The organism is Paraburkholderia franconis, assembly GCF_009362735.1.
Taxonomy (GTDB): Bacteria; Pseudomonadota; Gammaproteobacteria; order Burkholderiales; family Burkholderiaceae; genus Paraburkholderia; species Paraburkholderia franconis.
Genome location: NZ_WHNP01000007.1, coordinates 229,384 through 276,318, shown reverse-complemented (window position 1 = coordinate 276,318; position 46,935 = coordinate 229,384). Strand labels below are relative to the sequence as shown.

33 protein-coding genes, 1 tRNA gene and 1 pseudogene (1 of these 35 only partly in view) are annotated in these 46,935 nt (G+C 63.9%); 20 read left to right on the top strand and 15 right to left on the bottom strand.

The window, feature by feature from the left end:
- From GCT13_RS10805 to argA, 3 genes are all read right to left on the bottom strand, one after another.
- A partial coding sequence (locus tag GCT13_RS10805; protein WP_152757695.1) for an MFS transporter occupies positions 1-353 on the bottom strand: 353 nt, incomplete at its 3' end.
- A 704-nt stretch (positions 354-1,057) separates the two neighbouring features.
- Positions 1,058-1,333 carry an oxidative damage protection protein gene (locus tag GCT13_RS10800; RefSeq protein WP_012400884.1) on the bottom strand — a complete coding sequence of 92 codons (276 nt, stop codon included), beginning with the start codon at positions 1,331-1,333 and terminating at the stop codon, positions 1,058-1,060.
- A gap of 63 nt (positions 1,334-1,396) precedes the next feature.
- Positions 1,397-2,776, bottom strand: coding sequence for an amino-acid N-acetyltransferase (gene argA, locus GCT13_RS10795; protein WP_152757693.1), 1,380 nt, complete (start codon positions 2,774-2,776; stop codon positions 1,397-1,399).
- 23 nt (positions 2,777-2,799) lie between these two features.
- Here argA and hrpA point away from each other — a divergent pair, with 23 nt between their 5' ends.
- The gene (gene hrpA / locus GCT13_RS10790) at positions 2,800-7,149 is read left to right on the top strand and encodes an ATP-dependent RNA helicase HrpA (protein ID WP_152757691.1); all 4,350 of its coding nucleotides are present in this window, start codon (positions 2,800-2,802) and stop codon (positions 7,147-7,149) included.
- Between the two features lie 158 nt (positions 7,150-7,307).
- Here the strand turns inward: hrpA and GCT13_RS10785 are convergent, their stop codons facing one another.
- On the bottom strand, positions 7,308-8,648 hold the full coding sequence (locus tag GCT13_RS10785) for a YadA family autotransporter adhesin (RefSeq protein ID WP_321574280.1): 1,341 nt from the start codon (positions 8,646-8,648) through the stop codon (positions 7,308-7,310).
- Between the two features lie 60 nt (positions 8,649-8,708).
- Here GCT13_RS10785 and GCT13_RS48280 point away from each other — a divergent pair, with 60 nt between their 5' ends.
- The 5 genes from GCT13_RS48280 (at position 8,709) to GCT13_RS10765 (ending at position 13,322) form a co-directional block, all read left to right on the top strand.
- Entirely contained in the window at positions 8,709-8,966 is a 258-nt protein-coding gene (locus GCT13_RS48280; protein ID WP_193727630.1) for a hypothetical protein, read from the top strand.
- A 313-nt stretch (positions 8,967-9,279) separates the two neighbouring features.
- Entirely contained in the window at positions 9,280-10,293 is a 1,014-nt protein-coding gene (locus GCT13_RS10780; protein WP_152757687.1) for a YVTN family beta-propeller repeat protein, read from the top strand.
- Between the two features lie 104 nt (positions 10,294-10,397).
- The gene (locus tag GCT13_RS10775; RefSeq protein ID WP_152757685.1) at positions 10,398-11,381 is read left to right on the top strand and encodes a sterol desaturase family protein; all 984 of its coding nucleotides are present in this window, start codon (positions 10,398-10,400) and stop codon (positions 11,379-11,381) included.
- A 206-nt stretch (positions 11,382-11,587) separates the two neighbouring features.
- Positions 11,588-12,466 carry an EI24 domain-containing protein gene (locus GCT13_RS10770; protein ID WP_152757683.1) on the top strand — a complete coding sequence of 293 codons (879 nt, stop codon included), beginning with the start codon at positions 11,588-11,590 and terminating at the stop codon, positions 12,464-12,466.
- A 19-nt stretch (positions 12,467-12,485) separates the two neighbouring features.
- On the top strand, positions 12,486-13,322 hold the full coding sequence (locus tag GCT13_RS10765; protein ID WP_152757681.1) for a competence/damage-inducible protein A: 837 nt from the start codon (positions 12,486-12,488) through the stop codon (positions 13,320-13,322).
- 193 nt (positions 13,323-13,515) lie between these two features.
- Here the strand turns inward: GCT13_RS10765 and GCT13_RS10760 are convergent, their stop codons facing one another.
- Complete coding sequence (locus GCT13_RS10760) at positions 13,516-13,980, bottom strand: rhodanese-like domain-containing protein (RefSeq protein WP_152757679.1); 465 nt, start codon at positions 13,978-13,980, stop codon at positions 13,516-13,518.
- Positions 13,981-14,427: 447 nt separating this feature from the next.
- Here GCT13_RS10760 and glnA point away from each other — a divergent pair, with 447 nt between their 5' ends.
- From glnA to ntrC, 3 genes are all read left to right on the top strand, one after another.
- Positions 14,428-15,843 (top strand): type I glutamate--ammonia ligase, encoded by a 1,416-nt coding sequence (gene glnA, locus GCT13_RS10755; protein ID WP_152757677.1) that lies wholly within the window; start codon positions 14,428-14,430, stop codon positions 15,841-15,843.
- 242 nt (positions 15,844-16,085) lie between these two features.
- Complete coding sequence (glnL, locus tag GCT13_RS10750; RefSeq protein WP_152757731.1) at positions 16,086-17,228, top strand: nitrogen regulation protein NR(II); 1,143 nt, start codon at positions 16,086-16,088, stop codon at positions 17,226-17,228.
- A gap of 35 nt (positions 17,229-17,263) precedes the next feature.
- Complete coding sequence (gene ntrC, locus GCT13_RS10745) at positions 17,264-18,775, top strand: nitrogen regulation protein NR(I) (RefSeq protein ID WP_152757675.1); 1,512 nt, start codon at positions 17,264-17,266, stop codon at positions 18,773-18,775.
- Positions 18,776-18,853: 78 nt separating this feature from the next.
- Here the strand turns inward: ntrC and GCT13_RS10740 are convergent, their stop codons facing one another.
- Positions 18,854-20,143, bottom strand: a complete 1,290-nt coding sequence (locus tag GCT13_RS10740) for an amidohydrolase family protein (RefSeq protein ID WP_152757673.1) — start codon at positions 20,141-20,143, stop codon at positions 18,854-18,856.
- Between the two features lie 195 nt (positions 20,144-20,338).
- Between GCT13_RS10740 and GCT13_RS10735 the strand changes: the two genes are divergently transcribed.
- The 3 genes from GCT13_RS10735 (at position 20,339) to xth (ending at position 22,196) form a co-directional block, all read left to right on the top strand.
- Positions 20,339-21,043 (top strand): aspartate/glutamate racemase family protein, encoded by a 705-nt coding sequence (locus tag GCT13_RS10735; RefSeq protein WP_152757671.1) that lies wholly within the window; start codon positions 20,339-20,341, stop codon positions 21,041-21,043.
- Positions 21,044-21,186: 143 nt separating this feature from the next.
- A tRNA-Met gene (locus tag GCT13_RS10730) sits at positions 21,187-21,263 on the top strand.
- A gap of 156 nt (positions 21,264-21,419) precedes the next feature.
- Positions 21,420-22,196: an exodeoxyribonuclease III gene (gene xth / locus GCT13_RS10725; protein ID WP_152757669.1), complete on the top strand. Its 777-nt coding sequence runs from the start codon at positions 21,420-21,422 to the stop codon at positions 22,194-22,196.
- 131 nt (positions 22,197-22,327) lie between these two features.
- On the opposite strand, the gene GCT13_RS10720 is transcribed toward xth, so the two are convergent.
- A complete protein-coding gene (locus tag GCT13_RS10720) occupies positions 22,328-24,442 on the bottom strand; it encodes a M3 family metallopeptidase (RefSeq protein WP_152757668.1) in 2,115 nt (704 codons plus the stop codon).
- 424 nt (positions 24,443-24,866) lie between these two features.
- On the opposite strand from GCT13_RS10720, the gene GCT13_RS10715 reads away from it, so the two are divergent.
- Positions 24,867-26,027 carry an acyltransferase family protein gene (locus GCT13_RS10715; protein ID WP_152757666.1) on the top strand — a complete coding sequence of 387 codons (1,161 nt, stop codon included), beginning with the start codon at positions 24,867-24,869 and terminating at the stop codon, positions 26,025-26,027.
- A gap of 90 nt (positions 26,028-26,117) precedes the next feature.
- Here the strand turns inward: GCT13_RS10715 and folD are convergent, their stop codons facing one another.
- The 5 genes from folD to fixL all read right to left on the bottom strand — a co-directional run bounded on the left by folD (position 26,118) and on the right by fixL (position 33,430).
- Entirely contained in the window at positions 26,118-26,975 is an 858-nt protein-coding gene (gene folD / locus GCT13_RS10710) for a bifunctional methylenetetrahydrofolate dehydrogenase/methenyltetrahydrofolate cyclohydrolase FolD (protein ID WP_152757664.1), read from the bottom strand.
- 346 nt (positions 26,976-27,321) lie between these two features.
- On the bottom strand, positions 27,322-28,320 hold the full coding sequence (locus GCT13_RS10705) for a DUF2950 domain-containing protein (RefSeq protein ID WP_152757662.1): 999 nt from the start codon (positions 28,318-28,320) through the stop codon (positions 27,322-27,324).
- A gap of 74 nt (positions 28,321-28,394) precedes the next feature.
- Positions 28,395-29,726, bottom strand: a complete 1,332-nt coding sequence (locus GCT13_RS10700; RefSeq protein ID WP_407670767.1) for a DUF3300 domain-containing protein — start codon at positions 29,724-29,726, stop codon at positions 28,395-28,397.
- A 546-nt stretch (positions 29,727-30,272) separates the two neighbouring features.
- The gene (gene fixJ, locus GCT13_RS10695) at positions 30,273-30,917 is read right to left on the bottom strand and encodes an oxygen response regulator transcription factor FixJ (protein ID WP_152757660.1); all 645 of its coding nucleotides are present in this window, start codon (positions 30,915-30,917) and stop codon (positions 30,273-30,275) included.
- Positions 30,914-33,430, bottom strand: coding sequence for an oxygen sensor histidine kinase FixL (gene fixL / locus GCT13_RS10690; RefSeq protein ID WP_152757658.1), 2,517 nt, complete (start codon positions 33,428-33,430; stop codon positions 30,914-30,916). The genes fixJ and fixL overlap by 4 nt, the downstream gene beginning before the upstream one ends.
- Positions 33,431-33,705: 275 nt before the next feature.
- Between fixL and aceE the strand changes: the two genes are divergently transcribed.
- From aceE to lpdA, 4 genes and pseudogenes are all read left to right on the top strand, one after another.
- Positions 33,706-36,405: a pyruvate dehydrogenase (acetyl-transferring), homodimeric type gene (gene aceE, locus GCT13_RS10685; RefSeq protein WP_152757656.1), complete on the top strand. Its 2,700-nt coding sequence runs from the start codon at positions 33,706-33,708 to the stop codon at positions 36,403-36,405.
- A gap of 84 nt (positions 36,406-36,489) precedes the next feature.
- Positions 36,490-38,157, top strand: coding sequence for a dihydrolipoyllysine-residue acetyltransferase (gene aceF / locus GCT13_RS10680; protein WP_152757654.1), 1,668 nt, complete (start codon positions 36,490-36,492; stop codon positions 38,155-38,157).
- A gap of 180 nt (positions 38,158-38,337) precedes the next feature.
- Positions 38,338-38,647, top strand: a pseudogene (locus GCT13_RS50825) (biotin/lipoyl-containing protein); the annotation flags it as partial.
- Positions 38,648-38,652: 5 nt separating this feature from the next.
- Complete coding sequence (lpdA, locus tag GCT13_RS10675) at positions 38,653-40,389, top strand: dihydrolipoyl dehydrogenase (RefSeq protein WP_321574282.1); 1,737 nt, start codon at positions 38,653-38,655, stop codon at positions 40,387-40,389.
- A gap of 401 nt (positions 40,390-40,790) precedes the next feature.
- On the opposite strand, the gene GCT13_RS10670 is transcribed toward lpdA, so the two are convergent.
- Positions 40,791-41,375 carry a phasin family protein gene (locus GCT13_RS10670; RefSeq protein ID WP_012400861.1) on the bottom strand — a complete coding sequence of 195 codons (585 nt, stop codon included), beginning with the start codon at positions 41,373-41,375 and terminating at the stop codon, positions 40,791-40,793.
- Between the two features lie 768 nt (positions 41,376-42,143).
- Here GCT13_RS10670 and pbpG point away from each other — a divergent pair.
- Positions 42,144-43,310, top strand: coding sequence for a D-alanyl-D-alanine endopeptidase (gene pbpG, locus GCT13_RS10665; protein WP_152757650.1), 1,167 nt, complete (start codon positions 42,144-42,146; stop codon positions 43,308-43,310).
- A gap of 128 nt (positions 43,311-43,438) precedes the next feature.
- Here the strand turns inward: pbpG and GCT13_RS10660 are convergent, their stop codons facing one another.
- The gene (locus GCT13_RS10660) at positions 43,439-44,248 is read right to left on the bottom strand and encodes an IclR family transcriptional regulator (protein ID WP_152757648.1); all 810 of its coding nucleotides are present in this window, start codon (positions 44,246-44,248) and stop codon (positions 43,439-43,441) included.
- A 200-nt stretch (positions 44,249-44,448) separates the two neighbouring features.
- Here GCT13_RS10660 and GCT13_RS10655 point away from each other — a divergent pair, with 200 nt between their 5' ends.
- Complete coding sequence (locus GCT13_RS10655; RefSeq protein WP_152757645.1) at positions 44,449-45,171, top strand: (Fe-S)-binding protein; 723 nt, start codon at positions 44,449-44,451, stop codon at positions 45,169-45,171.
- 84 nt (positions 45,172-45,255) lie between these two features.
- A complete protein-coding gene (locus GCT13_RS10650; protein WP_152757643.1) occupies positions 45,256-46,668 on the top strand; it encodes a lactate utilization protein B in 1,413 nt (470 codons plus the stop codon).
- Between the two features lie 127 nt (positions 46,669-46,795).
- Here GCT13_RS10650 and GCT13_RS10645 read toward each other — a convergent pair whose 3' ends face one another.
- On the bottom strand, positions 46,796-46,935 hold the end of the coding sequence (locus GCT13_RS10645; protein WP_152757641.1) for a hypothetical protein. 355 nt of this gene lie beyond the right edge of the window; the window shows 140 of its 495 coding nt (coding positions 356-495); its start codon lies beyond the right edge, outside the window — the gene reads right to left on this strand; the stop codon is at positions 46,796-46,798.

Here is a 46,935-nt window from a genome sequence, read left to right as displayed (position 1 = left end):
GTGCCGAGCGCCATCATGATCATCGTCATCGCGAGCACGCGCTGACGGCCGATGCGGTCGCCGAGCGGGCCGAACACCATGCCGCCGATCGGGCGCACGAGGAACGCGGCGGCAAATGTGCCGAAGGTCGCGATCAGCTGCGCGGACGGGCTGCTCGACGGGAAGAACACTTTGCCCAACGTGACGGCGATATAGCTGTACACACCGAAGTCGAACCATTCCATCGCATTGCCGAGGGCCATTGCGCCGACGGCACGCCTGAGAAGGGTGTTGTCGACGACCGTGATGTCGTCGAGGGCGAGGCTGTTGTCTTTGGACTCGTGTCGCCAGAAGCCGTTGCTGGTAGCGGTCAAGGTTAAAACTCCTATGACTGCGGCCGAACGCGTAAGCGCTCCGCCACGGATTGCTGGAAGTACAGTTTCGCGAGCGGCCAAAGGCATCTTGCCTGGCGCGGACCGCGCAAGGGCGCACTGCGCAAACGTGCGGGGCACTCGCGCAGAAAAAATGACGCCCGTGCAGCGCGAAGGTCGTCGCGAAATTGCACTCGTGGGGTTGCTGCTAAACGTTGGTATCCGCGTGGCCTTGCAGGGGGGCAGATACCGGAGGACATTCACGCACGCAGTGCGCTCATGCCGCTTGAAAGGCTTGAAACGAAAAAGGCCGGCGAGGCGTCGCTCTGGATCGCGTCAGTCCAATCTGGCGCGACTTGCAACGAAACAACCGACAAGCCTTCTTGTATAAAAACAGTTCAAATCCGAACCCGGCACGCGCACGGCTGGGTTGCGAACTGAACGCGAATGAAGGGTTAATGCAGTTAGAACGACGCACATGGTAGCACGATGAGCGAGGATCGTGCAAACCGCCCGTCCGGCAAGGGACGGGAACGTGGGGCAATCCCTTGTCAGGCGGAGGATTGCGGGAATTCGGCGGCGGCTGAAGAAGTGGGATGCGACTAACGGTTTCGTTCAATTCTCGCACCAGGCGCGCGCCGGGTACGGGCGAAAAAAATCCGCGCTCAAAGCGCGGATTTTTGTACCATCGGGTTCGCAGCGACCGCTCAGCCTTGCGCCGGCGGCACGTAACCCGAAGCCTGATCGGCGCCTTCGCCGAAGAAGAACTTCTCCGTCTGCTTCATCAGATACTGACGCGCGCGCGGATCGGCCATGTTCAGCCGGTTTTCGTTGATCAGCATCGTCTGCTGCTTCAGCCACTGCTGCCACGCTTCTTTCGAAATGCTCTCGTAGATCCGCTTGCCGAGTTCGCCCGGCAGCGGCGGGAAATCGAGACCTTCGGCTTCCTTGCCGAGCTTCGTGCATTGAACCATGCGAGTCATGCTGTGCTTCTCCTGTAATCGATGTGGGACGGCGTCGCGCGATAGGGGCGTTATGTTGAGTGCTCAGAGCTGTTTCATCAGCACGAGCGACTTGCGCTGCCAGTTGTAGAGCCGGCGGCGATCTTCGGGCAGATCGTCGACGGTGACCTTCACGAAGCCCCGCTTGAGGAACCAGTGTTCGGTGCGCGTCGTCAGCACGAAGATGCGCGTGAGACCGCGCGCCCGCGCGCGCTGCTCGACGCGCTTCAGGAGCCGCTCGCCGTCGCCCGAGCCCTGCGCTTCGGGCGCGACCGTCAGGCACGCCATTTCGCCGATGCGCTCCTGCGGGTACGGATACAGCGCCGCGCAGCCGAACAGCACGCCGTCGTGCTCGATCACCGAGAAATGGTCGATGTCGCGCTCGATCTGGTGGCGTCCGCGCCGTACGAGCGTGCCATCCGTTTCGAGCGGCTCGATCAGCGTGAGAATGCCGCCGACGTCGTCGGGTGTTGCTTCGCGCAGGCTCTCGAGGTTCTCGTACGAGATCATCGTGCCGACGCCATCGTGCAAGAACAGTTCCAGCAGCAGACCGCCGTCGAGCGCGTACGGAATGATGTGCGCGCGCGCCACGCCGCCGCGGCACGCGCGGATCGAGTGCTTCAGATAGAAACCGGCGTCGCCCGTCACCGCGCCGCTTTCGTGCAGCCGGTAAGCGTCGTCCAGCGACATTTCGCGGATCAGCGAGCCTTCCTCGTCGAGCAGCCCTTCCGTTTCGGTGAGAAACACGATCTTGTCCGCGCGCAGCGCAATCGCGGCCGCCGACGCGACATCTTCCATCGCCAGATTGAACGCCTCGCCCGTCGGCGAGAAGCCGAGCGGCGACAGCAGCACGAGCTTGCGGCTCGCGAGCGAATGACGGATGGACTCGGCATCGATCTTGCGCACGACACCCGTGTGCTGGAAATCGACCCCGTCCAGAATGCCGACCGGGCGCGCCGTTACGAAGTTGCCCGACACCACGCTGATGTGCGCGTGCGCCATCGGCGTGTTCGGCAAGCCCTGGCTGATCGCGGCCTCGATGTCGAGACGCACTTCGCCCGCCGCTTCCTTCGCGGATTCGAGCGCGCGCGCATCGGTGATGCGCATGCCGTGCGAAAACTCGGATTCGACACCGTGCAGGCTCATCTGCTCTTCGACTTGCGGACGAGACCCGTGCACGAGCACGATCTGGATACCCATGGCCTGCAACAGCGCGATGTCGGAGACGAGCGCGTTGAGCAGCCCCTGATGCACGACTTCGCCGCCGAACCCGACGACGAACGTCTTGTTTCGGAACGCGTGAATATACGGCGCGACCGATCGCATCCAGTCGACGAATTGCGCGTGCTGCAACAGGATTTCCGCGTCGCTGGACGAGGCCGGCGTGCTGGCGGGCGAGGGGACGAGGTCGGTTTGGGAATTCATGCCCCGGATTATAATGCGCCCCCATGTCGAATGTACCCAAAAGCTCCGCAGGAGCTGATACGAAAAACGCGGCTGACGCTGCTGCGAAGGACGCCGCGAAGGCGACGCCGCGCGACCGTCAGGACGCATCGCGCGACGCACGCGGCGAAGCTTCGCGTCGTGACGTTTCCGTGAACGCTGCGAATGCGCCGCGTGCGAGCAATTCCGCGTCCGGTGACGCGACGAAGAAAGCGGCCGGCGCGCCTCACGATCGCCCGAAAAGCGGCGCGCACGGGCAGCAGCGCGGTCAGGGCAATAAACGCGCCGGCGGCCAGCAAAATGAACAACCGCGTGAACAGCCACGCGACAAGCCACGCACAGGCCCGCGCGAACCGCACAAGTCCACGCGCGCGATCGAACCGAATCCGGTTCCGCCCATCACGTTCCCCGAAGCGTTGCCCGTTTCCGGCAGACGCGAGGAAATCGCGCGCGCGATTGCCGGCCATCAGGTCGTGATCGTCAGCGGCGAGACGGGTTCGGGCAAGACGACGCAGCTGCCGAAAATCTGTCTCGCGCTCGGACGCGGGCTCGGCGCGGGCGGCAGCGGCCTGATCGGCCACACGCAGCCGCGCCGGATCGCGGCATCGGCGACGGGCCGGCGCATCGCCGAGGAACTCGGCACGCCGTTCGGCGAAGTGGTCGGCTACAAGGTGCGCTTCACCGACAATCTCGCACCGGGCGCTTCCGTCAAGCTGATGACGGACGGCATTCTGCTCGCGGAAACGCAGACCGATCCGCTGCTGAAGGCCTACGACACGCTGATCATCGACGAAGCGCACGAGCGCAGCCTGAACATCGATTTTCTGCTCGGCTATCTGAAGGAAATTTTGCCGAAGCGTCCCGATCTGAAGCTGATCGTGACGTCGGCGACGATCGATGCCGACCGTTTCGCGCGCCATTTCGGCAGTGAAGAAAAGCCCGCGCCCGTGATCGAAGTGAGCGGGCGGCTCTATCCCGTCGAAGTACGCTACCGGGCCGTCGCCGAAGATTCGCCGGCCGTCAAGGCAGCGGAAGGCCACGCGGGCCGCGAGCGCGGCGATCGTCCGGATCGGCCGGATCGTCCGAGAACGCAACGCGAGACCGATCGCGATCTGATGGACGCGATCGTCGAAGCCGCCGACGAGCTGTGCCGCGAAGGCCCCGGCGACGTGCTCGTGTTCCTGCCCGGCGAGCGCGAGATTCGCGACGCGGCGGAGGCGCTGCGCAAGCACCATCCACCGCACACGGAAATCCTGCCGTTGTTCGCGCGGCTTTCCGCGGCCGAACAGGAGCGTGTGTTCCGTCCGTCGAACGCGCGGCGCATCGTGCTCGCGACCAACGTCGCAGAAACGTCGCTGACGGTGCCCGGCATCCGTTACGTGATCGACACGGGCCTCGCGCGCGTGAAGCGCTACTCGTACCGCAACAAGGTCGAGCAGTTGCAGGTCGAGTCGATCTCGCAGGCAGCCGCGAACCAGCGGGCAGGGCGCTGCGGCCGCGTCGCCGACGGCATCTGCATTCGTCTCTACGAAGAAGACGACTTCGCGGCGCGGCCGCGTTTCACAGACCCCGAGATTCTGCGTTCGTCGCTGGCCGCCGTCATCTTGCGGATGAAGTCGCTGCATCTGACGGCGATCGAAACGTTCCCATTCATCGAGCCGCCGCCGGGGCGCGCAATCGCCGACGGTTATCAGCTGCTCAACGAACTCGGGGCCGTCGACGACGATAACGCGCTTACGCCGCTCGGCCGCGAGCTCGCGCGTCTGCCGCTCGATCCGCGCGTCGGCCGGATGATTCTCGCCGCGCGCGACCAGCAGTCGCTGCGCGAACTGCTGATCATCGCGAGCGCGCTGTCGGTGCAGGACCCGCGCGATCGCCCGATCGACGCGCAGGAGCAGGCGGACCAGGCGCATCGCAAGTTTGCCGACGAGCGCTCGGAGTTCCTGCAATGGCTGAAGATCTGGGCGTGGTTCGAAGAAGCCGTCGCGCACAAGAAGTCGAACAAACAGCTAACCGATGCATGCAGGCAGAACTTCCTGTCGCATCTGCGTCTGCGCGAATGGCGCGACGTGCATTCGCAACTGCTGACGGTGGTGCGCGAGCATGGCTGGCGCCTGAACGAAAGCGAGGCGACCTTCGAGCAGATCCATCTTGCGCTGCTGACGGGCCTGCTCGGCAATATCGGCCTGAAAGCCGACGACGAGCCTTACTACCTCGGCGCGCGCGGCATCAAGTTCTACCTGTGGCCGGGCTCGGCGCTCGTGAAGAAGGCGGGCAAGTGGGCGATGGCGGCGGAACTGGTCGAGACCAGCCGGCTGTACGCGCGCTGTATCGCGAAGATCGAGCCGGAATGGATCGAGCGGGTGGGCGCGCATCTGTTGAAGAAGTCGCTCTCCGAGCCGCATTGGGAAAAGCGCGCCGCGCAGGTGTCGGCGTTCGAGCGCGCGATGCTGTATGGCTTGCCCGTCTATCACCGGCGGCGCGTGAGCTTCGGCAAGCAGGACCCGGCGCGCGCGCGGGAGCTGTTCATTCGCGGCGCGCTCGTCGAAGGCGAGTTCGACACGAAGCTCGCGTTTTTCGCGCACAACCGCAAGCTGCTCGGCGAAATCGAGCAGCTCGAACACAAATCGCGCCGGCAGGACGTGCTGGTCGACGACGAACTCATCTACGCGTTCTACGATCAGGCGATTCCGAACGGCATCTATACGGGCGCGGCGTTCGAGCGCTGGTATCGCGACGAAGTGAAGAAGAGCGGGCAGCAAGAAGACAAGCTGCGTCTGCTGTATCTGTCGCGCGACGACCTGATGCGTCACGAAGCGGCCGGCGTCACAACCGATCTGTTTCCTAAGCGGATGACGATGTCGGGCGTCGAGATGGCGCTGACGTATCACTTCGAGCCGGGCTCGCCGCGCGATGGCGTGACGCTCGCCGTGCCGCTCTTCGCGCTGAACCAGGTGGATGCGCGGCGCGTCGAGTGGCTCGTGCCGGGCATGCTGAAAGAGAAGACGCAACTGCTGCTCAAGTCGTTGCCGCAGAAGCTGCGCCGCCATTGCGTGCCGCTGCCGGAGTACGCGGCGGGCTTCGTCGAGCGTCATGACGGCACGCGCTTCGGCACGGGCGGTCTGCTCGATGCGCTGATCGCCGATGTCCGCGAGCAGAAGCAGGTCGCGATGAAGCAGTCGGACTTCAAGCTCGAAACGCTCGCGCCGCATCTGTTCATGAACTTCAAGGTCATCGACGAGCACGGCCGTCAGCTCGCGATGGGCCGCAACCTCGCGCAACTGCGCGCCGAACTCGGCGGTCAGGCGCAACAGCATTTCCAGAAGATCGCGGCGAGCGCGGCAGGGGCGGCGCTGGCCAACGCGACTTCGGGTGGCGGCGCGCCTGCGCGCGGCGCGACGGCCGATGGTTCGCGTGGTACGAACGGCACTGCCGCGCGAAGCGCTCCGAGCGCGCCGCACACGCCGTCGACGGCGGAATCTCCCGCGGCATCCGCAACCGCGCTCTACGAAAACCTGACGACGTGGAATTTCGGCAAGCTGCCCGAGCTGCTCGAAATCCGCCGGGGCGGACAGACGCTGTTCGGGTATCCGGCGCTCGTCGATCGCGGCACGCATTGCGACGTGGAAGTGTTCGATTCGCCCGACGAGGCGGCGCGCATCCATCGCGCAGGGCTGCGGCGGCTCTTCGCGTTGCAGTTGCGCGAGCCGATCAAGTACCTCGAAAAGAACCTGCCGGGCTTGCGCGAAATGGCGATGCAGTTCATGCCGCGCGGCACGCAGGAAGAGCTGCGCGATCAACTGATCGATACAGCGCTCGACCGCGCGTGTCTGCAAGACCCGCTGCCCGATGACGACGCGAGCTTCCACGCGCGCAAGGATGAAGGCCGCAGCCGCTTGACGCTGCTCGCGCAAGAGATCGCACGCCTCGGCGGACTGATTCTTGGCGAGTACACGGCTGTCGTCAAAAAGCTGGCGCAGGCGAAGCCGTTCGCCGCGCCTTATGCGGACATGCAGAACCAGTTGGATGCGCTGATCGGCAAGCGCTTTGTCGTCGATACGCCGTACACGCAGCTGACTCATTTCCCGCGCTATCTGAAGGGCATCGCGCTGCGCATCGACAAGCTGAAAGCCGATCCGGCGCGCGATGCGCGTCAGTCCGCGGAATTGCAGCCGCTCGCGCAGCACTACCAGCGCGCGCTCGCGCAGCGCGGCGGCGTGCCGGATGCGCGGCTCGCCGAGTTCCGCTGGCTGCTCGAAGAGTTGCGCGTGTCGCTCTTCGCGCAGGAACTGCGCACGCCGATGCCTGTCTCCGTCAAGCGGCTCTACAAGGTCTGGGAATCGATGCAGCGGTAACGGAGTTCGGCGCCTCGCGTTCGGTTCACCCGACAGTGTGCATTGGGGCGCTCGTCGCGTGGCGCGACGTGTGTGGCGTCGCGCCACGCGGACGAAGATCACGTGGGCAAAATCACACCCTGTGATTTTGGTCGTCCGCTCCCGCGCCGGGCGGCGTCTCACCAGTGCATTCCCGCACCGACCGACGCGCCGACTTCGCCGCGCGAGCTCGCGGTGCCCTGGAGCTTGTACACCCACTTGCCCGTGTCGGACAGTTGCGACACGCCGACCGCCATCGCCGACTGTCCGCCGTACGTGCCCGCTGAGAGCGCAACCATGCCGTGACCCGGCAGCACCGCTTGCGGCAGACCCGCCATCGCGATCGCCGCGGCTGCGCCGCCGTAGCCGTCCTTGCGGACCGAGCGCACTTTATCGTCGGTGTAGCTCTTTGCCTGGCCGACTGCGCTGCTCACGCTCTGGTTCAACTGGTTGACGTTGACGGCGTCCGTGCCCTGGACGCCCGCCGCGACGTTCGTGATTTGCCGCTCCTGTCCAGCCGCGCCGACCGACACGGTATTCGCGCGATCGGCGACCGAGCCCTGGCCGAGCGCGACCGAATTGTCCGCGCTCGCGTTCGAGCCTGCGCCCAGCGCCACCGCGTTCGCGCCGCCCGCCTGCGCATTGGCGCCCGCGGCGATGGAGTGGGTGCCGCTGGCCAACGCTGGTTCAGTGGCGGGCGAGCCCTCGGAGCTGAACATCGGATTCGACGTGTTCACCGTCATGTTGCCGACTGTGCTGTCGAGCAACGCGGAAAGCTGGCCGAGATTGACGGCATCGTGGGCATCGACGGCATTCGCGACGTTGTGGATGCGGGTGCCGCCGTTCGCCGGGTCGCCTTGCAGCGTGACGCTGTCGTGGCTGATCGTCCCGTCGGGGTTGCGGTCGTACATCACCGCGCCGTCGATCCTGCTCGCCACGGCTTTCAGTTGCGCGACGTTGACGGCATCCTGGTCGACCCGGCCCGCTGCCACGCCGCTGATCGTGCGATTGCCGACGTTGACCTCGCCAGATGAAGTTTGCGACGCGTCCAGGCCGAATGCCGTGTACCCGGACTGTGCGCCAAAGAGGGTCGTCGAGCCCGCACCGAGCGCCACGCTGTTGCTGAAGGTCGCGTTCGAACCCGCGCCGAGTGCCACGCTATTGCTGAGGGTCGCCATCGAATTCGCGCCGAGCGCGAGCGACCCGACGGCAATCGCTTGCGCCGCATGGCCCACCGCTGTCGCCGACGCCGCCATCGCGCGCGAATGAGCGCCGATCGCCGTCGCGTTGTCGGTGCCCGCAGTCGAGGTATCTCCAACGGCCGTTGCATCGATGCCGCCGGAGTACGCGGAATCGCCAAGCGCGACGCCCGTCGTGTCGACACCGACCGAACCGTTGCCAATCAACGCTTGGGCATTCGCGTTTGCCACTGCGGACGTCAGCACCACGCACGCGAGCATCAGTTGCGCGCGTCGGCGCATGCGTGTCGCAGGCTGTATTCCGACTTCGTTCAAGATGGCGCGTTGATACGCGAAGTGTGCTTGCGCCATTTCAATCGTTATTCTCATGCCTCAAAACTCCGGATAAAGCAGAACAGCAATAAATCGGAAACGCCCGGCGGCTGGACAAGCATCGGTTATGGCAAGACCCGCTTTGCTGGAATGGAAAAGATGCTTGCGAAGACACGGACCTGTTCTGCCCGCGCTGGCCGGCGCGTATCCGTTTTGCTGGCAAGCGTCAAAGCGGGTATTGCGCTCACGGATTTTTGTGGCGAACGACGAGCCGTCGATATGAGGTAATTCTTAATTAATGACGATCTGAATTTTCCGTCCGCAATCGATGAAAACGGGCCGTGATTAATCAGGTTTTATTCACTGTTTAATGGCCGGATTCGCAATCGGTATTGAAGTCTTCAAAGGCAGGGACTGGATTGATTCGGCTGTGCGAATGCCGACGTTCGGGGGCCGCGCACCAACGGCAAAAATGCCCGCATCGGATCGCCCGAAACCCTTGCGGCAACACGCCGCAAGGCCCTGTTTTTCCGCGATCCGGGTCAACCGTTGGGCGGTGCAAACGTTCTACAATGGCGACTGTTCCCTGATGTGAGTTTTCATGCGCAAATTTTCCCTTCCCGGCTTGACCAGCACGTTCGCAGCCGGCGCGGCGCTCGTCGCGGCAGCAAGCTTCTTCTCCCCGGCGGTTCATGCGAACAACGTGATCGTGCTCAATTCCGGCGAAGCCACGCTGAGCCTGATCGACGAGGCCACGCATCAGGTTGTCGATACCGTGCCGACGGGCAAGGAGCCGCATCACCTGATGGCGACGCCGGATAATTCCTCGCTGATCGTCGCGAATTCGGTGTCGAACAATCTGATGTTCGTCGACCCGAAAACGGGCAAGCTGCAGCGCTGGATCGAAAACATCGAAGATCCGTATCAGATCGGTTTCTCGCCGGATCGCAAATGGCTCGTGACGACGGGCCTGCGCCTCGACCGGCTCGACATTTACCACTACGACGGCCACAACATGACGCTGGCGAGCCGTCTGCCGCTCGCCGTGATGCCGAGTCACATCGCGTTCACGAACGACAGCAAGACGGTGTTCATCACGCTGCAGGTGTCGGGCGAACTGGCGGCCGTCGATCTCGCCACGCAGACGGTCAAGTGGAAGATGAAAGTCGGCAAGGTGCCGGCCGGCCTGTGGATGACGCCCGGTGACAAGTACCTGCTCGTCGGCATGACGGGCGCGGACTATGTGGCTGTCGTCGACTGGAGGAATCAGAAGGTCGTGAAGACGATCACGACGGGCAAGGGCGCGCACAACTTCCGCTCGCTCGCCGACGGCAAGCACGTCGCGGTGTCGAACCGGGTGGCGAGCACGATCAGCATCATCGACGAGGACACGCTCACCAACGTCGGCGACATCACGGGCCTGATGCCGGGACCGGACGACATGGAACTTTCCGCGGACAAACGGTATCTGTGGGTGACGTTCCGTTTCGCGAAGCACGTCGGCGTGATCGACCTGAGCACGCGCAAGCTGATCCAGACGATCGCCGTGGGCCGCTCGCCGCACGGCATCTATTTCTTCGATCGCGCGCCTGTCACCGCGCCGAACGGAGCGTAACGCGACGTATGACGCAGGCGGCGCGCGTTGCCTGAGCGCCCGCCTGCGAGCCGCGAAGCCAAGCGGTAAAGTCATGGGTAACGCCGAACGCGACGAAGAGCACCATGTTCCACCTGATCGTTTCCAATCTCGATAGCTTCATCTCGTCGATCCAGACGCTGCTGTACATCGATGTCGTGCAGCCGCTGCTGTTTCGCTTCGACCTGATGGACTACGACGAGGACACGTACGACAGCCTCTACTGGGTGATCGTCGGCGTGCTGGAAGTGCTCGCGATGTACGCGCTGCTGCGGCCGCTCGAAGCGCTGCGGCCGGTGGAGCAGTGGAAGGATCGCAAGGCGGTGCGCGTCGACGTGCTGTACACGTGGATCGCGAAGCTCGGCATCCTCAATCTGTTTTTCTTTTTCGCGCTGCAGCCGTTTTTCGACTCGGTGCAAGGCTGGCTGCGCCTGCATGGCATCGCGAACATCGAGCTCGACAATCTGTGGCCCGGCGTGACGACGCAGCCGATCGTCACGTTCGTCATGTATCTGCTGGTGCTCGATTTCGCGGGCTATTGGTATCACCGCGGGCAGCACGGGATCGGTGTCTGGTGGGAACTGCACGCGGTGCATCACAGCCAGCAGCAGATGTCGCTCTGGGCCGACGACCGCAACCATCTGTTCGACGGTCTGCTGCAAGCGTGTTTCTTCGCGATCATCGCGCTCTTTATCGGCGTGCCGCCGTCGCAGTTCGTCGTGCTGGTCGCCGTCACGAATCTCGCGCAGAGCGTGCAGCACGCGAACATCCGCATGTACTTCGGCTGGCTCGGCGAGCGCCTGCTCGTCAGCCCGACGTTCCACCGTCGTCATCACGCGATCGGCTACGGCCACGAAGGGCTGAAGTACGGTTGCAATTTCGGCGTGCTGTTTCCGTGGTGGGACATGATGTTCGGCAGCGCATCGTGGAGCCGCGAGATGGAGCCGACGGGCATCCGCGATCAGCTCAGCGGCCGGCGCTACGGCGAAGGCTTCTGGGCGCAACACTGGCTGGCGTTCGTGCGCATCGCGCAGCGCATCGGCGGCAAGAAGCAGCGGCGCGCGGCCTGACGCGGCCTACGTTCTCCATTGCCTGTTTCGAGCGCGCGCGTCCGGCAATCGTCGGCTGCGATGGCTGCGCCGCGAGCCGCCGCAGCGGCGCACGCACCTTGTTATCCACGCCGCAAGTCCTGTATTCGCCGTCCGAACTCGACGTGGTTTATCCTGTCCACGTTTCCTTCTTTTCCCTGCGTTCCGGCTACCGTCACTGACTTCGCATGAATGACCTCCTGCGCTCGTTTGGGCGCGCGCTTTCTTCCGTGCTGCATCCGCGCATGCTCTGGCTGACGTTCATGCCGTTTGCGGCGGCGGCGATCGTCTGGGGCGTGGTCCTCTGGTTTTCCTGGCAGACGCTGATCGGCACGACGCGCAACTGGCTCGAAGGCTGGCCGCTTACGACCACGCTCTACAGGCTGTTCGACTGGCTCGGATTTTCGTCGCTGCATGCGGCCGTTGCGCCGTTCATCGTGATTGCGGTCGCCATACCTCTCATCGTCGTGACCGTGCTGCTGCTGATCGCGACGCTGTCGATGCCCGCCGTGATCCGGCATCTGTCCGCGCGTCAGTTCGCCGGGCTGGAGATGCGGCGCGGCGGCACGTGGTACGGCAGTCTCGTCCATGCCGTCTGGACGACGCTCGTGTGCCTCGTCGTGCTCGTGGTCACGCTGCCCCTGTGGCTGATTCCGCCTTTCTTCGCGCTGATCCCGCCGTTGCTGTGGGGCTGGCTCACGTATCGCGTGATGACGTACGACGCGCTCGCGCTGCACGCGAGCAGCGAAGAGCGGCGCGCGCTCGTGAGCCGGCATCGTTTGCCACTGCTGCTGATCGGCGTGGCGAGCGGGCTGCTCGGCTCGCTGCCGACGCTCATCTGGGCGTCGTCCGTCTGGCTGATCGTGCTGTTCCCCGTCATGACCGCGGCGACCATCTGGATCTATGCTTTCATCCTGGTGTTTACGGCGCTGTGGTTCGGCTTCTACTGCCTGCGCGCGCTGCAGCGGATGCGCGCCGAAGAGCACGGCGCGAACGGTCATCACGGTCGGGATGGCCCACATGATGGTCCGTACGGTGCGCGGGACCCGGCGCGCATTTCCTACTGACACTCGACAAGAGGCTGCAATGGCATTTGGCGTCATCATCATCGGCGATGAAATCCTGTCGGGCAGGCGCGTCGACAAGCATCTGCCTAAAGTTATCCAGCTTCTGAGCGCGCGCGGGCTGTCGCTCTCATGGGCCGAATATATCGGCGACGATCCCGCGCGCATCACGGCGACGCTGCGCCGCTCGTTCGCATCGGGCGATGTCGTGTTCTCGACGGGCGGCATCGGCGCGACGCCGGACGATCACACGCGCCAATGCGCGGCCGCGGCGCTCGCCGTGCCGCTCGAACTGCATCCGGAAGCGAAAGTGCTGATCCAGGAGCGCATCCGCGAGATGCATTCCGCCAATGCGCCGACATCCGTCGATTTCGATTCGCCCGAGAACCTGCATCGTCTGAACATGGGCACGTTTCCGCGCGGCGCGTCGATCATTCCGAACGGCTACAACAAGATTCCTGGCTTCTCTGTTGGCGATCATCATTTCGTGCCCGGCTTTCCGGTGATGGCGTGGCCGATGATCGAGTGGGTGCTGGACACGAAGTATGCGCATCTGCATCACTCGACTCCGCATGCGGAGAAGTCTTTGCTGGTTTTCGAATTGCCTGAGTCGACGCTGACGCCGTTGATGGAAAAGATCGAGCACGACTTTCCGGGCGTGCGGGTGTTCAGCCTGCCGAGCGTCGGCGATGCGGATCGCGGCGGCATCTATGCGCGCCGTCATATCGACCTCGGCGTGAAGGGCGAGCCCGAGGCCGTCGCAGCGGCGTTCGTGAAGCTGCGCGAAGGCGTGCATCTGCTCGGCGGCGACATCGTCGAGCCGGAAGCGGCTGCGGCACCAGCCCAGCCGCGCGGCTGATCGCGTCGAGGCGATATCGGCGCTGCGCAAGCGGGTGTGCGACGCGCGCCGTCCAGAGAACATCATTCGCGTGTCACATCGCGCGCGGACGATTCGAATGAAAGCGCAAACGAAAGCGGCGCACGGTTCGCACCGTGCGCCGCGCGATTCTGGAAAGCCGCCGGCCTCGCCTCGTCCTATGCGGTCGTGCGTCTTACGCGCCGATCCACGGCAGGCCGCGGAAACACCAGCCCGTTACCGTCTTTCGATGCCCCTGGCCATCCTTGTCGCCTTCGAAGCCTTCGAGCAGATCCAGCGCCTTCGTGAAGCCGGCCTGCGTCGCGGCGATCGCGGCGAGCTTCGAGCGCGCGGCGCTGCGGCACAGGAGCAGCACGGGCGTATCGGGTGTCGCGACCTGGCGCAACTGGTCGATGAACTCGACATTCGGCACGCCGCCCGGATAGCGCGTCCATTCGACGTGCGCATACTGGCCGTCGCCGACGACGGGGCGGCCAACCCAATCGAGCTCGGCGCGCGTGCGCACGTCGACGAGGCGGGCGCGCGGGTCGAGTTGCAGAAGCTCGAACGCTTCGGCAGGCGTGACGGCGCCCGCATACGGAAGCTGGTTTTCGACACGGCGCTTTTCAGCCTGGCTGTACAACTGTTCGAGCGTACTCATGACAGCAGATCTCCTCGGAGCCAAAGAATCATTCTAGCAAGCACGCGCATGCTGGGCCGCACATTCCGAAGCGGGAGTCGGGGTACGCGCTGGCGCTCCATTCTGGTGCAAAATACATTGCATGCACCAAGATGGGAAATCAAGCAGACGCGGATTTTTTTAATGCACGTCGATGGTGCAACAAGGCGGTTTGTAGTCGCGTAATTCCCGCAAACGGTGTGCGCCGATTCCCCGCAAAGGCGCGTCGGCGTTGGCGCTGCAACGAGCCGGTACGTGCTCGACAAAAATATGGCATGGAAGCTGCTTTAGTGGTCCCGATCGAACTGGCCCGACGCCAGAAACGGTCGATCCCGGGTTGCCGGTATTCGAGGGGTGGACGCGTCGGGGCTGGTCAGCTAGATTGGGCGGCGGCTCAACCCGCCGAATTCGTTAATCAGGAGATAGGTTATGAGTAAATCCGTGGCCGACGTCATGCAGCTCGTCAAGGACGAGGACGTCAAGTTTGTCGACTTCCGTTTCACCGACACGCGCGGCAAGGAGCAACACGTTTCGGTGCCGGTGTCGGCATTCGACGAAGACAAGTTTGAAAGCGGCCATGCATTTGACGGTTCTTCGATTGCCGGCTGGAAGGGCATCGAAGCGTCGGACATGCTGCTCGTGCCGGATGCGAACACCGCCTACATCGACCCGTTCTACGAAGAGTCGACCCTCGTGCTGACCTGCGACGTCGTCGAACCGGCTGACGGCAAGGGCTATGAGCGCGACCCGCGCTCGCTCGCGAAGCGCGCCGAAGCGTACCTGAAGAGCACGGGTCTCGGCGACACGGCCTTCTTCGGTCCGGAACCGGAATTCTTCATTTTCGACTCGGTCCAGTGGAACACGGACCAGTCGGGCTGTTTCGTCAAGATCGGCTCGGAAGAAGCACCGTGGTCGTCGGGCAAGGAATTCGAAGGCGGCAACACGGGTCACCGCCCGGGCACGAAGGGCGGCTACTTCCCCGTCGCTCCCGTCGACACGTTCCAGGACATCCGTTCGGAAATGTGCCTGCTGCTCGAACAGATCGGCATCCCCGTCGAAGTTCACCACCACGAAGTCGCGGGCCAAGGCCAGAACGAAATCGGCACGAAGTTCTCGACGCTGGTTCAGCGCGCTGACTGGACGCAGCAGCTGAAGTACATCGTCCACAACGTCGCGCACACGTACGGCAAGACGGCGACGTTCATGCCGAAGCCCGTCGTCGGCGACAACGGTTCGGGCATGCACGTTCACCAGTCGATCTGGAAGGACGGCCAGAACATGTTCGCAGGCAACGGCTATGCTGGCCTGTCGGAATTCGCGCTGTTCTACATCGGCGGCATCATCAAGCACGCTCGCGCGCTGAACGCGATCACGAACCCGGGTACGAACTCGTACAAGCGTCTCGTGCCGCACTTCGAAGCACCCGTGAAGCTGGCTTACTCGGCACGCAACCGTTCGGCATCGATCCGTATTCCGCACGTCGCGAATCCGAAGGGCCGCCGTATCGAAACGCGCTTCCCGGATCCGCTCGCGAACCCGTACCTGTGCTTCTCCGCGCTGATGATGGCGGGTCTGGACGGCGTGCAGAACAAGATCCATCCGGGCGAAGCCGCGGACAAGAACCTGTACGACCTGCCGCCGGAAGAGGATGCAAAGATCCCGACCGTATGTGCCGGCCTCGACCAGGCGCTGGAAGCACTCGACAAGGATCGCGAGTTCCTCACGCGCGGTGGCGTGTTCACGGATGCGATGCTCGACGCTTACATCGAACTGAAGGAAAGCGAACTGCAACGCGTGCGTATGACCACGCACCCGGTCGAATTCGAACTGTACTACTCGCTGTAAGAGGCGCTGCGCCTTGCCTGCATATGTGCGGGCAGGCGTACGCCCCGACGCTGCGATCGGTCATGAAGGGACGGCGGCGCCGTCCCTTTTTCGTTGGATCGAAGCGATGACCGTTTCATTGCAGATTGATGTTGCCGTATTGAACCGCGTGCGCTGAAGCCCGCTTCACCATCGCTTTCGGCCGGAATGAGCGCTTTGGCGCTTGCTCCGGCCCCATGCAACGCTCTCTACCCGACTGCAAGATGGTACTGAAGAACCTGATCAAGGCCAGAAAAGGGCATGCCGACGCACTGTCGGACGATGTGCAGCTCGTCGAGTCCGGTTTGCTGCCGGGCTTCGAGGCGCTGCCCACGGTCGTGCTCGTGCTCGACAAGCGAACGCTGCGTGTCGCGTTCGCGAACCCGTCGGCGGAATCGATGCTCGAAATGTCGCGCCGGCAACTGACGCAGATGGCATGGCCCGACATCTTCGCGAACGGCGAGGAATTGACGGCAACCATCGCCGCGATCGCCGATCACCGTTTTCACGCGACGCATCTCGATGCCGTGCTCGAGCGTCCCGGCCACGAGCCGCTGCATGTGCATGCCGTCGTCGGCTTTCTGGAGAGCGCGCAAGACTACGTGCTGCTCGAACTTTTCGAGAACGAGCGGCACCTGCGCTCCGATCGCGAAGAGCGCATTCACGATCTGACGGCCGTCAACAAGCAGCTGATCCGCAATCTCGCGCATGAGATCAAGAATCCGCTCGGCGGCATTCGCGGCGCGGCGCAACTGCTCGAATTCGAACTCGGCGCGCGCGAGCGCGACGAGCTGCGCGAGTACACGCAGGTGGTCATCAAGGAATCGGACCGGCTGCAGACGCTCGTCGACCGGCTGCTTGAACCGCATCGTCATCCGCATATCGTCGGCGACGTGAACATTCACGAAGTATGCGAGCGCGTGCGCGCGGTGATTCTCGCCGAGTTTCCGCGCGGCCTCACGATCGAGCGCGACTACGACGTGAGCGTGCCCGATCTCCGCGGCGACAAGGAGCAGCTGATCCAGGCGCTGCTGAACATCGTGCGCAATGCGGCCGAAGCCTTGCATGAACGCATCTCGCAAGGCGACGCGCGCATCGAGTTGCGCACGCGCGTCGCGCGCAAGGTGACGATCGCGAAACGTCTTTGCAAGCTGGCACTGGACTTGCATATCGTTGACAACGGGCCCGGCATTCCCGAAGAAATCCGCGAGCGCATCTTCTATCCGCTCGTATCGGGGCGCGACGATGGCAGCGGTCTTGGCCTGACGCTCGCGCAGACATTCGTGCAACAGCACGAAGGGATGATCGAAGTGGAGAGCCGTCCGGGTCACACCGAGTTTCAGATCCTGCTGCCGCTCAACTGCTGACACGACACGCAATACAAGACTTCTGACGGACCTATATGAAGCCGATCTGGATAGTAGACGACGATCAATCGATCCGCTGGGTGCTCGAGAAAGCACTCGCACGCGAGAACTTCGCGACGCGCAGTTTCGCGAATGTCCGCGAAGCCGCGGGCGCGCTGGAACACGACAGCCCGCAGGTGCTCGTCTCCGATATCAGGATGCCAGGCGGCTCCGGGCTCGAACTGCTGCAGACCGTTCGCGACCGCGTGCCGGGGCTGCCCGTCATCATCATGACGGCGTTCTCGGATCTCGACAGCGCCGTCGCCGCATTCCAGGGCGGCGCATTCGAATATCTCGCGAAGCCGTTCGATGTCGACAAGGCTGTAGAACTGATCCGCCGCGCCGTCGACGAAAGCGTACGCGGCGAGCATCCGTGGGACGACCGCGTGGCCGAAGCGCCGGAGATGCTCGGCCAGGCGCCCGCGATGCAGGACATGTTCCGCGCGATCGGCCGGCTGTCGCATTCGGCGGCGACCGTGCTCATTACGGGCGAATCAGGCACCGGCAAGGAACTTGTCGCGCGCGCCTTGCACCGACATAGCCCACGCGCGAATGGTCCGTTCATCGCGCTCAACACGGCAGCGATTCCGAAAGATCTGCTGGAATCCGAACTGTTTGGTCATGAGCGCGGCGCGTTCACGGGCGCACAGGCGATGCGCCAGGGCCGGTTCGAGCAGGCTGAGAACGGCACGCTGTTTCTCGATGAAATCGGCGATATGCCGTTCGATTTGCAGACGCGTCTGTTGCGCGTGCTGTCCGATGGGCAGTTCTATCGCGTCGGCGGACACAACCCGCTGCGCGCGAATGTGCGCGTGATCGCGGCGACACATCAGAATCTCGAATCGCGCGTGCGCCAGGGGCTGTTCCGCGAGGACCTGTATCACCGGCTGAATGTGATCCGCTTGCGTCTTCCCGCTTTGCGCGAGCGCAGCGAAGACATTCCGCTGCTGACGCGCCACTTCCTGCAGAAAAGCGCACGCGATCTCGGTGTCGAGCCGAAGCGCGTATCGGACGAGGCGCTGGCGTATCTCACGTCGCTGCCGTTTCCGGGCAACGTGCGCCAGCTCGAAAACCTCGCGAACTGGCTGACCGTGATGGCGCCCGCACAGACGATCGAGGTCAAGGACTTGCCGCCCGATCTCGTGTCGACGCAACAGGCCGGCGCGGAGCTCGTGTCATCTGGCGGGGCGGCACCGATCGATGCCGCGTCGGGCGCAGGCGTGGCAAACGGCACGGCGCCGCTGCTGGGCACGCCCGCCGTGCAGGGCGGCACGGCGATTCCGTCGCCTGTCGCCGCATGGGAGAGCGGACTGCGCACGGAAGTCGCGAAGCTCTTGCGCGAGAACGCCGCCGATGTGATGGATGAGCTGTCGCGCCGTTTCGAGGCGGCCGTGATCCGCGAAGCGCTCGACTTCACGCGCGGACGCAAGGTGGAAGCGGCCGAGCGTCTCGGCATCGGACGCAATACGATCACCCGCAAGATCCAGGAGCTGAACCTCGAATCGTGAGCGCTGGCGCTTTTCACTGCGCTCAGGTGATGGAAACGAAAGCGGCTCGACGGCGCCACTCGCCATCGAGCCGCTTTTTTATTCGCGATGCAGCTTGAAGTCCACTTCCACTGGCCGTCCTTCGAGCGACAACTGCGCCCGCGCCGCCGGCGCGCGGCTCACTACTTTCCCTCGACTCACGACGGCGAGCCGCGCCGCGCGCAAGCGTATCGCTTCGACGGCATCGCGCGCATCGAGCACGACGAGGTTCGCATCGCATCCCGGCTCGACGCCATAACGCTCGAGCCCGAGGATACGCGCCGCGTTTGCCGTGACGGCATCGAAGCACGCATGCATCGCATCGATGCCCGTCATCTGCGCGACGTGCAAGCCCATATGCGCGACTTCGAGCATGTCGCCGGAGCCGAGGCTGTACCACGGGTCCATCACGCAATCGTGACCGAACGCGACGTCGATACCCGCCGCCATCATCTCCGGCACGCGCGTCATGCCGCGCCGCTTCGGATACGTATCCGAACGCCCTTGCAGCGTGATGTTGATCAGCGGATTCGCGACGGCCGCGACGCCTGCCTCGCGCATCAGCGGCAGCAGCTTGCTGACGTAGTAGTTGTCCATCGAATGCATCGACGTCAGATGCGAGCCCGTCACGCGTCCTTGCATGCCGAGACGGTGGGCCTGCGCGGCAAGTGTTTCGATATGGCGCGACATCGGGTCGTCCGACTCGTCGCAATGCATGTCGACGCGCAAGCCTTTCTCGGCCGCGAACTCGCATAGCAGGCGCACCGACTCCGCGCCGTCCGTCATCGTGCGCTCGAAATGCGGAATGCCGCCGACTACGTCGACGCCCATCGCGATCGCGCGCTTGAGGTTGTCGAACGCGCCCGCGCTGCGCAGCAGTCCGTCTTGCGGAAACGCGACCAGTTGCAGATCCATATATGGCGCAACGCGGCGCTTCACTTCGAGCAGCGCTTCGACGGCGAGCAGGCGCTCGTCGCACACATCGACGTGCGTGCGGATGGCCAGCAGCCCGCGCGCGACGGCCCAATCGCAATACTGCAACGCGCGAGCGACCAGCGCTTCCTGCGTGAGATGCGGCTTCAACTCGCCCCATAGTGCGATGCCTTCGAGCAAGGTGCCCGACTCGTTCACGCGCGGCAAGCCATACGAGAGGGTCGCGTCCATATGGAAATGTGCATCGACGAATGGCGGCGTGACGAGCGAGCCGTTCGCGTCGATTTCTTCGCGCGCGGTGGCAGCGAGCGTCGGCTGGATGGCGGCGATGCGGCCGCCCTCGATGCCGATATCGACGGGGCCATTCGGTTGTGCTGCGCTGCGCGGCAATACGGCACGACGGATGATCAGGTCCATGGGCGGCTCCTTTGCATGACGTCGATTCTATCGGCGGAAGAAGTGCGTGTGGCGTTGATCCGGCATCGTCCCGACGGCATAGGACAAACGACCGTGCTGTACCGGCCGGCAGCACGCGATCCGTACCGCTTGCGCGCGCCGCCGTCCTATACTCGGCGGACGGGACACAACCAACATGAACGGGCACGAAGCGATATGAAGACGATAGGCGTGATCGGCGGGATGAGCTGGGAATCGTCGGCCGAGTACTACCGGCTGATGAACCGTCACGCAAAGGCGCGCCTCGGCGGCCATCACAACGCGCGCAGCCTGATGCTGACGGTCGATTTCGCGCCCGTCGAAGCAAATCAGCGCGCGGGAGACTGGCATGCGCTCGGCGCGCAGATGGCCGATGCCGCGCGGCAACTGGAGCGCGGCGGCGCCGATCTCGTGCTGCTCGCGACGAACACGATGCACCGCGTGTACGAAGCCATCGAAGCGGCGATCACCGTGCCTTTTCTGCACATCGCCGATCCGACGGGCGAAGCGCTGCGCGCGGCGGGTGTCGAGCGTGTCGGGTTGCTCGGCACGCGCTACACGATGGAGCAGACGTTCTACGCCGGGCGCCTGCGCGAGCGTTTCGGGCTCGATACGCTGGTCCCCGGTGACGAGGGCCGTGCGAACGTGCACCGGATCATCTACGACGAACTGTGTCATGGCGTGATCGAGCCGCCTTCGCGCGAGATCTATCGAAACGTGATCGAGGACTTGAAAGCGCGCGGCGCGCAGGCCGTCATCCTGGGCTGCACGGAGATCACGCTGCTGGTCAAGCAGGACGACTCCGCGCTGCCCGTCTTCGATACGACGGCGCTGCATGCGCAAAGGGCCGTCGACTGGGCGATCGAAGCGAACACGCAGTGAATCCTTCTGTGAATCCGCGCAGGGAGTCCGTGTAATGAGTGCCTGATACGCCAGCGTCGCCGGCCTCTAGCAGAAGATGGTTAAAAAAATCGCTCAAGTGTTTGACGCGTGCCGCAGGTGTCAGTACAATTCGCTTCCTCTGACGCGGGGTGGAGCAGTCTGGCAGCTCGTCGGGCTCATAACCCGAAGGTCACAGGTTCAAATCCTGTCCCCGCAACCAGTTTCATGGCATCGTGTCCTGCTCCACACGGCCTCAGCATTCGAAGCCCGCATCGCCGCAAGCGTTGCGGGCTTTTGCTTTTTTATTTGCGCACGGAGCCGCGCTGCGCGATCGCGGTAAGATTCCATCCGGCACCCGAGAGAACGAGAACGAGCGATGAAATTAGCCACGTGGAACGTGAACTCCCTGAAGGTTCGTCAGCAGCATGTGATCGACTGGCTCGAACTCAGCCAGACCGACGTGCTGTGTCTTCAGGAACTGAAGCTGCCCGACGAAAAATTTCCGCGCGCCGAACTCGAAGCAAAGGGCTACCGCAGCTGGTTCGCGGGACAGAAGACCTATAACGGCGTCGGCATCCTCGTGCGCGACGGCGTGAGCGTCGATGAAAGCAACATCGTGCGCAACATTCCCGGCTTCGACGACCCGCAGCAGCGCGTGATCGCCGCAACCATCGATGGCGTGCGCGTGATCTCCGCTTACTTCCCGAACGGCCAGGCGCCCGGCACCGACAAGTTCGCGTACAAGCTGCGCTGGCTCGATGCGCTGCACGACTGGATCGCGGGCGAACTGGCGCAGTATCCGAAGCTCGCGCTGCTCGGCGACTACAACATCGCGCCCGAAGACCGCGACGTGCATGATCCAAAGGCGTGGGAAGGGCAGAACCTCGTGTCGCCGGAAGAGCGCGCGCAGTTCCAGCGCCTCATCGAACTCGGCCTCGTCGATTCGTTCCGGCTCTTCGAGCAGCCTGAGAAAACCTTCACGTGGTGGGACTACCGGATGCTCGCGTTCCGCCGCAATGCGGGGCTGCGCATCGACCACATTCTGCTGTCGAAGCCGCTCGCGGCGAGCTGCACGCATTGCGATGTCGACAAGACGCCGCGCAAGTGGGATCAGCCTTCGGATCACGCGCCCGTCACCGCGTTGACGGAATAAGCACACGCGCGAATAAAAAAGCGGGTCCGGTCATCCCGAACCCGCCTTGCAGCAGAACTCGCGAGCGCCTGCGTTGAAGCGCTACGCGCGGGCGCGCCGGCTGCGCGCCCCTGTCCGCATCCGCAGCACCGTCAATGCGCCGCCCCAGGCACGGCGCCAGGCGCCATGCCGTTGTGACGCAGCAGCGCGTCGATATTCGGCTCTCGGCCGCGGAATGCCTTGAACGATTCCATCGCGGGACGGCTGCCGCCCACTTCGAGAATCTCCTTGCGATACCGCGTGCCCGTCGCCGCGTCGAGCACGCTGCCCGTGCCCGACTGCGCGGCTTCTTCGAATGCCGCATACGCATCGGCGGAGAGCACTTCAGCCCATTTGTAGCTGTAGTAGCCCGCCGCGTAGCCGCCCGCGAAGATATGGCTGAACGTATTCGGCCAGCGCGAGAACGCGGCCTGCGGAATCACGTGGAAGCGTTCGTTGATTTCGCGCGCGAGATCGTTCGCGCTCTTTGCACCGGACGTGTCGAAGTCGACGTGCAGCTTCATGTCGAACATCGAGAACACGATCTGACGCAGCGTGCCCAGACCGCTCTGGAAGTTCTTCGCGGCAAGCATCTTGTCGAACAGTTCGCGCGGCAGCGGCTTCGCGGTATCGACGTGCGAAGTCATGTCGCTCAGCACGTCCCACTCCCAGCAGAAGTTTTCCATGAACTGCGACGGCAGCTCGACGGCATCCCATTCGACGCCGTTGATGCCCGACACGCCCAGTTCGTCGACGCGCGTCAGCATGTGATGCAGCCCGTGTCCAAATTCGTGGAAGAGGGTGATCACTTCGTCGTGTGTGAAGCACGCGGGCTTGCCGCCCACGGGCGCCGAGAAGTTGCACGTCAGATACGCGACGGGCGTCTGCACCGCGCCGTCGACGGGCTTGCGCCGCGAGCGCGCATCGTCCATCCATGCGCCGCCGCGCTTGCCTTCGCGCGCGTACGGGTCGAGATAGAACTGCGCGACGAGGCCGCCGTCCTGATTCTCGACGCGGAAGAAGCGCACGTCCGGATGCCACGTCGCCGCTTCGTCGCGACGGATCTTTACGCCGAAGAGCGTCTCCGTGACCTTGAACAGGCCCTTGAGCACCGTGTCTTCCGGGAAGTATTGCTTCACTTCGTTTTCGGAAAACGAGTAGCGCTTCTGACGCAGACGCTCGGCGGCGAACGCGACATCCCATGGCTGCAATTCGCCGAGGCCCAGCTCGCTCGCGGCGAACTCGCGCAGCTCCTGCCAGTCGTGCTCGGCATGCGGACGCGCGCGCGTCGCGAGGTCTTCGAGGAACGTCATCACCTGCTCGGGCGACTCGGCCATCTTCGGCGCGAGCGACACTTCGGCGAAGTTTTTGTAGCCGAGCATATGCGCTTCTTCTTCGCGCAGCTTCAGGCTTTCGGCGATGTTCGCGGTGTTGTCCCAGTCGCCGTTGCCCTTGCCGTATTGCGGACCGAGCTCGGACGCGCGCGTGACGTAGGCGCGGTACATCGTCTCGCGCATCGCGCGGTTTTCCGAGTACTGCATCACCGGGAAGTACGACGGGAAATGCAGCGTGAACTTCCAGCCGCTCTTGCCGTCGCGCTCGGCCGCTTCGCGAGCGGCTGCGATCACGTCTTCGGGCAGCCCGGCCAGTTCGTCCTGGCTTTCGGCGATATACGCGTATGCATTGGTCGCGTCGAGCACGTGATCCGAAAACGCCTTCGACAGCGCGGCCTGACGTTCCTGCAGCTCCGCGAAACGCGGCTTCTGGTCTTCGGGCAGTTCGGCGCCCGACAGCCGGAAGTCACGCAGCGCATTGTTCAGAATCTTCTTGCGCTCGCCCGTCAGCGATTCGAAATCGCTGGCGGCGGCGATCGACTTGTACTTCTCGTACAGCGCGAGATTCTGTCCAACGCTCGACCAGAACTCGGTGACGCGCGGCAGGTTCTCGCCGTAGACGGCGCGCAGTTCCGGCGTATCGGCGACGGCATTCAGATGGCCGATCACGCCCCAAGCGCGCGACAGCGGCTCCGTCGCGCGTTCGACGGGCTCGACGACGTCGGCCCACGACGCGGGCGTCGACGGCTCGCTCGCGCGGTCGACGGCGGCGTTCGCATCCGCGAGCAGCACGTCGAGGGCAGGCGTCACGTGTTCGGGGCGGATCTCGCCAAAGCGCGGCAGATCGGAGAAATCGAGGAGCGGATTGCCGGATGTCGATTGGGATGTGGACATATTGCTTCCTGTCTGACGCGTTGAGTGAAGGCCCGGATGACGGTCAGCCGGGCCCGAAACGGAGCGGCGCGCATGGCACGGCCCGCGCACATGCGGGCCGTCGTCTGGCGTCCTGCGACGCATATTGGGGCGCCATTCGCCATTTCCAGCCGGGATCGATCGGTTGCAGCACAAATTATCAGAACTGCCGCCCGTGCGCAGAAGCTGCGGGCTCACGGATATTTGTACCAGAACGGGAAAGTGGGCAAGCGAACGGTCGCAACAGCAATTTTCGCGCATCGTTGAACGGTCGGCGCGCGCGTCTCGCGTGTGTCTTGCGTGTGTCTTGCGTGTCTCGCGCGTACCTGTCGTTCGTGCCGATTGCGCATCCTTCCATTGCCGCTCGCCGTTGCGCGGCGGCCGCTTCGCAGCAGGTAGCATCCCGATGACTCCGCATTCGAGCACTCTCTCGCGCGCGCTCGCTCGCGACGCCAACAACTTCGATCTCGTGCGACTGGTCGCCGCGTGCGCCGTCGTCTATTGCCATGCTTACGTGATCCAGAGGACGGACGCGACCGACGGCGTCGCGTCCGCGCTGGGGTTCGACGGCGCGGGCAGTCTCGGCGTGTACGCATTCTTTCTGCTGAGCGGACTGCTGGTCAGCGCGAGCTTCGACAGGCAGCGCTCGGTGCCGCGCTTCATCGTGTTGCGTCTTGCGCGTCTGCTGCCGGCTCTGGTCGGCGCGTCGCTGGCGGCGATCTTCGTCGTCGGGCCGATCTTCACGACGCTCACACTGCACGACTATTTTGCTTCGGGTATCACGTGGCGCAACCTCGACTATTTCTCGACGCTCGTGATGAAGCGCGGCTGGACGTTGCCGGGCGTGTTCGAGCACAACCGCTTCGCACACGATGTGTGCGCTCCGCTATGGACGTTGCCGCTCGAAGTGCGCTGCTATCTGCTCGTGCTGGTCACGGGCGTGTTCGGTCTGCTGTCGACGCGCAAGGGCAGCTTGATCGCCGTGCTGCTTGCGGCGGCCGCGTTTTCGCTGCGTGTGAACGTGGCGGAGCTGCATGTCGGCTGGCGCGATTTCGCGGAGAAGGCGGGCGGCTATTCGTTCTTCCCCGAGCCGTTTTTCTTTCTTGGCATGCTGCTGTATGGATGGCGCGAGCACGTCAACATCAACGGCCTGGCCGCGCTCGGACTGATGCTGGTGTTTCTCGTGTTTCGCGATACGGCAGGCGCGCAAGCGCTGTTCTATCTCGCGTTCGTCTACGGACTGTTGTGGGTGAGCGCGACGCCGTCGCTGCGCCGCTGGGTGCCGCGCCACGACTATTCGTACGCGATCTATCTGTATGGGTTCATGGTGCAGCAGTGCGTGGCGGCCCTCGCGCCGCGCATGCCTCCGATGCTGTCGATACTGGTCAGCGCGCCATTCATTCTTGCGTGCGCGGCGCTGTCGTCGCGCTGGATCGAGCGGCCCGCGATGAACTGGTGCCGCGCGCGGCTCGCACGCAGCGCGGCCCGCAAACTCGAGCGCGACGCGACGGCCGAAAGCGCGCCGACGTCGGCAGCGGATCTGACCGTCCGCTGGCCGCCTTTCTGATGACGCGTTGATCCGCTGACTGCACGCGCGCGGATGGCTAAGGCCGACCCGCGCGATCCGACGAACGAGCGCGGTTGTCCCGAGGACCGTTCAGGCGTTGCCCGCCGCGCGTTCGGCGGCTTCGATCGTGTTGACGAGCAGCATCGTGATCGTCATCGGGCCGACGCCGCCCGGCACGGGCGTGATGTGGCCGGCCACTTCCTTGACGTTCGCGAAGTCGACGTCGCCGCACAGCTTGCCGAGGTCGTCGCGATTCATGCCGACGTCGATCACGGTTGCGCCGGGTTTCACCATGTCGGCGGTCAGCGTGTTGCGCAGGCCCGTCGCGACCACGACGATATCGGCATCACGGGTGTACGCGGCGATATCGCGCGTCTTGCTGTGGCAGACCGTCACCGTCGCGTTCGCCTGGAGCAGCAGCAGCGCCATCGGCTTGCCGACGATGTTCGAACGCCCGATCACGACGGCGTTCGCTCCCTTCAATTCGATGCCGTACGCTTCGAACATCTTCATCACGCCATACGGCGTGCACGGGCGAAAGAGCGGCTTGCCCGTCATCAGCGCGCCCGCGTTCGCGACGTGAAAGCCGTCGACGTCCTTCTCGGGCGCGATCGCTTCGATCACCTTGTGGCTGTCGATATGCGCGGGCAGCGGCAATTGCACGAGGATGCCGTGAATCTTCGGATCGCGGTTGAGCTCGTCGATGCGCGCGAGCAATTCCGCTTCCGTCATGGTGGCGGGATAGCGGTCGTACGACGAGAAGAGTCCGTTGTCCTCGCAGGCCTTCACCTTGTTGCGGACGTAGACCTCGCTGGCGGGATTGTCGCCGACGAGCACGACGGCAAGACCGGGCTGATGTCCGCGGGCGGTGAGGGCGGCGGCGCGCGTGGCGACGTCGGCGCGCAGGGTCTTGGAAAGGGCGATGCCGTCGATCAGTTTGGCTGTCATGGTCGGTCGAGATACGGTGTTCGGAATGCGTGCGGCGCGGGCAGGCGCGGGGCGTGTGATCACGTTGCCGCGCATGCAGCGCCTGCTGCGCGCGCGTTCGCGACATGCGCTCTCGCGCGGCCGTCGCGAATCGCACGGATGGCGCTCGGAGGCAGGAACAGGTCGCGTGCCGAAAAGCGCACGGCGCGAAAACCGCGCCGCAGCGAAGTTCGACATTATACCGTCGGGGATGGGTTCGGTTGGCTCCGTGGACCAGCGCACTGGCCGCCGCCGGGGCAGGCGGCCAGTGCGACGCGCGGTCATCGCGAAGATTTCAACGCACGTTCAAGGTACGTTCAATGCGCGTTCAGGGCTGCGTCGTCGTCCACGACGAATCGGGATTGAACGACGTGATCGCGCTCGCCGTGCGTGACGTCTGCGCGCCGAGATTCTTCTGGTAGACCTGGCCGTTCTGGTTGACGATGAAACTCATCACGCCCGTCTTGCCATACTCCGCCGGCCACGCGACGAGGCCGAAGCCTTTCGACAGCGCGCCGTCCTGCACGTAGTTCTGTGCGCCACCCTCGGCGTTCGCGCCCTGCGACGTGAGGATGCGGTAGTGATAGCCGTTGTACGCTTCGCCCGGCGCGACCTGATGCGGCATCGTCGCGGCGAGCGGCCCGAGCGGGCTTTCGGGTTCGCCGGGCGCAGTGGGCCAGTAGAGTCCGTCGCGCTGGCCGGGCGAGCTGATGAACTTCTGCGCGTAGTGCTGCATCTGGCTTCGATAGTCGTTTTGCGCATCGACGTATGCGAGCGACGTGAGAATCGCCGCGCGCTCGTTGCGGCCGATGCGGCGCGTGAGCATCTCGTCGGTGGCGGCGGGCGTATCGAACTGCCAGCCGCGCGCGCTCTGCACGATCGGAATCGGCAGCGTCCAGCCGTCCGTGCCGACGGCCAGATGCACGCTCTTGCGGCCGTGGCGCGGCGCCGGATCGTCGCCGATCTGATGGCCTTTCGCCCATTGCCCGAGGAACGTGTAGATGTCGTCCTCGCCAATGTTGGTGGTCGGGATGTAGCGGCCATAGTTCTTGCCGAGCACTTTCTCCATCGCCGGATGGTCGTTCGTCGCGAGCGCGTCGGCAAACGCGCTGGCGGCAGCGTCGGGCGTCGGATAGACGGCCTGCGCAGCGGCGGGTTGCGCAGCGGCGAATATCGTCACCGCGGCCACGGCCGCGAGCGCATTCGATGCGCGCGGAAACGGCAAGGCGGCGGAATCGGGGGGAACGTGTGAAAGGGCAGCGCGCGGCGCGATCTGGCGCGCGCAAAGCAGCGCGCGCAGTGCGCGGCGGGTCGAAATGCGGATCATGTGTGCCTCCTGTCGATCGTTCGTGATCGTTCGCGACGGGTTGCGATTGCTTGTGGCTGTTCGTGATCGTTCGCTCAGCGGCGATGGAACTGGTGTCCGCCGCCACCGCCTGCACCGCCGCCAAAGCCGCCTCCGCCCCTGCCTGCGCCTGCGCCGCCGCTGAAACCTCCGCCTGCCTGTCCTGCGCCGCCGGCCCCGAGCCGGCCGCCTCCCGCCTCGCCGCCGCCGAACTGCTGACCGCCGCCGCCCGCTCCGACACGGTTGCTCGCGAGCGACTGACGGCTTGCCTGTCCGCGCTGCAACTCCTGTCGCGAGCCCGCGCCGTCGCCTGCGCCGCGCAATGCGTTGTCGCGGTTCAGGTTCTGCGCGCTGTTGCGGATCTCGCCCGCGTTAGCGCCGCCTTGATGGATGTTCTGCACGCGCTGGCTCGCATTGCCGCTCAGGTTCTGACCGGTGCGGTTCTGTAGTGTCTGCTGTGCCTGCGCGCGCGATGCGTCGCGTCCGCGATATTGATCGCGCTGCGCGGCCAGATTGTTGTCGATGTTGGCATTGTTGTGGTTGATGTTCGCGTTGTTGCGGTTGACGTTCGCGTTGCGGTTCCAGTTCGAGGTCGCGGTGTTCGAAGTGATCCGGTTGTTGACGTTGACGTTGTTGTAACGATTGACGTTGATGTTGACGTCATGGTTGTTCCAGTTGAATCCGCCCCACAGCGAATTGACGACGGCCACGCCCGCTCCGAATGCGAGCCCCGCCGCGAACCCCGACGCGATCGCGTAACCGGGAGGAGGCGGCACGTACACGGGCGGATAGGCGGGATAAGGCCACGTGCCGTAGACGACAGTCGGGTTGTACGTCGGCACATAGACCACTTGCGGATTGGCCGGCTGGATCTGGATCGTGTTCTGCTCGACGATCACCTTCTGCTGCTCGGTCGTCTTCAGATTGCCCGCCGACTGCGCCTGCTTGCGCAGCCGCTGCACGGAGTCCATCACGTCGTTCGGCTGCGCGAGAAACGCGTTGCCGATCTGCGTGACCCAGTCGGGCTTCGAGGCCATCGTCGCGAGCACCTGCGGGAACGCAACGAGCGATTGCACGCTCGGGTCCCACGGTTCCGACGCGACGGCCTTGACGGCATCGTCGCCCTTGTATTGCGCGTTCGACTTCGACCACGCGGCGGCCGCATCCACGTCCTGTGGAAAGGTCGAGGCCATCAACACCTGCGCGAGCAGCGCATCCGGGTAGAGGGCGATGGGCGCCGTCAGCGAATCGAGTTGCTGGTTCGAGACTTTCGCAGGTGTCTGCGCGATGGCGTCAACGGGTGCGACGATGCCCGCGGCGAGCGGCATGCCCGCAAGCGCCGCGCAAAGCAGCCATGTGCGGGGCCGGTAGCGTTCGTATCGATTCACGGTGAGAACCTCCTTGCTGCGTTGTGAGCGCGGCGGCTGTCAGTCGATTCCGACGTGCCGCGACGCGTGTTGTGGCAATGGAGCGATGAGGGAACGACGGTGTAAATCGACTGATAATGGAAGTGAGGTGCGCGCGCAAGCCCGATGTGAACCGGCGATGTGAGCGCCGTATGTCGCGTGCATCGCAGCGTTGACGGCGGAAACGGCGACAGAGCGAGGACGATGTATGAAGACGCGGCTCGTCGCGCGATGCGATTTAGTTTGGATGGCTAACGAAATGCGGTGTCACGCGCAAAATGGGAAACGGCGGAGCCGAAGTGCGGAAAGGCGGCGGCACGCGCAAAACGGGAGCCGATGAAGCCGAAGCGCGAAGACGCGCGAGGCGGTGCGAAGAGGGGAATCGACGAAGGGCGCCGCGAAAGCAGCGCCGCATGATGACATCAACGATGCTTCGGACGCCCACGCAACAAGCAAGACAAACAGCGGGCGTGGGCTCCGGGCTGCGGGGCCGCCATCACGCGATGACGCCCTCGCGGCGCGCTGGCGTTATTGCGCCTGCTGTGGCTTGTTAGACAACGCGAGACGCAGCAGGTCAGCCACCGTGTTCACGTTGAGCTTTTCCATGATGTTCGCGCGGTGCGCTTCGACCGTCTTGATGCTGATGCCGAGATCGTCGGCGATCTGCTTGTTCAGACGGCCCGCGATGATGCGCTCGAGCACCTGATGCTCGCGCGCCGTGAGCTTGCCGAGCCGCTCGGCGGCTGCGCGCTGCTGCTGGACGCTGGTGCTTTCGCTGCGCGCCTTGTCGAGCATGCGCTCGACGAGCTTGCGCAGTTCGGCTTCGTCGAACGGCTTTTCGATGAAGTCCATCGCGCCTTTTTTCATCGTCGACACGGCCATCGGCACGTCGCCGTGACCCGTCACGAAGATGATAGGCAACAGCGTATTGTCGGTGATCAGGCGCTCCTGCAATTCGAGGCCGCTCATGCCCGACATTCGCACGTCGAGAATCAGGCACGCGATCTGGCCAGGATGCTGATGCGGCTGCCATGCGTCGAGGAACTGCTCCGCGGCGGAGAAGCATTGAACGCGATAGCCGTTCGCCTCCAGCAGCCAGCGCAGCGAATCTCGTACCGCTTCATCGTCATCGACGACAAACACGGTTTCCTGTGTGGTAACTGGGGTGTTCATAGCTCTCCCGTAACGGTTTGTGGTGTCGACGCCTCGGACCCGCCGTTGCTCGGGCCGTCAGGCTCTCCAATAGGCAGACTGCAATGGAAAGTGGCGCCCGTGATGTGGCCGTCGGATTCGACGTTGTTCACCACCCACAGGCGTCCGCGATGCGATTCGATGATCGAACGGCAAATGTTCAGCCCCATGCCCATGCCGTCGGACTTGGTGCTGTAAAACGGTTCGAAGAGACGCTCGGCCGTGGCCTCGTCGACGCCCGGACCCTGGTCGACGACGCTGATGCACACGAAGCCGGAGTCGAGCCGCACGACGACGCGAATCACGGGATCGACGGCATCGGGCCGCGCGTCGTGCATCGCTTCGGCGGCGTTTTTCAGCAGGTTCACGAGCACCTGCTCGATCAGCACCGGATCGACATAGATGACGGGCAGGCGCGAGCGCATGTCCGTCACGATGCGGATGCGGCGCTTGCGCGCTTCGATCTCGGCGAGACCCACGGCGTCGGCGACGATGTCGGCGACGCGGGTGGCCTGTCGTTTCGGTTCGCTGCGTTTCACGAATTCGCGGATGCGCTTGATGATCATGCCGGCCCGAACCGCCTGCTGCGCGGTCTTTTCGAGGACTGGTAACAGGTTGTCGGGAGTTGTCCGACCAGATTTAACCAGCGCCACGGTTCCAGAGCAATAGTTATTGATGGCCGCGAGAGGCTGGTTCAACTCGTGCGCGAGCGACGACGCCATCTCGCCCATCGTCATCAGGCGGCTCGTGAACTGCAGCTTTTCGTCCTGCTGGCGCGCGAGTTCCTGCGCCTGCTTGCGGGTCGTGATGTCGGTGGCGATCTGCATCTGCGCGAGGTGGCCGTCGACCCACTGGATGTACTGGCGACGCACCTCGAACCATTTCTGGATGCCTTGCACGTAGACTTCCTGCGCGTCGGCGGTGCTTTCGGTGAGCGCGGCGGCGGGCAGGCCCGCGAACGCGTCGACCATGTCGATCGAATCCGACGACGCGGCGGAGCTATCGAAGCTGCCGCCGCCCGCGAGTTCGAGATGGCCGTCGGGGCGGATGCCGAACAGGTGCCGGTAATAGCGGTTCGCGAACAGCAGTTCGGCTTCGTCGGCGGCGAGCACGGAGACGGCGGCATCAAGGCTTTCGAGCACCGTCGTGAAGCGTTCGTGCGCAGCGGCGAGTTCTTCGCGCGCGCGCTTCGGCTCCGTGATGTCCGTCATCGACGACATCCAGCCCGTTTGCCGTCCCGAACTGTCGATCAGCGGCGATACATACAGGCGCGCATGAAACAGCGAGCCGTCCTTGCGGCGCACGCGCAGCTCGAACCCGGAAGAGGGCGCCTTGCCGCGCAGCGTCATGTCGAGCTGCCGCTGCATCTCCGGGTACGAATCGCGTGGCCAGTATGGGAACGGCGCGTTCTTGCCGACGAGATCGCTTTCGTCCCAGCCCGTCATCCGGCAGAACGCGGGATTCACGTGCGTGATGCGGCCGTGCATGTCGAGCACGCGCATGCCGATCAGCACGGAGTTTTCCATCGCGCGCCTGAAGAACGCTTCGGCGTACAGCGCCTGTTGCGCCTCGAAGCGCTGACGCGTGTGCTTCCACAGGCTCCACAGACTCCACAGCACGAAGCACGACAGCCCCGCGACCAGCCACACGAGCGTGTTGTTCGTGAAGTTGGTCATCTGCGGATACGCGTAGACGCGCACCGACACGCCCTGTCCGGGCGGGTCGAGCGGCAGGTCGTAGTACGCGTCGCGTGGCAGGCGCGGGCGTGTCGACGTCGTGGCCAGCTCGCGGTTGTTGATGTCGATGATCGAGATCTTGTACTTCGCCGACAGCTCGGGCGGGATGTCGCGCTTCAATATCCCTTCGATCGAGAACACGGCGGCGACCGTGCCGAGGAACTCGCGGTCACGATAGACGGGCGTCTGCAGCGTGATGTAGCCGTTGCCGACATCGTCGTACATCAACGGCGAGTAGACCTGGCGGCGCGTGTTGCGCGCTTCGGCGAATGCGGCCTTGACGGCCTCGTCCATCTGCTGGTCATTGGGCTTGGCGAGGCGCTGGCCCAGGCCGGGCAGCGCGTTGTTCGGCCAGCGCGGCTGCTGCGCGCTCGTATACCAGTTCATGTAGAGGATCTCGGGATGCCCCTGCATGATGTCGGCCGTCGACACCTGGAAAGAATGCGGGTCGGCGCGACCGGAGACGAGATCGCGCGAGAGCGCCTGCAGCTGCTCCTGCGCGCCCGTCATCGACAGCCGGATCTGCTGCTGCGCCCACGCGACATTGCGGTAAAGCGTGTCTTCCTGCTGCTGCTGTTCGCGCCGGTTCAGGCTCCATAAAATCAGGCTCATGACGACCAGGAAAACGAGGATCGACAGGAGCGGCGTCAGCAAATAGGAATTCGACCACCAAGGTCCGTGGTGCCAGCGAGACGGCGACGAATCCGCCGACGAACCGGCGGAGCGCGCCGAACGTGCGAAAAGCCGATCGGTCAACATGGCTCGCATTGTAGCGCAGCGGCTGACACGCAATTGCCGCAAAAAAGCGATGAAAGTCGCGCAATTCGGCGCAAACTAGCCGACGTACTCGCTGATGGGCAGTCAAACCAGGGTGCGCCGCAACAATTTTCCGCATTATGAGAAACGCTCTCGTAATCTGAAAATTTCCTTGCGCAGGCATTGTGGGCCTTATTACAATCGGCCGGAAGCTGCCGCGGTCGAGGTTCGTCCGCGCCGCCTGTTCACAGTGCGTTCCCCATATCCAGGAGACGAGCATGTCCGCTGTACCCGACGAAGTCATGAAGTACGTCGCCAACGCCAAAGACGATGGCGACCCGCAAGAAACCGCCGAATGGCTCGAAGCGCTAGATGGCGTGATTTCTGCTGTCGGTCCCGACCGCGCTCACTACCTCATCGAGAAGCAGATCGAATTTGCCCGCGTGCATGGCGAGCATCTGCCGTTCTCCGCCAACACCCCGTACATCAACACGATCCCCGTCGCGAATCAGGCGAATATTCCGGGCGACCAGGACGTCGAGCACCGCATCCGCTCGTACACGCGGTGGAACGCGATGGCGATGGTGCTGCGCGCCGGCAAGGAAACCAACGTCGGCGGCCACATCGCATCGTTCGCGTCGGCCGCGACGCTGTACGACGTCGGCTTCAACCACTTCTGGCACGCGCCGTCCAAAGATCACGGCGGCGACCTCGTGTTCGTCCAGGGCCACTCGTCGCCGGGCGTCTACTCGCGTGCGTTCCTGCTCGGCCGCCTGTCCGACAGGCAGCTCGACCACTTCCGACAGGAAGTGGGCGGCGAGGGCATCTCGTCGTATCCGCACCCGTGGCTGATGCCCGACTTCTGGCAGTTCCCGACGGTGTCGATGGGCCTCGGCCCGATCATGGCGATCTACCAGGCGCGCTTCATGAAGTACCTGCAGGCGCGCGGCATCGCGAAGACGGACGGCCGCAAGGTGTGGGCGTTCCTCGGTGACGGCGAAACGGATGAGCCGGAATCGCTCGGCGCAATTGGCATGGCCGGCCGCGAGCGTCTCGACAACCTCGTGTTCGTGATCAACTGCAACCTGCAGCGCCTCGACGGTCCCGTGCGCGGCAACGGCAAGATCATCCAGGAACTGGAAAGCGAATTCCGCGGCGCAGGCTGGAACGTCATCAAGGTGATCTGGGGCAGCCGCTGGGATGCGCTCTTCGCGCGCGACAAGTCGGGCGCGCTGATGCGCCGGATGATGGAAGTCGTCGACGGCGAATACCAGACGTACAAGTCGGAGTCGGGCGCATTTGTCCGCGAGCACTTCTTCAACACGCCGGAGCTGAAGGCGCTCGTCGCCGACTGGTCCGATGACGACATCTGGAACCTGAATCGCGGCGGCCACGATCCGCACAAGATTTACGCGGCATTCCACGCCGCGACGCAGAAGAAGGGCCAGCCGACCGTGATCCTCGCGAAGACGATCAAGGGCTACGGCATGGGCGAAGCCGGCCAGGCGATGAACATCACCCACCAGCAGAAGAAGATGCAGGTGGAGGCGCTCAAGCACTTCCGCGATCAGTTCCGTCTGCCCGTCTCGGACGAGGAGATCGCGCACGTGCCGTATCTCACGTTCGAGGAAGGCTCGAAGGAACTCGAATACATGCGCGCCCGCCGTCAGGAACTAGGCGGCTATCTGCCGGCGCGCCGCCAGAAGGCGGAATCGCTGCCCGTTCCAGCGCTCGACGCATTCGAGCCGCTTTTGAAGGGCACGGGCGAAGGCCGCGAGATTTCGACGACGATGGCGTTCGTGCGCATCCTCAACATCCTGTTGAAGGACAAGGCGATCGGCAAGCGCGTCGTGCCCATCGTGCCGGACGAGTCGCGCACGTTCGGCATGGAAGGTCTGTTCCGTCAGATCGGCATCTGGAATCAGGACGGCCAGAAGTACGTGCCGGAAGACTCCGACCAGCTGATGTTCTACAAGGAATCGACGACGGGCCAGATCCTGCAGGAAGGCATCAACGAAGCGGGCGGCATGTCGGACTGGATCGCAGCGGCGACGTCGTACTCGACGCACGGCGAGATCATGATCCCGTTCTACATCTTCTACTCGATGTTCGGCTTCCAGCGCATCGGCGATCTGGCCTGGGCGGCAGGCGACATGCGTTCGCGCGGCTTCCTGCTGGGCGGCACGGCAGGCCGCACGACGCTCAACGGCGAAGGCCTGCAGCACGAAGACGGCCATTCGCTGCTGTGGGCGGCATCCGTGCCGAACTGCATCAGCTATGACCCGACGTTCGGCTACGAACTCGCCGTCATCATGCAGGACGGTCTGCGCCGCATGGTGCAGGAGCAGGAAGACGTGTTCTATTACGTCACGGTGATGAACGAGAACTACGAGCACCCGGCGATCCCGCAGGGCGAGAGCGTGGCGAAGGACATCATCAAGGGCATGTACGCGTTCCGCAAGGGCGCGGACAACGCGAAGGCGCCGCGTGTGCAGCTGATGGGCGCGGGCACGATCTTCAATGAAGTGATCGCCGCCGCCGACCTGCTGAAGAACGACTGGGGCGTCGAGGCCGATCTGTGGAGCGTGCCGAGCTTCACGGAACTCGCTCGCGAAGGCCACGAAGTGCAGCGTCAGAACCTGCTGAACCCGCTGGCCGAGAAGAAGCTGTCGCATGTCGAGAATCTGCTGAAAGACGCGAAGGGCCCCGTCGTCGCCTCGACCGACTATGTCCGCGCGCTCGTCGAGCAGATCCGCGCGTTCGTGCCGCAACGCTTCGTCGTGCTGGGCACCGACGGCTTCGGCCGCTCGGATACGCGCGAGAAGCTGCGTCACTTCTTCGAAGTCGACCGCTACTGGACCACGGTCGCTGCGCTGAACGCGCTGGCCGACGAGGGTACGATCGAGCGCAAGGTCGTGGCCGACGCGCTGAAGAAGTACAACCTCGATCCGTCCAAACCCAACCCGATGACCGTCTAAGGCATCCCCCCGCGAGCCCCTGACGCGCACCTCGTCGCCCGAAGCGGGCGGCTGAGGTGCGCGCGGCCCTGGAGACAGAAAACAATGAGCCAAGCGATCGAAGTCAAGGTACCGGACATCGGCGATTACAAGGATATTCCTGTAATCGAGGTGCTGGTGAAGGCGGGTGATACCGTCGAGAAAGAGCAGTCGCTCGTCACGCTGGAATCCGACAAGGCGACGATGGATGTGCCGAGCCCGGCATCGGGCACGGTGAAGGAAGTGAAGGTCAAGCTTGGCGATACGGTGTCGGAAGGTACGCTGATCGTGCTGCTCGACGGCGAAGGCGGTGCCGCTGCCGCGAAGCCCGCGCAAGGCAACGGAGCGGCTGCGCCCGCGCCTGCCGCGGCGGCGCCTGCGCCGGCTCCTGCCGCTGCTCCGGCTTCCGCTGCGAAGGGTGGCGGCGTGCAGGAAGTGAAGGTGCCGGATATCGGCGACTACAAGGACGTGCCCGTGATCGAAGTCGCCGTGAAGGTCGGCGATCGCGTCGAGAAGGAGCAGTCGCTCGTCACGCTCGAATCGGACAAAGCGACGATGGACGTGCCGAGCCCGGCCGCCGGCATCGTCAAGGAAGTGAAGGTCAAGGTCGGCGATGCCGTCTCCGAAGGCACGCTGATCGTGCTGCTCGAAGCCGAGGGCGGCGCGGCCGCGCCGGCCCCGGCCCCCGCTGCCGCGAAGCACGAAGAAGCGCCGTCCGACGCGCCCGTCGCGCCGTCGCCGGCGCCTGCTCAACCGTCCGCGCTCGCGCAGGCTCCCGTCATTCCGGCAGGCGAAGGCGGCGCGTATCGAGCGAGCCATGCGTCGCCGTCGGTGCGCAAGTTTGCGCGCGAACTGGGCGTCGACGTGTCGCGCGTGCAAGGCACGGGTCCGAAGGGACGCATTACGCAAGACGACGTCACCGCGTTCGTCAAGGGCGTGATGACGGGCCAGCGCGCGGCGCCTGGCGCGGCTGCCGCGCCGGCTGCTGCAGGCGGCGGCGAACTCGGCCTGCTGCCGTGGCCGAAGATCGACTTCACGAAGTTCGGCCCAATCGATCCGAAGCCGCTGTCGCGCATCAAGAAGATTTCCGGCGCGAACCTGCATCGCAACTGGGTGATGATTCCGCACGTCACGAACAACGACGAAGCGGACATCACCGACCTCGAAGCGCTGCGCGTGCAACTGAACAAAGAGCACGAAAAAGCGGGTGTGAAGTTCACGATGCTCGCGTTCGTGATCAAGGCCGTCGTCGGGGCGCTCAAGAAGTTTCCGACGTTCAATGCGAGCCTCGACGGCGACAACCTCGTGTTCAAGCAGTACTACCACGTCGGGTTCGCCGCCGATACGCCGAACGGTCTCGTCGTGCCCGTGATCCGCGATGCGGACAAGAAGGGGCTCGTCGATATCGCGAAGGAAATGGCGGAGCTGTCGAAGCTCGCTCGCGAGGGCAAGCTCAAGCCCGACCAGATGCAAGGCGGCTGCTTCTCGATCTCGTCGCTCGGCGGCATCGGAGGCACGAACTTCACGCCGATCATCAATGCGCCCGAAGTCGCGATCCTGGGCCTGTCGCGCAGCGCGATGAAGCCGGTGTGGGACGGCAAGCAGTTCGTGCCGCGCCTGACGCTGCCGCTGTCGCTGTCGTATGACCATCGCGTGATCGATGGCGCCGAAGCCGCGCGCTTCAATGCGTATCTTGGGTCGATTCTTGCCGATTTCCGGCGTGTGATTCTTTGATTGTTGATGTGATAGCCGCTGGCGCCTGAACGTCGCGTCGATGCGTTCGTTCAGGCGCCTTCGCTGAACCTGCTTTGCCGTGTCGCCTTGCTGGCGGACGGCATCGGGCCTGCGCCTGCTGTCGCGGTTCAGCGTTTTCGCGGCCTTCTTTCAACACGGTCAATAAGAGAAGGGGACACTATGAGTCTCGTCGAAGTGAAGGTGCCGGACATCGGCGATTTCAAGGACGTCGATGTCATCGAAGTCAATATCAAGCCGGGTGACACGATTGAAAAAGAGCAGTCGCTGCTGACGCTCGAATCGGATAAGGCGTCGATGGAAGTGCCGAGCGATACGGCCGGCACCGTCAAGGAAGTCCGCATCAAGGCCGGCGACAAGGTTTCGCAGGGCACCGTCATCGCCCTCGTCGAAACGTCCGGCGAAGCCAACGCCAGCAAGGAACCGGAGAAGGCCGCACCGGCGCCCGCGCCCGCTGCTGCATCGACGGCAGGCGGCGTGCAGGAGATCAAGGTGCCGGACATCGGCGACTACAAGGATGTGCCCGTCATCGAAATCGCCGTGAGGGCCGGCGACCGCGTCGAGAAGGAGCAGTCGCTCATCACGCTCGAGTCGGACAAGGCGACGATGGACGTGCCCAGCCCTGCGGCTGGCGTGGTCAAGGAAGTGAAGGTCAAGGTCGGCGATGCCGTTTCCGAAGGCACTGTGATCGTGCTGCTGGAAGGCGCAGGCGGCGCGGCTGCGGCTGCACCGAAGGCAGCGGCTCCTGCATCGGCTCCCGCTGCTGCGCCCGCGCCGCAAGCGGGCAGCTATTCCGGCTCGGCCGACATCGAGTGCGACATGCTCGTGCTCGGCGCGGGACCCGGCGGTTACTCGGCCGCATTCCGCTCAGCCGACCTCGGCATGAAGACGGTGCTCGTCGAGCGTTACCCGACGCTCGGCGGCGTGTGTCTGAACGTCGGCTGCATTCCGTCGAAGGCGCTGCTGCACACGGCGCTCGTCATGGACGAAGTGGACGAACTCGCCGCCCACGGCATCTCGTTCGGCAAGCCGCAGATCGATCTCGACAAGCTGCGCGATTTCAAGTCGGGCGTCGTCAAGAAGCTGACGGGCGGTCTCGCCGGCATGGCGAAGGCGCGCAAGGTCGAAGTCGTCACGGGTGTCGGCACGTTCGTCGATCCGCATCATATGGAAGTGCAGGGCGAGAGCGGCAAGAAGGTCGTCCGCTTCAAGCAGGCGATCATCGCGGCCGGCTCGCAAGCCGTGAAGCTGCCGTTCATTCCGGAAGATCCGCGCGTCGTCGATTCGACGGGCGCACTCGAACTGCCCCAGATTCCGAAGCGCATGCTCGTGATCGGCGGCGGCATCATCGGGCTGGAAATGGCGACGGTTTACGCGACGCTCGGCGCGCAGATCGATGTCGTCGAAATGCTCGACGGCCTGATGCTGGGCGCGGACCGCGATCTCGTGAAGGTCTGGGAGAAGTTCAACAGCCAGCGTTTCGCCAACGTCATGCTGAAGACGAAGACCACGGCCGCCGAAGCGAAGCCGGACGGCATCTACGTATCGTTCGAAGGCGAGAAGGCGCCCGCAGAGCCGCAGCGCTACGACCTCGTGCTCGTCGCCGTGGGCCGCAGCCCGAACGGCAAGAAGATCGGCGCGGACAAGGCAGGCGTGGCCGTGACGGATCGCGGCTTCATCGACGTCGACCGGCAGCAGCGCACCAACGTGCCGCACATCTTCGCGATCGGCGACGTCATCGGCCAGCCGATGCTCGCGCACAAGGCCGTGCATGAAGGCCACGTCGCGGCGGAAGCGGCGCATGGCGAAAAGGCGTACTTCGACGCGCTGCAGATTCCGTCGGTGGCCTACACCGATCCGGAAGTGGCGTGGGCGGGCAAGACGGAAGACCAGTGCAAGGCCGAAGGCATCAAGTACGGCAAGGCGGTGTTCCCGTGGGCTGCGTCGGGTCGCGCGATCGCCAACGGCCGCGACGAAGGCTTCACGAAGCTGATCTTCGACGAAGAAACGCATCGCGTGATCGGCGGCGGCATCGTCGGCCTGAATGCGGGCGACCTGATCAGCGAAGTGTGTCTCGCGATCGAGATGGGTGCCGATGCAACGGATATCGGCAAGACGATCCATCCGCACCCGACGCTGGGCGAATCGATTGGCATGGCCGCCGAACTGTATGAAGGCGTCTGTACGGATCTGCCGCCGCAGAAGAAGAAGTGAGCGGCGAGCGGCGTGAGTTCGTCACGCCGCTTTCGCGTTCAGCGCATGTGATAACGGCGCGTCCCTCGAAAGAGGGCGCGCCGTTTTTCATGGGTGTCGCGGGCAGCGTCGCGATTGCCGCCGCCGCGCCGTCGCGCCTTGCACGAAACGCGCGGTGAGGCAGATAGCGAAGCGAATGCTTAGCGAGCGGGCAAAAAAATCCCGGCCTGAGCCGGGGAAACGATACGCTGTTTAACGTATCGGAGCGTCTGGCCGCCCGGTCACCGAAGCGTTGACCGTGCGGCGCCATTCCGTTCCGCCAGTCACTTCGACAGTGTTTCTCGCGGCTGCGCCTCGACGGATGATGGAGCATCCGTCAGGCGCGGGTGAGGCCCGATCCGTTGAAACCGTTTCGTTGATTCTTAGACAGCAGCCTTCTTGGCCGATGCTGCCGTACGCGAAGCCTGAGCAGCAGCTTGCGAAGCGGCCTTCGATGCAGCCGTTGCAGCCGCGTTGAAGTTGCTTTCAGCGATTTCGACAGCCTGCTTCGTTGCCTTGTGAACCGTTTCGTACGTCGTGTTAGCAGCCGTGATGGCCGACTTGATCACGGCGACAGCCGTTTCCGAACCAGCCGGTGCGTTCTTCGCGACGTTCTCGACGAGTGCTTGCACCTTCTTGTTCTGCTCTTCGTATTGAGCTTCTGCGACGCGTGCAAATTCAGCTTGCGTAGCCGACGCGATTTCGTACAGGTGACGGCCATACGACAGAACCTTTTCCGCCACCGGCTGCGTCAGGCCTGCTTGCAGCGCGAGCAGTTCTTGTGCGTCCTTCACCGACAGCGCGCGTTGTGCGTTTTCCTGGCTTTCCGCGATCGTCGACTTGACGACTTGCAGATTCAGCTCGACCAGCTTTTCGACGCCTTCGAATGCCTTCGAGGTCAGGCCGAACAGGGTTTCGAGGTTGGCCTTCTGCGCTGCGGCGAATTGCTCAGGGGTCAGCAGAGTCATGTTTACGCTCCTGGATTACCGGCCCGTCTATTGCGGACCGAGTTGGGTTAACTGCAGATCGGATGGGTTCGCTGGTCCGCAGTGCGTTGTGCGTCGCAGCAATGGTTCCCATTTTAGGACGGCTCTGATGGAAGTCAAGAACTATTTTGTGCAACGCACAACGCATAGAAACCGTTGCTAGAACAGTAGGTTATGTAGCGTTTATGACATTGCGGTGAAGCGCCCGCACACTAGGGTTTGCACTGATGTGGTGCCGCAAAATATGCGCTCTCCCAAGCTGCGAAAGACGGAGACGCGCCAGCGGCACATTTTTGGTCGAAAAGGTAAAATTCCCGGGTAAACCGAAAACCGTAGCGGAACGTTAAAACTCCATTCCGGTCAAACGCGCGCTGTGCTGTATCCAGTGGTCGCTTAAAAGTCGAGCGGCTTGTAGTGTCTGCGAAACGCGCATTGGGTGCGGACGGCAACACGTTCCGGGACGTTTGCGAGTCGGATCGATTCTCTACCGTACGCGACCGTACTTCCCCTGATCAAGTTTCTGTCGAATATGCCGATATGCTGATCGAGTGAGTCCCGTTCAGTGGCAAGGCATTGGCGACATGCCGGCGCGTCATTGGCATTTTCGATGGCGCACCCGTGGCTTATTGTCTTTCTTAACGAAGCCTGACAACTTGGTTTAAGGAAGGTCGATAAGTGCTTAATATTGCTAATTTTTAACTGTTTTACTACACTGGCGAAAACTCTCTCGCCGCTCCAACCAGAACACCAATGAAAACCGACATGTTTTCGTCACTGAAAGTGATGCACGGCGCGGCGCTCAGCACCGCTCTGTCGGTGGCTGCCTCGGTGGTCATCGCAGCGGCTTTTGCCGCTCCCGTCGACGCGTTCGCCGCGTCTGCCACGGCGCCCGCCAAAGCCGCGAAAGCAGGCAAGAAGTCGTCCAGAAAAGCGGCTGCCGAGAAGGTCTCCAGCCGGTCGTCGAAAGCCGTGAAGGCGGCGGCCGTCGCCAACGACGAAGAATCCCGTCCCGTTTCGAAGAAGCGCCGCGTCGCGTACTCAATGAATGGCCGGCATCACACGGCCGTTCGCCGCGTCGCGTTCGAACCGCGTCAGCCGTCGGTCGGCACGGCGTTCGGGCTGCACGAGACGCCTGATGCGCTGATGCTGCGTTCGAGCGTCGCTTATGTGGTCGACCAGAATACGTCAGAGACGCTGTTTGACAAGAACTCGCGCGCGGTCGTGCCCATCGCGTCGATCACCAAGCTGATGACGGCGATGGTCGTGCTCGATTCGAAGGCGCCGATGACCGAGCAGATCGAAGTTACGGACGAAGACCGCGACTACGAGAAGAACACGGGCTCGCGTCTGTCCGTCGGTTCGGTGCTCTCGCGTGAAGACATGCTGCATATCGCGCTGATGGCGTCGGAAAACCGCGCCGCAGCTGCGCTGTCGCGCTATTTCCCGGGCGGCCGTCCCGCTTTCATGGCGGCGATGAACGCGAAGGCGAAGGCGCTCGGCATGACCGACACGCACTTCGAGAACCCGACGGGCCTGACGAGCCAGAACGTAGCGAGCGCGCGCGACCTCGTGAAGATGGTCAATGCCGCGTATCAGTACCCGATGATCCGCAGGTTCTCGACGGATCGCAGCTACGAGGTGTACACGGGCAAGCGCACGATCGCGTACAACAGCACGAACGCGCTGGTGCGCAATTCGTCGTGGGATATCGGCCTGCAGAAGACGGGCTTCATCAACGAAGCAGGCGAGTGCCTCGTAATGCAGGCGACAATTCACGATCGCCCGATGATCCTGGTGCTGCTCGATTCGTCCGGCAAGTATTCGCGTTTCGCGGACGCTCAGCGTCTGCGTACGTGGCTGGACAACGGCGGCGAACAGCGCATCACGAGCGCGGACGCCAACGGCGCAGGCACGTGAGCGCAAGCGTCATCCCGACGAAGCCCAACAAAAAGCCCCGCATCAGCGGGGCTTTTTGATTGCGTCGATTCAAACTCGATTGCGTGGATTCGAACGTCTTGCAGACGTATTACGCGGCAAGACGTAAATCACGCGGATTGCGCCGGTGACGTAGCGGCTTGTTGCTCCTGCGGGTGATAGCCGAGCGACTCGGAAATCACGAGCGCCGTCTTGCTCAACTGACCGAGCCACGAATCCTGCAGGCGGTCGGCGGGCGCGGAAAGCGACAGACCAGCGACCAGCTTGCCCGTATCGTCGTAGATGCCCGCCGCGATGCACCGCACGCCCAGCTCCAGCTCCTCGTTGTCGCGCGCGCAGGCTTGCTGGCGCACATGCAACAGCTCACGTTCGAGCTTCGCGAGATCGGTGATGCTGTTCTGCGTATGGCCGGACAGACCCGTGCGGGTCGCATACGCGCGCACGCGGGTCGATTCGTCCGCGGCGAGAAAGAGCTTGCCGACGGAGGTCAGATGCAGCGGCGCGCGGCCGCCGATTGCGCGCACGACCTGCATGCCCGAGCGTTCGGAGTAGGCGCGTTCGATGTAGACGATCTCATCGCCCTGGCGCACCGACAGGTTCACGGTCTGGCCCGTCAGCCTATGCAGTTCGCGCATCGGCATCAGCGCGGCGTCGCGCACCGACAGGCGCGCTTTCACGAGATTGCCGAGTTCCAGCAGCCGCATGCCGAGACGGTAAGTGCCGGGGTCGGAACGGTCCACGAGCCGGCACGTCACCATGTCGTTCAGGATCCGGTGGGCAGTGGACGGGTGAAGATCGGTGCGCTGCGCAAGCTCCTTCAGACTGACGGGATCGCTGTGCGCGGCGAGGGCGTCCAGCAGGCGCATCATGCGCTCGATCACCTGGATCGAGGTTTTGGGGTCCGGGTTCGTATCGCTCATAAGGCCAAACGGTTGACGCGTCAAACAGCGGAAGACAGATTGTATCTCGTATTGTGAAAAAAGCGAACGCCGGTCGAAATTGTCGTCGACGGGCGGCGCCGTGCGGCTCACTGCGGGTTCATTGCGCGTAGGGGCCGTCACGCGTTGGTATTGCGCGCCAAACAGCGGATAATCAGGGACGTTTCCCCGTAGGAGCACTCATGCGAGTCGGTTTTTTCGTCACCTGCCTGATCGATCTGATGCGCCCCGAAATCGGCTTTTCCGCGATCAAGCTGATCGAGCGCGCAGGCTTCGAAGTCTTCGTGCCGCCGGCGCAAACGTGCTGCGGGCAGCCGGCCTACAACTCCGGCGATCGCGGCATTGCGCGCGATCTAGCGGAAAAGACGCTGCGCGAGTTCGAGCAGTACGACTATGTGGTCGTGCCGTCGGGGTCTTGCGGCGGGATGATCCGCACGCACTATGGCGATCTTTTCGCGAACGATCCGGAGCTGATGGGCCGCTTCGCGCGCCTGCGTCCGAAGGTCTATGAACTGACCGATTTTCTCGCCACCGTCGCGAAGATCGAACTGACGCCGGGCGACTTCCGGGGGCCCGTCACGTATCACGATTCGTGTTCGGGTCTGCGCGAACTGGGCGTCAAGGAGCAGCCGCGCGCGCTGCTCGCGCAGGCGGGCGTCGCTGTGACCGAGATGAAGAACTGCGAGCACTGTTGCGGCTTCGGCGGCACCTTCGCGCTGAAGTTCGGCGATATCTCGACGGCGATCGTCGACGAGAAATGCGGCAACATTCAGGCAAGCGGCGCGAATACCGTCGTGCTCGGCGATCTCGGCTGCATGCTGAACATCGAAGGGCGCCTGCGTCGCACGGGCGATACGACCACGCGCGTGCTGCATATCGCGCAGGTGCTGGCGGGCGACGCGTAAGCCGCGCGTTCTGGCCCGAGCACTGCAGTCAACGGCAGTCAGCAGCTGGCAGTCAACATCGATAACCCGATCCCCAAGGCCGTCATGCAAGTCCAAACGATGCAGTTCAAGGCGCGCGCGGGCCAGAAACTCGCGGACCAGCGCCTTCAGCAGAATCTGACCAAGCTATCGACGAAATTCGTGTCGGCGCGTGCGTCGGCGATGACCGCGATCGACTTTCCGGCGACGCGCGCCGCGCTCAAGGAGCGCCGCGACCGCGCGTTGCAGAACCTCGACGTCTGGCTCGAAACGTTCGAGCGCGAGGCGACGCGACGCGGCGTCACCGTGCTGTTCGCCGAGACGACGCAGGACGCCGCGAAGCTCGTCGCCGATATCGCGCGCAAGCACGACGTGAAGAAGGTGATCAAGACGAAGTCGATGGTGTCCGAGGAGATGCGCCTGAACGAGGTGCTCGGACAGATGGGTGTGCAGTCGATCGAAACCGATCTCGGCGAGTACATCCTGCAGATCAACGATAACGAACCGCCGAGTCACATCATTGCGCCCGTCGTCCACAAGGACAAGGAAGAGATCGCCGATCTGTTCGCGAAGACGCACCAGCGGCCGCGTCTGACTGAAATCCCCGAGATGACGCGTGAAGCGCGCGAGATGCTGCGTCCGCATTTCATGACGGCCGACATGGGCGTGACGGGCGGCAACTTCGTGATCGCGGAAACAGGGTCGGTCGCGCTCGTGACCAACGAGGGCAATGAGGGCATGTGTACGGTGATGCCACGCGTGCACGTCGCGGTAACGGGCATCGAGAAAGTGCTGCCGACCCTCGAGGATCTCGCGACGGCCATGCGTCTGCTGCCGCGCTCGGCGACGGGGCAGGATATCTCGAACTATTTCTCCGTGCTGACAGGGCCGCGCGCCGCGGACGATCAGGACGGGCCGGAGCATATGTATGTGGTGCTCGTCGACGGCGGGCGCACCGGGCTGATCGGCGGCGACTTCCAGGAGATGCTGCGTTGTATCCGCTGCGGTGCGTGCATGAACCATTGCCCGGTGTATCAGAAGGTCGGCGGCCACACGTACGGCTGGGTCTATCCGGGGCCGATGGGCTCGGTGCTGACGCCGAGCTACGTCGGCATCGAGAAGGCGCTCGACCTGCCGCAGGCCGCGACGCTGTGCGGCGAATGCAATAGCGTGTGTCCCGTCGGCATTCCGCTGTCGGACCTGCTGCGCAAGCTGCGCGAGCGGCAGATGGAACGTCATCTGCGGCCGTGGCAGGAGCGGTTCGGGCTCGCCGTGTGGGGCTATCTCGCGATGCACCCGTCGGCTTATGGACTCTTCACGAAGCTCGCCGTGCGAATCCTGGAGCGGATGGGCGGTAGCAGGAAATCGATTGCGAAGCTGCCGCTCGGCGCAGGCTGGACGAACACGCGCGAGATGCCCGCGCCCGTCGGGCGCACGTTCCGCGAGCTATATGCCGCGAGCAAGACGCATATGGGATAGCGGGCTGCTCGCTCGTCGACGGCATCGCCAGCATCGAAGGCATTAACAGAAAGAGGCTGCATCGCCTGAGCGATGCAGCCTCTTGTTCTTGGGCCTCGGATAGAAGCCTGTCGGCACGCGCCGCCCGTCAGTGCCAGCTGCTCTGGCCGCCGCCCAAAGGGTTGCGGCTGCCACCGCGATCTCCGCCGCCGCCCCGATTGCCGCCTTGCGGTTGCCCCCCATTTGGCTGAGCCGGTGGCCGGGCGCCGTGCCCGCCGCCACCCGCGT

Excerpts from the sequence above, each read along its gene's own strand:
- GCT13_RS10800 (WP_012400884.1), bottom strand. The coding sequence starts at position 1,333 with ATGACTCGCATGGTTCAATGCACGAAGCTCGGCAAGGAAGCCGAAGGT.
- argA (WP_152757693.1), bottom strand. The coding sequence starts at position 2,776 with ATGAATTCCCAAACCGACCTCGTCCCCTCGCCCGCCAGCACGCCGGCC.
- hrpA (WP_152757691.1), top strand. The coding sequence starts at position 2,800 with ATGTCGAATGTACCCAAAAGCTCCGCAGGAGCTGATACGAAAAACGCG.
- GCT13_RS10785 (WP_321574280.1), bottom strand. The coding sequence starts at position 8,648 with ATGCGCCGACGCGCGCAACTGATGCTCGCGTGCGTGGTGCTGACGTCC.
- GCT13_RS10780 (WP_152757687.1), top strand. The coding sequence starts at position 9,280 with ATGCGCAAATTTTCCCTTCCCGGCTTGACCAGCACGTTCGCAGCCGGC.
- GCT13_RS10775 (WP_152757685.1), top strand. The coding sequence starts at position 10,398 with ATGTTCCACCTGATCGTTTCCAATCTCGATAGCTTCATCTCGTCGATC.
- GCT13_RS10770 (WP_152757683.1), top strand. The coding sequence starts at position 11,588 with ATGAATGACCTCCTGCGCTCGTTTGGGCGCGCGCTTTCTTCCGTGCTG.
- GCT13_RS10765 (WP_152757681.1), top strand. The coding sequence starts at position 12,486 with ATGGCATTTGGCGTCATCATCATCGGCGATGAAATCCTGTCGGGCAGG.
- GCT13_RS10760 (WP_152757679.1), bottom strand. The coding sequence starts at position 13,980 with ATGAGTACGCTCGAACAGTTGTACAGCCAGGCTGAAAAGCGCCGTGTC.
- glnA (WP_152757677.1), top strand. The coding sequence starts at position 14,428 with ATGAGTAAATCCGTGGCCGACGTCATGCAGCTCGTCAAGGACGAGGAC.
- glnL (WP_152757731.1), top strand. The coding sequence starts at position 16,086 with ATGGTACTGAAGAACCTGATCAAGGCCAGAAAAGGGCATGCCGACGCA.
- ntrC (WP_152757675.1), top strand. The coding sequence starts at position 17,264 with ATGAAGCCGATCTGGATAGTAGACGACGATCAATCGATCCGCTGGGTG.
- GCT13_RS10740 (WP_152757673.1), bottom strand. The coding sequence starts at position 20,143 with ATGGACCTGATCATCCGTCGTGCCGTATTGCCGCGCAGCGCAGCACAA.
- GCT13_RS10735 (WP_152757671.1), top strand. The coding sequence starts at position 20,339 with ATGAAGACGATAGGCGTGATCGGCGGGATGAGCTGGGAATCGTCGGCC.
- xth (WP_152757669.1), top strand. The coding sequence starts at position 21,420 with ATGAAATTAGCCACGTGGAACGTGAACTCCCTGAAGGTTCGTCAGCAG.
- GCT13_RS10720 (WP_152757668.1), bottom strand. The coding sequence starts at position 24,442 with ATGTCCACATCCCAATCGACATCCGGCAATCCGCTCCTCGATTTCTCC.
- GCT13_RS10715 (WP_152757666.1), top strand. The coding sequence starts at position 24,867 with ATGACTCCGCATTCGAGCACTCTCTCGCGCGCGCTCGCTCGCGACGCC.
- folD (WP_152757664.1), bottom strand. The coding sequence starts at position 26,975 with ATGACAGCCAAACTGATCGACGGCATCGCCCTTTCCAAGACCCTGCGC.
- GCT13_RS10705 (WP_152757662.1), bottom strand. The coding sequence starts at position 28,320 with ATGATCCGCATTTCGACCCGCCGCGCACTGCGCGCGCTGCTTTGCGCG.
- fixJ (WP_152757660.1), bottom strand. The coding sequence starts at position 30,917 with ATGAACACCCCAGTTACCACACAGGAAACCGTGTTTGTCGTCGATGAC.
- fixL (WP_152757658.1), bottom strand. The coding sequence starts at position 33,430 with ATGTTGACCGATCGGCTTTTCGCACGTTCGGCGCGCTCCGCCGGTTCG.
- aceE (WP_152757656.1), top strand. The coding sequence starts at position 33,706 with ATGTCCGCTGTACCCGACGAAGTCATGAAGTACGTCGCCAACGCCAAA.
- aceF (WP_152757654.1), top strand. The coding sequence starts at position 36,490 with ATGAGCCAAGCGATCGAAGTCAAGGTACCGGACATCGGCGATTACAAG.
- GCT13_RS10670 (WP_012400861.1), bottom strand. The coding sequence starts at position 41,375 with ATGACTCTGCTGACCCCTGAGCAATTCGCCGCAGCGCAGAAGGCCAAC.
- pbpG (WP_152757650.1), top strand. The coding sequence starts at position 42,144 with ATGAAAACCGACATGTTTTCGTCACTGAAAGTGATGCACGGCGCGGCG.
- GCT13_RS10660 (WP_152757648.1), bottom strand. The coding sequence starts at position 44,248 with ATGAGCGATACGAACCCGGACCCCAAAACCTCGATCCAGGTGATCGAG.
- GCT13_RS10655 (WP_152757645.1), top strand. The coding sequence starts at position 44,449 with ATGCGAGTCGGTTTTTTCGTCACCTGCCTGATCGATCTGATGCGCCCC.
- GCT13_RS10650 (WP_152757643.1), top strand. The coding sequence starts at position 45,256 with ATGCAAGTCCAAACGATGCAGTTCAAGGCGCGCGCGGGCCAGAAACTC.